This is a genomic window from Vicinamibacterales bacterium (assembly GCA_036496585.1).
In the GTDB taxonomy this organism is placed as follows: Bacteria; Acidobacteriota; Vicinamibacteria; order Vicinamibacterales; family 2-12-FULL-66-21; genus JAICSD01.
Genome location: DASXLB010000004.1, coordinates 1 through 57,037, shown reverse-complemented (window position 1 = coordinate 57,037; position 57,037 = coordinate 1). Strand labels below are relative to the sequence as shown.

Below are 57,037 nucleotides of genomic sequence, written 5' to 3'. Positions count from 1 at the left end.
CACGTTGTAGAGCACGCCCGGCACCTCGTCGGTCGACGAGGGAGGCGGCTGCCAGGTCACGGTCACCGAGGTCTCGTCGGCGGAGGAGATGCCGGGGCTCGGCGCGCCTGGCGGCTGCAGCAGCGGCACTTCGACGCGCGCCGACGGCACCATGCCGCGCCCTTTCTTCGGTACGCCCATCAACATGTAGAAGCGGGTCAGCACCGGCGGGCCGACGGGCCCGGGCGGCGGCGCGGCCGGCGCGGCGGCCGCGGGTTCGTTTTGCTTCTTCCGGCCGTTCTTCGCGCCCCTGCCGGCCGTCTCCTTCGCCGCCGCCTTGTCGGCGGCGACGGGCTCGATCGGCGTCGGCGTCAGCTGCGCTTCGGTGACGGTCTCGGCGAAGGTGACCGTCTCGCCGGGCCGCGGCCGTGGATCCGGCGTCTCGGGTTCGGGCGCATCCGGATCGGCCGGCGGCTGAATCGGAATGCTGGCGATGACGTGCGCCGGCTTGATGAAGTTGCGGGTCGGCGGCGTCGGAGTGCCGGGCGCCACCGTCACCGCGTAGACGTCGACGTGATCGACCGAGAACTCGCCGCGCCCGTTCATGGCCTTGTCCGGCACGATCATCTGCAGATAGACAGTGTCGCCGAGCCGGCGGGAGGTGACGCTGCGGGGCGCCTCGGGCGCGAGGTTGAGCGGCGCGCGCGGCGCCCCTTTCTTGCCGCACCCGGCACCCAGCGCGAGCACGGCGAGCGCGGCGCCGAACAGCCGAAATCCGGGATTGCGCAACGCCCTACAGGATATATCGCGAGAGATCTTCGTTCTTGGCAATCGCGCTGAGCATGCGATCGACGTAGGCGGCGTCGATGCGCAGGCGCTTCTCCTGCAGCTCCGGCGCGTCGAACGAGACCTCGTCGAGCAGTTTCTCCATCACCGTGTGCAGCCGCCGCGCGCCGATGTTCTCGGTGCGCTCGTTGACGAACGTCGCCACGTCGGCGATGCGCTCGATCGCGTCGGGCGTGAACTCGAGCTCGACCCCCTCGGTCGCGAGGAGCGCCGTGTACTGGCGGACCAGCGCGCTCTTCGGCTCGGTCAGGATGCGCACGAAATCCTCGCGGCCGAGCGCCTCGAGCTCGACCCGGATCGGGAACCGCCCCTGCAGTTCGGGAATCAGGTCCGACGGCTTCGAGACGTGGAACGCGCCGGCGGCGATGAACAGGATGTGGTCGGTGCGGACCATCCCGTACTTCGTGTTCACCGTCGTGCCCTCGACGATCGGCAGGATGTCGCGCTGTACTCCCTCGCGGCTGACGTCGGGGCCGTGGCCGCCTTCGCGCCCGGCGACCTTGTCGATTTCGTCGAGGAACACGATGCCGGACTGCTGCACGCGCTCGACGGCGGCGCGCGCTACGGTCTCCATGTCGACGAGCTTCTGCTCCTCCTCCTGGCGCAACGCCTCGAGCGCCTGCGGCACGAGCACCCGACGCTTGCGGGTGCGCCCCTGGAAAAGACCCGGCAGCATCTCCTTGACGTTGATGTCGATCTCCTCGACCGCGCCGCCCTGGATGATCTCGAAGGACGGGAACGACTTCTCGCGGATGTCGATCTCGACCTGTTTGTGATCGAGCCGGCCGTCGCGCAGCTGCTCGCGCAGCTTTTCGCGCGTCCGCTGCGCCTGCTCGCGGATCGACGCGGCCTGCTCGTCGTATTCCGACGCCGTCGGCAGCGGCGGCAGCAGCAGATCCAGGACCCGCTCCTCGGCCGCCTGCCTCGCCTTCTCGCGGACCTCCGCCGTGCGCTCCTCGCGCACGAGGTCGACCGCGATCTCGGTCAGGTCGCGGATCATCGACTCGACGTCCCGCCCCACGTAGCCCACTTCGGTGAACTTCGACGCCTCGATCTTGAGGAAGGGGGACTGCGCGAGCTTCGCCAGCCGGCGCGCGATTTCGGTCTTGCCGACGCCGGTCGGGCCGATCATGAGGATGTTCTTGGGCGCCACCTCCTCGGCCATGTCGGGCGACAGCTTCTGGCGGCGCATCCGGTTGCGCAGCGCGATCGCGACGGCGCGCTTGGCCTGGTGCTGGCCGACGACGTACTTGTCGAGTTCGACGACAATCTGCCGCGGGGTCAGCGATTGCACGGTCGAGACGGTCGCTTCGGGAAGATAAATCGGCATGGCGAATCGCCTATAGCGTTTCGATGGTCAGCGTGTCGTTGGAATAGATGCAGATCGACGCGGCGATCTGCATGGAGTGTTCCGCGATGGCGCGCGCGTCGAGCCCGGTGTGCGCGGCGAGAGCCTTGGCGGCCGCGAGCGCGAACGGACCTCCCGAGCCGATCGCGACAATGCCGTCGTCGGGCTCGATGAGATCGCCGGTGCCGGACAGCAGGTAGGTCGCGGTCGCGTCCATCACGACCAGCATCGCTTCGAGGCGCCGCAGCATGCGATCTGTCCGCCAGTCCTTGGCGAGCTCGACGGCGGATCGCTCCAGATTGCCGCGATACTGTTCCAGCTTGGCTTCGAAGCGGGCGAAGAGCGCGAACGAATCGGCCGCGGAGCCGGCAAAACCCGCGAGGATGCGATCGTTATAAAGCCGGCGGATCTTCCGGGCGCGCTGCTTGACGACCGTGTTCCCCAGGGTGACCTGGCCGTCGCTGGCCATCACCGCCTGCCCGTTGTGCCGCACCGCCAGAACCGTGGTTGCCTGGAACATGTCAAATCCCGAGTGTATCAAGCGAAAAGGAGACAGTGGGGCGTCTGGAACCGGTGACAACCTCAGCCAGACGTCTAATTCCGACGTTGTATTTCCGGGATCCATTTGTGGCAGTTCTGTTGCACAATACGCCTCGGGGAGACGCATTATGAAGCGATCCACGTTCAGGCTCGGCAGCTTCGTCGCAACCCTCCTGTTGACGGCCGGTCCGGCGCTGGCGCAGCGTCCTTCGCCTGCGGCCGGCAGCGGCGATCGCTCCAGCGGCGGCGGTGGGGGTACGACCACGAGCAGCGGAAGCAGCGGCGGGGGCGGCAACATCGCCACCAGCGGCGGCTCGTCGAGCACGAGCGGCTCGAGCGCGGGCTCACCTTCGGCCTCGGCGATGGCGTCCCCGTCGATCAGCATGGGCGACCGCGGCGTCCGGATGGTGGCTCCGGAACGCCGGAACAATTACAGCGAGAGCGGCACGCGCGGCGCGTCGGCGCAGGCGCGGACACCGTCAGGACAGGCCGCGCCGCGCTCGTCGAGCGGCAGCACGCCGAGCCCGAGCCCGGCGCGTTCGGCCCCGGCCGGCGGCGGCGATCGCGCCGTGAACCGCGGTGTTGCGGCGTCGAACGCCGCCAGCGGGCGTCGCGCCAGCGAAGGCGCGCCGAACAACGTCGCCGGCGCGCCGGAAGTTCCGAGCTGGAGCCGGCCGCGCAACGATCACCCCGCCACCGGGACCGCGGTGACGCGCGTCGGTCCGAGACCGCCCGCCAGCGCGGCTGATCGGCTGCCCTATAGCGGCCGCTACGATCCGTACTTCTATGGCGGGTTCGGGTACGGGCTTGGACTCGGCTTCTACGATCAGGGCTTCTACGGATACCCGCTCTACGCACCGTTCGGAATGGGCTACGGCATCCCGTCGGGCTACATCGATCCGTACTATAGCGACCCCTACGACTACGGCGCCGGCTACGGCGCGTATTCGAGCAAGGTCTACGGCGGACACGATCAGGGCAACCTCAAGTTGAAGGTGAAGCCGCGCAACGCCAAGGTCTACGTCGACGGCTTCTATGTCGGCACGGTCGACGAATTCGACGGCGCATTCCAGAAACTGACGCTCAACGGCGGACGACACAAGGTCGAGATGCGCGCCGAGGGTTACGAAACGACGGAATTCGACGTGCTGATCACGCCGGAGCAGACCGTGACCTTCGCCGGCGACATGAAGAAAAGCCAATAGCCTCCGTGCTCAGGCTGGTCGCCGCGATCTCTGGCGTGTATGACGCGGCGATCGGCCTCTTTCTCCTGCTCGCCGCAAATCGGTTCGCGGCGCTGTTCGGCGTAACCCCCCCGCAGCCGCCGATTTTCGCCGATCTCAACGGCCTGTTTCTCCTGGCTGTCGGTATCGGCTATTACTTCCCCTATCGTGATCCGGCCGGCGCCCGCTGGTATCTCTGGGTCATGGGCCCGCTGCTGAAGTTCGGCGGCGCGGCGGCCTTCCTGCTCGACTATGTCGTGCGCGGCCATTCACCGGCGAGTTTTCTGCTGTTTGCGGCGAGCGATGGTGCGCTTGCGGCCGCGACCCTGATCGCGTTGCTGACGAGCGCGCCGTGAGGGCGGCCGCGCTCAGCGGCGGGCGCGCACCAGAAAATACACAGGGACGCCGGCGGCGATGAGCGCGCTGCCCACCAGCGTCGGCAGCGGATTGCGCCAGACCTCGTTGCCGAGCATGACCGCGCTCGCGATCACGAACAGCGCTGGCGCCCAGGGATATCCGATCGCCGAGAAGGCCGGCGCACGTCCCAGCGCATCGCGGCGCCGCAGCACGAAGAGTGCGCTCACCGCGACGGCCGAAAACAGCACCACCGCGAATCCGGTATAGCTCACCAGCTGCGACAGCGTGCCCGACAGCACCAGCACCGCGCTCCAGATGCTCTGCGCGATGATCGCCGCGGCCGGGGTGTGGAAGCGCGGATGCACGCGCCCGGCGGCGCGCACGAACATGCCGTCGCGCGCCATCGCGAAGTAGACGCGCGGGCCCGCGAGAATCATCGCGCTGACGCTCGCCGACAGGCTGACGATCGTGAAGACCGCGAGCAGGTGGCCCGCTGCGACGCCGAACATTCGTTCAGCGGCGGTGTCGAGCAGCCGCCCGCCCGGCACGGCCGACAGCTCCCCCACCGGGATCGCGTAGAGATACAGCGCGTTCAGCAGGACGTAGATGGCCACCACCGCCAGCGTCCCGAGGCCGAGCGCCAGCGGCACGTTGCGCGACGGATCGCGCACCTCCTCGGCGACATAGGCAGCGGCGTTCCAGCCCGAATAGGTGAACATCACCGGCACCAGCGCGAGCAGCCACGGTACGGCAGCCGCGTGGCCGGCCGGCGTCAGATTCTCGGCGTGGCCGTGGCCGAATGCGAACCCGGCCGCCACGATGATCAGGATGCCGGCGACCTTCAATCCGGCCAGCAGGTTCTGGACGAGCCGCCCCGGACCGACGCCGCGCACGTGCACGAGCGTCAGCGCCGCGATCGCCGTCAGCGCGAGGACCGGCCGGGCGTGCGCCGCTCCCGGCACGAAGCGGGTGACGTAGTCGGCAAGCGCGACCGCGCTCGCCGCGATCGCGCCCGAGAAGCCGGCGATGAACGACGTCCAACCGGTGAGGAACGCCGCGACCGGCCCGAAGGCGTCGCGGAGGTAGACGTACTCGCCGCCGGCATGCGGCCGCACGGCGGCGAGCTCGGCATAAGCCATCGCGCCGAACAGGGCAAGCGTGCCACCCGCCACCCATACCGCCAACAGAGCGCCGGGGTTGGGCACCAGCTGCGCGACGATCACCGGAACGAAGAAAATGCCGCCGCCGATGACGTTCGAGACGACGATCGCCGCGGCATCGAACGCACCGAGCCTCCGTTCGAGAAAGGCGCCGGCCGGGAGCGCCACGCTACTCGGTCAGCAGCTGGCGCGGCAGATCGAAGTGGGCGATCTCCACCCACTGCGACGAGCTGTGCTTGGCGAAGATGTGCACGCGCATGTCCTGGAACTGCGAGTGCTTGAGCAGATCGGCGCGGGACTGCGGCGGGTCGCCCGTGTAGCCGGCGCTCGCGCGCACGGTCAGCAGGTCGGTCTGGCTGCCGGTGAAGGAGACGCTCTGCTTGAAGACCTCGTCGAAGTCTTCTTCCGTCGGCTGGCCGGGCGGGACCGCCGTGCCGGCGCGCGGCAGCTTCTTGAACACCACGTTCAGGGAGAGCGGCCGCAGGCTGTCGTCGGTCGACTTGCGGATCCGGAAGGTGATGCTCGGGACGATCTTGTTGCGCCCGTCGACGATGCCGGCGTCGTGGTAGCCGGCCGATTCGTCGGCGACCTGGAGCGCCTGCTTGAGATCGACGGGCTTGCCACACGACGCAGCCAGCAAGGACACGGCTGCGACGGATAGGAGGAGCGCAACGGAACGACGCCGCATGAGCGGCATTCTATCCTTCCTTGATCTCGATCTTCTTCATGATCTCGTCGCGGGTGAGCTGCCGTTTGATGTAGGCCGAGAGATCGCTGCCCTTGACGCGGATCACGATCGACGACGAGTCGTCGAGCTGGCCCGGCGTGCCCTGGTTGGTGGCGCGCGCCGCAATCGTCAGCCACTCGTCGTCGCCGAGCTGCAGCGCGTTGCCGTAGCTGAGCATGGCGTCGATGAGCGCGCCCTTGATCGTCTCGGTATAGAGCTCGTCGGGGCTCCGCGGATCGCTCGGCGGCGGCGGTACGGGGGAGAGCGCCGGTGCGTCGGTCGTGGCGGCGACGGCCAGCCCCTGCGGCGCAGGCTGCATCGGCGGAGCTGACATATACATCATCCCGCGATCCATCGCGCGTTGTACCCGCGACAGCTCCACGTTGATCATGTTGCGGACGGACGGGTCGAGCGACGGATCGGCCAGGCGGCCGCGCAGCGAATCGACGTACTGCCGCTGCTGCTGCTGCTGCGTCACCCACAGCACGCTCTGCATCATCGTCGGCACGTCGACGTCGAAGAACACGCCGTAGCCTGCCAGCTCGAAACCGCGGCTGCGCGCGTTGCCGGTCACGAACAGGCTGTTGGGCTCCGAGATCTTCAGCTCGCTGGCGAGCGAGGCCGCCCCTGCCTTGACGGCGTTGGTCAGCATGCTCTCGATCTGCCGGATATGGTAGATGCGCTGCATGTTCGGTCCTGCGTCGGCGCGCGCCGGCGGAGGCGTTTGCGGGACTGCGTCCTGGGCGCGGGCGCTCGTGGCGGTCAGCGCCAGGACGGTAACGAGAAGTAGCGTTCGATTCACGATGGCACCTATCTGGTCTTCGAGGTCGACGTCAGGATGTAGTTCATCAGCTCGCGATGCGCCGCCGCTTCGTCCGCGACCGTCGCGTCGATGCGGCCGATCCCCTGCTGCACACGGTTCAGGTCGGCGACGCGCTGCGCATCGACGTCACGAATGACCTGGGCGATGCGGAGCGCCAGCTCACCCTTCTGGCGCGTCTCGCTCTGCGCCAGCAGCTCGCGCACGACCCTCATGAGCTCCTCGTCATTCGAGGGCCGCGCCGCCGACAGCGAGACGTTGCGCCAGGCCGCCGTTTCGCGCGACGACGTCTCGAGCGCCGCGATCCGCCGCTCGATCGCGGCGAACGCGCCGTCGTCGGCCGTCAGGTTCACGTCGTGCGCCGCGAACGCCGCCATGCGCGTCGAGTCGAGCGCCGCGGCGCCCGACGAGCCGGTGCGCAGCGTCCAGCCGTCGGAGCCGGCGTGCACTTCGATGCGGGCCAGCCCGGCCGCGGCGGCGAGCACGAGGACGGCGGCGGCCGCCAGGCCGGCGGCCGGTGTGAGCCAGGATCGCCACGAGGCGACGGCAGGCGTCAGGACACGGCCCATCGCCGCGCGGGGTTCGGCAACGAGGCGGAAGGCGAATTCCGGCTCGGGCGGGGTCCATCGCAGCAAATCGGTGCGCACCGCGCGCAGGGCGGCGAGCTCGTCGCGGCAGTCGGCGCAGCCGCGCAGATGCCGTTCGAACGCGCCGCGCCCGGCCGCGTCGAGATCCTCGTAGAGGTAGGAAATCAGATCGGCGTTGTCTATCTTGTTACACATGCGTTCTATCCAACTGGCGGCGCAGGACGCTGAGGCCCTGATACAACCGCGTCTTCACCGTGCTCAGCGGGCAATCCAACATGTCCGCGATTTCCTGAAAGGTGAGCCCGTGGTACTCCTTCAGGATGATCGCCGTGCGCTGCTCTTCGGGCAGGAGCGCCATCACGCGTGCGACGGCGGCGCTGATTTCCTGTCGCGCGACCAGATCCTCGACCGTCTCGGTCGGCGTGGCTGCCGAGGCCATCTCGATGAGATCGACCCCTTCGGGCGCCTGGACGACCGGCTGGCGCCGCTCGCGCCGTAACCAGTCGCGGCACAGATTCAGCGCGATGCGGTAGAGCCACGACGAGAATTTCGCCTGGCCCTTGAACCCTTTCAGGGCCCGGAAGGCGCGCAGGAACGTCTCCTGACACACGTCTCGGGCGTCTTCTTCACGCCCGATCGTCCGGTACGCCAGGGCGTAGATCGGCCGCTCCCACCTCATCACGAGCTGGTTGAAACTCTCCATGTCGCCACCTTGCGACCGGGCGACGAGTTCTTCGTCCGTGGACGACATCCGTGCGCGCGCTCTCTTCTCGCCCAATAAGACTGCCGGCCAGGCGTTTTGGCTTTCTTTCTCCGGGCCGTGACAGGGTAGGCTTGGGCCGCACTCATCATGGCAGATTCCTCCCGGCGCCAGGCAGCGCTCGAGCGGGACGTTCGGATCCATAAGCGATTGCGGGAGTTACTGCTGCAATTCTCCCGCAACGTCTCGGGCAGCCCGGGCCTGCCGACCGCGCTCCAGGCGCTCACCCCCGAGATCCGCGCCATCTACGGCGTCCGCCGGGTCGAGATCTGGCTCCACGACCGCCGGAATCGCCAGCTTCTGCTGACCGCAGCCATCGGCGGCGCCCACACGGCTGACCCCGTGCCGAGCGACGACGCGACCCACTACGCCGCGTGGGGCATGCGGCTCGAGCGCGCGAAGCTTCGTGGCGAGGAGCTCGTGGCGCCGCTGCGCGGCTGGCGGCGCGCACTCGGGACGCTGGTGGTCGAACCGGGCGATGCCGAGAGCATCGAGTCGGTGCGGGAGCTGGCGCGGCAGCTCTCGGTCGCCATCGAGAACGTCCAGCTGCTCGACGAGATCCTGCGGCAGCGGCGGCTCCTCGAGGACACCTTCAACTCGCTGGTGGATCTCGTCGTCGTGCTCGACAAGGACCTGCGCATCGTCGACGCCAACGACGCGTTCGCCTCGCGGGTCGCGCTCAAACGCGCCGAGATCGTCCGGCATCCGCTGCGCGATCTCGTCGGGCCCGAGACGCTCGCGTATGTCGAAGCGGCCGACACCTGGCAGGGGATCGTCCCGGCCGTGCAGCGACGCGTCGACGACACCGAACTGGACGGCATTTTCCTGCTGACGGCGACGCCGCTGAGCAGCCAGGACGGCCGCACGCTGGGGCGCGTGCTGGTGGCGCGCGACATCACCCGCCAGACGCGCCTCGAGGCGGAGCGCGCGGCGCTGCGGGAACGGCTGACGCAGTCGGAGAAGCTCGCCTCGCTCGGCCAGTTCGTGGCGGGCATCGCGCACGAGATCAACAACCCGCTGCAAGGGGTGATGGGGCATCTCGAGCTGATGCTGGCGACGTCGGAGGCGGCCCGTCCGCTGCGCAAGGAGCTGAAGCAGATCTTCCAGGAGGCGGATCGGGCCGCGAAGATCGTGAGAAATCTGCTGGTCTTCACCGGTGCGCACCGCATCGCGCGGCAGAAGACCACGCTCGATCGCGTGCTGACGCGCGCGCTGGCCAGCCGCAAGCCCCAGCTCGCGCGGGCCGGCATCCGCATCGCGCGGCGCCAGGGAGTGCGGCTGCCGCCGGTGCTGTGCGATCCGGCCCACCTGCAGCAGGCCTTCCTCAACGTGCTGATCAACGCCGAGCACGCCGTGCTCGAGGGCGGAGCCGCGCGCCGGATCGACATCACCACCGCCTCGCGGGCCCGCGCCTCGCAGGTCGTGGTCAGGATCCGCGATCACGGCCGCGGTATCGCGGCCGACGTGCTGCCGAAGATCTTCGATCCGTTCTTCACCACCAAGGACGTCGGGCAGGGCACCGGCCTCGGCCTGGCGATCACCTACGGCATCGTCGCCGAACACGGCGGCACGATCACCGCAGCCAACGCCGACGGAGGCGGCGCGGTGTTCGAGATCGAACTGCCGGCGGCATCCGTTGATGGTAAAGTGGGCACCATCGGCCCGCCATGATCGACGAAAGTTTCCTGACCACCGAGGAGGTGCTCGAATATCTCCAGGTCAACCTGCGGACGGTCTACCGTCTTATCAAGGCGGGGAAGATCCCGGCCGTGCGGGTCGGCCGACAGTGGCGCTTCCGCAAGCGCGACATCGACGCGTGGCTCGAGAGCCAGCGGCCGCGCGGCGGCGCGCGCGCCTCAGGATCCCCGCCGGCGCGTCCGGCACCGGCGGCCCACGGCAGCCGTCCCCGCGTGCTGATCGTCGACGACGAAGCGACCATCCGGGATCTGCTCTCGAAGACGCTCGCGCTCGCCGAGTACGACGTCGACATGGCCCCCGACGGCCGCACCGCCCTCGAGCGGCTGCGCATCATTCCCTACGATCTGCTGATTACGGATCTGAAGATGCCGGGCGTCGACGGCCTCACGGTCATCCGCGAAGCGCGGCGGCTGAAAGCCGATCTGCCGGTGATCATCATCACCGGCTTCTCGAACGAAGCAAGCGCCATCGAAGCCGTCAACCTCGGCGTGTCCGGCTATCTCACCAAGCCCTTCCGGGTGCCCCGAGTCCTGGCCGCCGCGTCAAAAGCCCTCGGCGAGTAGCGCACGATGTGGAAGTGTGGAAGCCCTGCCTTCCACATCACTTTTCAACATCTCCACATTTCCACATCCCGACATTTCCACATCCCCACATCCCCCAGTGATCCAGCTCTCCTCTCTCACTAAGTCGTTCGGCGAACGCATTCTGCTCGACCAGGTCACCTGGCAGATCGACGACCGCGAGCGCGTCGGGCTCAGCGGTCCCAATGGCGCGGGCAAGACCACGCTGCTCAAGATGCTGGCCGGCATCGACGAGGCCGACGCCGGGCAGATCGTCAAGCCCGCCGGGCTGACGATCGGGTATCTGCCGCAGGACGGGCTCACCTATTCCGGCCGCACGCTCCGCGAGGAGGCCGGGCTCGCCTTCAAGCCGCTGCTCGACATGAAGGCCGAGATCGCCGCCATCGAGGATCGCCTCGGCGACGACGGCGCCAGCCATGACGAGCACGAGACGATGCTGTCGCGCTACGCCGAGCTGCAGGACCAGTTCCGCCGCGGCGAGGGCTACGCGATCGACCTGAAGGTGACGACCGTGCTGCGCGGCCTCGGCTTCTCCGAAGCCGACATGGAGAAGAGGACCGACACCTTCTCGGGCGGCTGGCAGATGCGGATCGCGCTCGCGCGCCTGCTGCTCGGCCGGCCCGGCCTGCTGCTGCTCGACGAACCGACCAATCACCTTGACCTCGAAGCCCGCAACTGGCTCGAGGACTACCTCTCCAATTACCCGCACGCGGTCATCCTCGTCAGCCACGATCGGTTCTTCCTCGACGCCGTGGTCACGCGCATCACCGAGATCGGCATGCGCACGCTGACCGACTACGTCGGCAACTACTCGGCCTACATCCGCGAGCGCGACGCGCGGATGGATCGCCTGCGCCAGATGAAGAAGGAGCAGGACGACGAGATCGAGCGGATGAACGCGTTCATCAGCCGTTTCCGCTACCAGGCGACCAAAGCGTCGCAGGTGCAGAGCCGGATCAAGATGGTCGAGAAGATCGTGCCGATCGAGATCCCGCCCGAGCGCAAGCGCGTGCGCTTCCACTTTCCCGACTGCCGGAAGAGCGGCCGGATGACGCTCGAGCTCACGCACGCGCGGAAGGCCTACGGCGACACACTCGTCTTCCGCGACGTCAACCTGCATCTCGAGCGCGGCGACCGGATCGCGCTGATCGGCCCCAACGGCGTCGGCAAGTCGACCTTGATGCGGATGTTGTCGGGCGTCGAGGCGCCCGAGGCGGGCGCCCGCGTCGAGGGGCACAACGTGGTCATGCAGTACTTCGCGCAGGACGAAGCGGCGAAGCTCGATCCGACGCTCACCGTCTACCAGACGCTCGCCGGCGACTCCCCGATTCAGATGGTGCCGCACATCCGCACCATCCTGGGCGGCTTCCTCTTCTCCGGCGACGACATCGACAAGCCGGTGCGCGTGCTGTCGGGTGGCGAGCGCACCCGGCTCGCCGTCGCGCGCATGCTGCTGCGGCCCGCCAACACGCTGCTCCTCGACGAGCCGACCAACCACCTCGATCTCGATTCGAAAGACGTGCTGCTCGAGGCGCTCGAGGATTTCGGCGGCACCCTGATCTTCGTGTCGCACGACCGCTACTTCGTCGACAAGCTGGCCACCAAGGTGATCGACATCGGCGGCGGCGACGCCGCCGTCTACCCCGGCACCTACGAGCAGTTCCTGTGGTCGCGGCGTCAGCGATCGATGCCCGAGAGCCGGGCCGCGGTCGCCGATGCGCCGCGGGTCAAGGCACCGGTGAAGGCGGCGCCGTCCTCCCAGCCGAAGAAACCGGATCCCCGACACCGGACATCGGCGACCGGACCCGCATCGAAGCCGTCACCGTCGTTCGAAGAGAAGAAACGCGCCGACGCGGAGGTCAGGAAGACACGCAAGGAAGGCGAAGCCAGGCAGCGCCGCATCGCCGACCTCGAAGGCAGGATTGCGGCGGCGGAGAAAGAAGTGAAGGAGCTGGAGGCGAAAATGTCGGCGCCCGGCTTCTACGAAAACCACGTCGCCTCCAAACCGGTCATCGATCGCCACCAGGCGCTCATGTGGGAGGTCGGCGATCTCATGAATCAGTGGGAGACGCTGCAGTCAGAGACAAAAGTGTAATCCGACGCCAGTTTTGTCGCGCCCGCCCGCCGCACATTCCCGTAAGTCGTAGAAAAGCACCAAGATTCTGAGGGCATACCCTTTGCCCGTCAGGGTTATTACAATGCTGTCATCGGAGATGGCCGCCGCCTCGAAACGCCCCACGCGCGTGCGCAAAAATGCGCAGAAACCGGCGGGACGCCGCGCCGGCGGACCGGGTGTCGTGCCGGACGGGTTCTACCGCGACATGGTCTGGAACTTCCGCAACGGGGTCGTCGCGATCACCCGCGACGGCCGCCTCGCGGTGATGAACGAGATCGCCTACCGGGTGCTCGGTCTGAAGCGCCGGCCCTCCGACATCGGCCGTCACTTCAGCGAGGTCCTGCGCGACGTGCCCGACGTCGTCCGCATCATCGCCGGCGCATTCGAAATTTCGCACCTGCCCAACCGCGCCGAGCTGCGCCTGAAGAACTCCGGCAAGGTGATCGGCTACACGCTGTCGCTGGTCAAGGATGCGCGCGGTCGCAACGTCGGCGCGACGCTGTTCTTCAAGGACCTGACCCGCGTCGAACAGCTCGAGGAACGCGAACGCCTGCGCGACCGGCTGGCCGCGCTCGGTGAAATGGCGGCCGCGATCGCCCACGAAATCAAGAACCCGCTGGCCGGCATCGAGGTGATGTCGGGTCTGCTCAAGCGGCAACTGCCCGATTCGCCCGACGCGCAGACCATCCTGGCCGACATCATCAAGGAAGCCAAGATGGCCAACCGGATGGTGCAGGAGGTGCTGGCGTTCGTGCGCCCGATCCGGCTGCAGGTGGAAGACACCAGCGTCGGCGACGTGATCCGCGACGCGATCGGCATGGCCGAGAAGCACTCCCTCAAACGGGGGATCGAGGTGAAGGTCGACATCCCCGAGGCGCTGCGGCCGATTCAGGGAGACCCGGCGCAGCTGCGCCAGATCTTCACCAACTTCCTCACCAACGCCTTCGAGGCGATGAACGGCACCGGCGTCGTCGAGATCGCCGCGGTCGCGCAGGAGGGAGACGAGGAGGTCGGTCCCGAGCATGGCGGGCCGACCGTCGTCATCACCGTCTCGGACAACGGGCCCGGGATCCCGGCCGAGGTCACGGATCGCATTTTCAGTCCGTTCTTCACCACCAAACCCCAGGGTTCCGGCCTGGGCCTGGCCATCGTGCGCAAGATCGTCGACGCGCACGACGGGCGGATCGACGTCGGCAAGCGCGCTGGCGGGGGCGCGGTGTTCCGGGTCACCCTGCCGTTCAGGAGCCAGCAGCAGCTGTTCGGGTGACCTGGACGATCGAGTGTGGACGTGAACGGGTTTGCGGTAGTCGTCAGAGCGAAATGGAGCGAAGCGTTATGGGGCGCATTCTGGTTGCCGATGATCACGATTCGTTGAGGAGGGGCATCGTCCGCGCGCTGTCGGACGCGCGGCACGAGGTCGACGAGGCGCCGAACGGCAACGTCGCGATCGAGAAGCTGCACGAGGGGCAATTCGACGTCGTGCTGAGCGACCTGAAGATGGGTGGCAGCGACGGCCTCGACGTGCTGCGCACCGCCAAGGCGCTGCACCCGACGAGTGCGGTGATCCTGATGACCGCGTTCGGGTCGGTGCACACCGCCGTCGAGGCGATGAAGATCGGCGCCTTCGACTACGTGCAGAAGCCGTTCGAGATCGAGGAGATGGAGCTCAAGGTCGAGAAGGCCCTCGAGCACCGGCGCCTCAAGCACGAGATCGAGTACCTGCGCCACACGCAGCAGGACATCTACGACTTCGACCGCATCGTCGGCGCCAGCGGCGCGCTGCAGTCGGTGCTGGCGATCGTCAAGAAAGTCGCCAAGAGCAACACGACCGTGCTGATCCGCGGCGAGACCGGGACCGGCAAGGAGCTGATCGCCGGCGCGATCCACCACAACTCGCTGCGCGCCGGACGCAACTTCGTCAAGGTGAACTGCGCGGCGCTCCAGGAGAACCTGCTCGAGTCGGAGCTGTTCGGGCACGAGAAGGGGGCCTTCACCGGCGCCGACAAGCAGCGCGTCGGCCGCTTCGAACAGGCCGACGGCGGCACGCTGTTCCTCGACGAAGTCGGCGACATGAGCGCCAACACCCAGGCCAAGATCCTGCGCGTGCTGCAGGAGCACGAGTTCGAGCGCCTCGGCGGCACCCGCACGCTGCGCACCGACGTCCGCGTCATCGCGGCGACCAACCGCAACCTGCCGCAGATGGTGGCGAACGGACAGTTCCGCGAGGACCTCTACTACCGCCTGAACGTCGTGTCGATCGACATGCCGCCCCTGCGCGAGCGCAAGGACGACATCACGGCGCTGGCGACCTTCTTCCTGCGCCGCTTCGCCGGCGAGCTGAAGAAGCGGATCGACGGTCTGACGCCCGACGCGCTGAAGCTGCTGATGCGCTACAACTGGCCAGGCAACATCCGCGAGCTCGAGAACTCGATCGAGCGCGCCGTGCTGCTCGCCGAGAATCCAAGCGTCAACAGCAGCGATCTGCGGCTCGGCGAGCTGTCGACCGCGCCGTCGGGCGACGGCAACCCGGTCGTCAAGATCCCGCCGACCGGCATCGCGCTCGAAGAGATCGAGCGGCAGGCGCTGATCGAGGCGCTGAAGATGTCGAACTGGGTGCAGAAGGACGCCGCCGAGTTGCTCAACATCAGCCCGCGCGTCATGAACTACAAGATCAAGACGCTGGCGATCGAGTATCCGCGCGGTCGGCGGATGGTCGACGTCGCGTAGCTCGTCGCGGCGACGGTCACGCCACGCGCTCGCAGGCCGGGGGGCACAGCGATCAGGGTCGCTGTGCCCTTTTTTTTCCAGGAGACATCCGCCGCGACGCGCCGGCGCTCATCGACGACTTCGCACGTCGAACCCGCTCGACAGGTTGGCGGGGCGCGGTTTACTCTCGAGTTGAGCGTCCAGATGATCTTTGGCCTCGTCATCACGAAAAAGGCCCCTGCCGTGACGGTCCGCGACGGGGGCCGGATCCGCTGTCCCAAGTGCTCGTGGGAGCCGGCGAAGTCCGATCGCTGGTGCTGCGAGCCCGGCTGCAGCAGCGTGTGGAACACGTTCGACACCCGAGGCGTCTGCCCCGGCTGCGAGAAGCGCTGGCACGACACGATGTGCCTGCGCTGCGGACGGTGGTCACGTCTGGACGATTGGTACGCGAACGAGAACGGATAGGCGTCGCTCGCGTCCGCGCAGTCGCCGCGCGCGCGGCGCGCGATCCTATCGACCGCGCTTGCGCGGCGCCAGCGAAAAGCCGGCGATGTCGAAGCCGCCACCCTGCAGCCGATCGTAGACGGAGCCGCCAGGCACCCACACCTTGCTGATGGTCAGAAAGAGCGTCATGTTCTTCGACGGCGCGAACAGACGCACGTCGCCGAGGCGAACACTCAGGCCCCAGGTGTAACCGGCGCGGATCTCCCGCGAGCCGGCGCCGTCCGGCACACTCAGCAGGATCACTCCGGGTGGACCGAAGAACTGCACGCGGCCCACGTCGACGAGGCTGATGTGCGAACCGATCAGGCCGTACACACGCACGTCCGAGGCGGTCGACGTCCAGAGCCCGTCGATGTGGACACGGGTCAAGAACGCATGCTTCGCGGTCTTCTCGGCAGCGGCGCGTGCGGTGATGGTCTGCGCGCGAATCGCCGCCGCCGTCGGATCCTGCTCGAGGCCGGCAAGCATGCGGCAGGCGGACCCGAGCGGCGCGGCGCTCCCCGCCTCCGCCGGACCCAGCGCGGCACAGCGCGCATCGAGCCACTCGGGAGCAGCGGGCTTCGGTTCACGATTGACGATCCGGCCGAAGGGGTCGTGGGCGGGCTCGTTGTGCCACCGCTTGTCCATGCGCTGCCACTTGCGCATCGCGGCGATCCAGACATCGAGCTCGCGTCGCTCGTCGGCGGTGAGCGGGTCGGGAACAGGAGGCAGGAAGACAGGAGCCGAGGGGAGCCGCGCGCCGTCCTGCGCGCACACCGGGCGTGCAGCCAGCAGCAGGCACACGAAAAGCGCTCGAAGCGACCGACGTCGCATGGGCCCCCCCTGGATTCGGTTGGAAGTCGCCCCGATCCTGCGCGAATCGCCGGACCACGTCAAGCGCAATCAGGCTTTGGGGTGCGCCTTTCGATAGCTCTCGATCAACTGCGCCGCGTTCACGTGGGTGTAGCGCTGCGTCGTACTGAGGCGCGCGTGACCCAGGAGCTCCTGGATCGCGCGCAGATCGGCGCCCGCCTCGAGCAGGTGCGTCGCGAAGGAATGACGGAGCGCATGCGGGCTGATGCCCGTTCGCGTGCTCGACTCGCGCGCATAACGACGGACGATCTTGTCCACGCTGCGCGTCGACAGCCGCCCGCCCTGGTAGTTGAGGAACAGCGGCTCGCGCGCGCGGCGGCGCAACGGCACCGACTCGCGGCTTCGCGACGGCGCAGCGGCGTGGGGCACGAGCGCCGCTCTGTCGCGCAGCCACGTCCGCAGCACGTCCGCGGCCGTCTGGTTGAAGGGAACGATGCGCTCTTTCCGCCCCTTGCCGAGCACGCGGACGACCCGCGCCGTCAGGTTCAGGTCTTCGAGGTCGAGTCCGACCAGCTCGCTCAACCGCAGTCCCGACGCATAGAACAGTTCGAGGATCGCCTTGTCGCGTCGGCCGAGCGGCGCGGTTCCGTCCGGCGCGTCGAGCAGCTTCGCCATTTCCTCGACGGCGAGATGATTGGGGATGCGAACCTCCCGCTTCGGCGCGCCGACGAGCGCCGCCGGATCCGAGTCGATGATCCCCTGGCGCCGGAGATAGCGGCCGAACGCGCGGATCGCCGACAGCTTGCGCGCCGCCGAAGACTTCGCCTGGCCCTTGCGGGTGAGATCCGCGAGGAAGGCGCGCGCGTTCAGGTGATCGAGATTGGTCGGCTCCAGCTCGGAAACGCGCCGCTTCAGGTGCGCCGCGAGGAACGTCAGGAACTGCGTCAGATCGCTGTCGTAGGCGCGGACCGTGTGCGCCGACGCGTTCTCGTTCAGACGAAGGTGATCGAGAAAGGCCTTGAGGTGCTCTCGCATATGTGAGCCGGCTGGATCCCAAGTTTCGCTATCGGCCTACGGCGCGTCCGCCGTGCAGCGCGTCAGCCCGGCCTCCCAGCGCGCCAGATCGTTCAGCGCGCGCTCGGAAATCGCGATATTGCGATCCCGCTTGTGCTTGACCCGCTGTTCGAGCGGCGGCAGCAGGCCGAAGGCGATATTCGAGGGCACGTAGTGTTTCGGATCGGCGTGCGACGCGTAATAGGCCAGCGCGCCGAGCGCGGTGGTCCGCGGCGGCGACACCGGCGCTTCGCCGAGCACGAGCGCGGCGGCGTTCCTGCCGGCGATGAGGCCGGACGCGGCCGACTCGACGTACCCTTCCACCCCCGACATCTGACCCGCGAAGAACAGGTCGTCGCGCATCCGGGTCTGCCAGGTCTCGCGCAGCACCGTCGGCGCGTTGACATAGGTGTTGCGGTGGATCATCCCGAAGCGCACGAACTCGGCCTGCTCGAGACCGGGGATCATCTTGAGCACGCGCGCCTGCTCCCCCCACTTCATTTGCGTCTGGAATCCGACCAGGCTGAAATGATCGCCCGCGACGTTGTCCTGGCGGAGTTGGACGACCGCGTACGGCTCGCGGCCAGTGCGGGGGTCGGGGAGGCCGACCGGCTTCATGGGCCCGAAGCGGAGCGTGTCGACGCCGCGGGCCGCCATTACCTCGATCGGCAGGCATCCCTCGAAGAACTGCGGCTTGTCGAATTCGCGCAGGGCTGCCTTTTCCGCCGACAGGAGCGCGTCGTAGAAGGCGCCGTATTCCTCCCGATTGAGGGGACAGTTCAGGTAATCCCCCTCCCCATCGTCTACCCCGCAGGCGAAGGAAGCATCGAAGGTGGTCTGACCCCGGTTTGACCCCGGTTTGACCCCGGTTTGACCCCGGTCTGACCCCGGCCGTGGGCCGAGGCTGCGTCCCCAGCGGGAGGCGCGATAGACCTTCGACACATCCAGCGATTCGCCGGAGACGATGGGGCTGATCGCGTCGTAGAAATAGAGATGCGCCTCGCCAACCAGCGTGGCGATTTCTGCCGACAACGCGTCGGAGGTCAGCGGACCGGTGGCGAGGATCACCGGGCCATCGGCCGGCGAGGGAATCGACTTGACCTCTCCCCGGCGGATGCGGATCAGCGGGTGTGACGCGATCGCCTCGGTCACGCGCGACGAGAAGAGATCGCGATCCACCGCGAGCGCCGCGCCGGCCGGCACGCGCGCCTCGTCGGCGCACCGCATGACCAGCGAGCCGAGACGGCGCATCTCTTCCTTCAGCAGGCCGACCGCGTTGTCGAGTTTGTCGCCGCGGAACGAATTCGAGCAGACGAGCTCAGCGAGGCCGTCGGTCTTGTGAACCGCCGTGGGCTTGATCGGCCGCATCTCGCAGAGCGTCACCGGGACACCGCGAGCCGCCGCCTGCCACGCGGCTTCGGAGCCCGCAAGGCCGCCGCCGACGATGGTGACAGGAGACATCGGGTGATCGGGTGAACGGGTGAACGGTCCCAGACTAACAGATCACCCGATCACCCGATCGACAGATCACCCGATCTCAAGCCGTCGTCAGCTCTTCGGCCTGACGCACGTAACTGCAGCTGTCGGTGTTGCACACCAGTTGGCGGCCGTGCTTCTTGGTGATCTTCTCGACCAGGAACGGCGCGCCGCAGTCGGGGCACTTCTCCGCCACCGGCCGGTTCCACAGCGTGAAATCGCAGTCGGGATAGTTGGCGCAGCCGAAGAAGACCTTGCCGCGGCGCGACTTGCGCTCGACGATGTCGCCGCCGTCCTTGGGACAGAGTACGCCGGTCGTCTTCTGCTTGACGTACTTGCAGGTCGGATAGCTCGTGCACGCGGTGAACTCGCCGAACCGTCCCTGCTTGACGACCAGGTTCGAACCGCACTTCGGGCACTTTTCGTCGAGGATCTGATCGGGCTTGGCCGCCGCCATACCCTGCTTGGTCGCGATGATTTTTCGCGTGGTCTTGCAGTCCGGATAGCCGGTGCAGGCCAGGAACTGGCCGAAGCGGCCGCGCTTGACGACCATCGGCTTGCCGCAGTTCTCGCAGGCCTCGTCGAGATCCCCTTCGGCGCCCGCCTCCGGTGCGTCGACCTCGCGCGTGTTCTCGCACTCGGGATAGCCGCTGCAGGCGAGAAACAACCCGAACTTGCCGGCCTTGATGACCATCGGCTTGCCGCACTTGTCGCAGGCGACCGGCGGCTCGGGCTCATACCCTTCCTTCATGTTGGGCATGTCCTTCTCGGCGCGCTTCAGATCCTTCTTGAACTTCTTGTAGAACTCCGTCAGCGTCTTCTCGTAGTCCGAGGCGCCGGACTCGATCTTGTCGAGATCCTCCTCGAGCTCGCGCGTGTAGTTCACGTCGAGGATGTCGTCGAACGCCGGCGACAGCAGCTTCTCGACGAGCATCATGCCGAGGAACGTCGGCTTGAACTTGCCCTCTATCTTGTTCACGTACTCGCGCGCCTGGATGACGCTGATGATCGACGCGTAGGTCGAAGGGCGGCCGATGCCGTTCTCTTCGAGCGCCTTGACCAGCGTCGCCTCGGTGTAGCGGGGCGGCGGCTGCGTGAACTTCTGCTCCGGTTTCAGCTCGCGCAGCGCCAGCACGTCTCCTTTGGCGAGCGCCGGCAGCACGCTCGACTCTTCGTCGTCTTCCGCGGTGCGGGCGTCGGGACCGGGCGCCGTCTTCTCGTCTTCGTTCAGCGGGGCCGCGAGCGCGCTCCCGACGGCCGCCGCCGGCTGTTCGTAGACCGCCATCCACCCGGGGAACTTCGGCACGGATCCCTTGACGCGGAAGAGATACTGCGCCGCCGTGATGTCGACCGTCGTGTCGTCGAAAGTCGCCGGCGGCATCTGCGAGGCGACGAAGCGGTTCCAGATCAACTTGTAGAGGTAGTACTGGTCGCCGGTGAGCTGGCCACGCACCGCGTCGGGGTGGTACTGCATCGAGGTCGGGCGGACCGCTTCGTGTGCGTCCTGCGCGTCCGACTTCGTCTTGTAGAAGTTCGGTTTCTCGGGCACGTACTCCGCGCCGAACGAACCGGCGATGAATTCGCGGACCTCGGTCAGCGCCTGCTCGGAGACCCGCGTCGAGTCGGTGCGCATGTAGGTGATGAGGCCGACCGCCCCTTCGCCCGGCAGCTCGATACCTTCGTAGAGCTGCTGCGCGACCATCATCGTCTTCTTGACCGGGAAGCGCGAGGCCTGCTGCAGCTTGCTCGTGATGAACGGCGGCACCGCCGACTTCTTCCGCTCCTTCATCGTGACGCTGTCGACGACCCAGGCCGCCTTGCGGAGATCGACGAGGATGGCGTCGGACTCGGCCTGCTGGCCGACCTTGATGTTGACGCCGTCCTTCTTGAGGAGCCTGGCGTCGAACTCCGGCGGCACCGGACCGGCCAGGCGCGCCGTGATGTTCCAGTACTCTTCGGGCACGAACGAGGTGATCTCGCGTTCGCGGTCGCAGACCAGCTTCAGCGCCACCGACTGCACGCGGCCGGCACTGAGGCCGCGGCGGACCTTCTCCCAGAGGAGCGGGCTGATCTTGTAGCCGACCAGCCGATCGAGGACGCGCCGCGCCTGCTGCGCGTCGACCATCTTCTTGTCGATCTGGGTCGGCTTGTCGAGCGCGCTGAGCACACCCTTCTTGGTGATCTCGTTGAACATCAAGCGGCGGATCTTCTTCTTGTTGCTGCTGCCGAGCTCCTCGGCGAGATGCCAGCCGATCGCTTCCCCTTCGCGGTCCGGGTCGGTGGCGATGAAGATCTGCTCGGCCTTCTTCGCGTCCGCCTTCAGCTCGGTGAGCACCTTCTTACGGGTGGCGATCACTTCGTACGACGGTTCGAAGCCCTCGTCGACGTCGACGCCCAGCTTGCTCTTGGGCAGATCGCGGACGTGGCCCATCGACGCGACGACCTTGTAGTCCTTGCCGAGATATTTGTTGATGGTCTTCGCCTTTGCCGGCGATTCGACCACTACGAGCGCCTTTGCCATAAGCTTCCCAGTTTCACCAGCCGCCCCTGCATTTCCCACTCCGTGAGACGGGGCAGCAATGCCGGACCCGAAATACCCACCGTAGCAGACAAATCCTCGAGACCGTATGTCTCGCCGGGGGTCAATTTAGAAAGTAAGTCGTTGTCTTCAAATGACTTGTTCGAAATTTCAGGGAGGGCTTGACACGGCCGCCAGCCCAGCTCGTCCAAGATATCGTCCGCAGTCTCCACGACCTTTGCGCCGTCCTTGAGGAGGGCGTGCGAGCCGCGATTGCGGCCCCCCAGGATGCTGCCCGGCACGGCCATGACGTCACGGCCCTGGTCGAGCGCGCATCGCGCCGTGATGAGCGAGCCGCTCTTCTCCGATGCTTCGACGACCACGACCCCCAGCGAGATCCCACTGATCAGGCGGTTGCGCTGCGGGAAGTGCTCCGGCAACGGGGGCGCCCCGGGCCCGAGCTCGCTCAGGAGGGCGCCGTCTTGGCAGATGCTGGCGGCGAGCCCACGGTGCTCAGCCGGATAGATGACGTCGGGGCCGCTCCCGAGCACCGCCACGGTCGCGCCGCCGGCCCGCAGCGCACCGCGATGGGCCGCGCCGTCGACGCCGCGGGCGAGCCCCGAGACGACCGCCACGCCGCGCCCGGCCAGCTCGGCGCCCAGCCGTCCGGCCACTTCCAGCGCGTAGGGGCTCGCTGCGCGTGAGCCCACGATCGCAACGGCTGGGCGTGCCAGCGCGGCTTCGGCGCCCCGCAGCCACAACACGATCGGCGGATCGACGATTGTCCGCAGCAGGACCGGATACCGGTCATCGTCGATCGGCAGCGCGGCAATATGCTCGTGCGAGGCCCGTTCGAGGAGCGTCGCGGCTTCCAGTCGCGCCTCCCGCGCGAGCAGCGCGGCGCCGGCGGCGCGGCCGCAGGCGGCGATGACGTCTTCGAGTGAAGGGGTGCCGCCGGCTTCGGCGGCGAGCGATCGGAAGATGGCGGCGGCGCGAAGCCGCGACACGCCGGGGATGGTGGTGACCGCCACCGCGTTCTGAAGGTCCACGAGGCCTCCCGACCACGGCGCGGCACAGGGACAGCAACCCCGGCGCCGCCCGCGGCAGCTTCGGTGCCCGACCCTCTGTCCTTCAGTATACGGCCGGTCGACGCCTGCAGGCGTCAGCGCGCCTTACGGGTTTCGTGTCCGTTTACAAAAAACGGCGTGCCGGCGCGCGTGCGCGCCGCTTTCCGCAAACTCCGCCGCGGTACATCTGTTGCTGCGCCCTCCCTCTGGCAAGGTGCTATAGTGACCCTACATCCCATGCGTCGACTGATCTTCCTCTCAGTCGCTGCCTGCATTGCCCTGGCGGCCAGCGCTACGGCCGCACGCGCCGACAACCGATCGAAGTCGAAGGAACAGGTCGAGTTCGGCATTCAGGTCGCGCAGAACGGGCTCTGGAACGAAGCGCTCTATCGCTGGCAGAAGGCCGTCGAACTCGATCCGAGCTACTCCGCGGCGTGGAACAATCTCGCGATCGCCTACGAGCACGAAGGCAAGTTCGAGCAGGCGAAAAAGGCATACGAGAAGGCCCTGGAGCTGGATCCGAAGAACCTGCTGATCCGGCAGAACTACGATCTCTTCAAAGAAATCAATGACCGCACGAAGCGCCGCAGCGGCAAGTAGCCTCGTCCTCGCCGGCCTGCTCGCGCTCGCGGGCTGCACCGACTTCTACGAGATCCCGATCGAGACGCCCATCCAGCCGAAGATGGACGTCAGCGGTTTCCAGCGCGTCCTCGTCGCCGGCTTCATCGGCGGAGGCACGGAAGACGTCGACGCGAATCTCGAGACGGTACGCCTGCTGCGGAGCCAGTTGCGCACGAAGTCCCAGCTGCGCATCATCGAGGCCGACGCGCTGCCGCTCGCGGACATCGCCACCACCGAATCGAACCGCGACAGCGCCGTGGCGGCCGCCAACTCGTCGGCCGGCGTGGCCCCGGTCGGGCCGATCCCGACCGCCAATATCGCGAACGCGCCCGAGCCCATCCCGGCCGTGAAGACCGATTCCAAGGCCGATCCGAAGAAGGGCGAGCCGAAGATCAACAACGAGAAGGACCTCGCGAAATTCGACAAGATCTTCGCCGACGTCGCCTACTGGAAGAAGCTCGGCGAGGAATATCAAAACCCGCTCATCGTCACCGGCACGGTCCTCTTCACGCCCAACCAGACGAGCGGCTTCGTGATGCAGAACCGCGAGGTGTACGACGCCTATGGCCGCCGCAGCGTGGTCCCGGTGCGCCAGTATATGGAGCGCAAAGGCTTCATCCTGCAGCCGCGCTTCGTGTTCATCGACGGTCGCACCGGCGCCATCCTCTATTCCGAGACGTTCCACGAAGAGATTCTCTATCCGCAGAACCAGAGCGTGCCAGCGCTCTCGACCTACTTCGAGCTGATGGACCGCGTGATTCCGTCGTTCCTCAGCACGCTCAGCGCCCAGAAAATCCACGGCACCAGGGTTCTCCTCAAATAGAATCGGGCGATCTGACGATCGGGTGATCTGCGGAGTTTCACCGGATCACCAGATTTCCAAATCACCCGATCTTCTGGTATTCTAGAGTTTTGCCTCCCCCAGCAAGGAGACGGTAGAGTGTTCGCTATCATTCAGAGCGGCGGCCGCCAGGTGAAGGTCGCCCCGGGCTCCGTCATCGAGGTCGACCGCATCGACGCGGCCGTCGGTGACGAGGTCAGCATCGACCGCGTGCTCTTTCTCGAGAAGGACGGCGGCGAGGTGCTCGCCGGCGCCCCGTTCGTGGCCGACGTGAAGATCGTCGGCGTCATCGACGGCGAATCGCGCGGCCCCAAGATCCGGGTGTTCAAGAAGAAGCGCCGCAAGGGTTCGCGGAACAGCAAGGGACACCGCAGCACCTATACGCGCGTGCGCATCAAGGACATCCTGGTCTAGCCATGGCTCACAAAAAAGGACAGGGCAGCTCCCGCAACGGGCGCGACAGCAACTCGCAGCGTCTCGGCGTCAAGCGCTTCGACGGCAACGTCGTGACCGGTGGATCGATTCTCGTCCGCCAGCGCGGCCTGCGCTTCCGGCCGGGCCTGAACGTCGGACGCGGCAAGGACGACACGCTCTTCGCCAAGGTCGACGGCGTCGTCAAGTTCTCGGACCACGGCGCCCGCGGCCGGGTCATTTCCGTCACACCCCTGGGGTAGGCTCAGGCCTGTAGGGCGGGTCTTCAGACCTGCCGCTCCATGTTTGTCGACGAAGTAGAAATCCACGTCGCGGCCGGCCATGGGGGCCGCGGCGCCATGAGCTTCCGGCGCGAGAAGTTCGTGCCGCGCGGCGGCCCCGACGGCGGGGACGGCGGCCCGGGCGGCGACGTCTCCTTCGCGGCCCACGCCAATCTCAACACGCTCCTCAACTTCCGCTTCCAGAAACTGTTCGAGGCCGGCCGCGGCGCGCACGGGGCAGGCTCGAACCGGACCGGCCGCGCCGGCGAGCCGATCACGCTCAAGGTGCCGGTCGGTACGCAGGTGTTCGAGAAGCTCGAGGACGGCGAGTATGCGCTCGTCGCCGATCTCACCGCCGAGGGTGAAACGCTCCTGATTGCGAAAGGGGGGCTCGGCGGCCTCGGCAACGCGCATTTCGCCACGTCGACCAATCGCGCGCCGCGCAAGGCGCAACCGGGTCTTCCGGGCGAGGAAAAGGCGCTGCGGCTGCAGTTGAAGCTGCTCGCCGACGTCGGACTGGTCGGCTATCCGAACGCCGGCAAGTCGACGATCATTTCGCGGATCTCGGCGGCCAGGCCCAAGATCGCCGACTATCCGTTCACCACGCTCGTGCCCAATCTCGGGGTCGTCGGCCTGTCGGGCGATCGATCGTTCGTGGTCGCCGACGTGCCAGGGCTGATCGAGGGCGCGCATACCGGCCACGGGCTGGGTCACCGCTTCCTCAGTCATCTCGAACGGACGCGCGTGCTGGTGCACGTGGTGGATGTGTCGTCGGCGACGGGGCGCGACCCGGTGCAGGACTTCGAGGTGATCTCGCGGGAGCTGGCGATGTTCCCCGGGCGCGACGCCGCCGGCGAGCGGCTCCAGGACAAGCCGGCGATCGCGGCCGCCAACAAGATCGACGCGCTCGACGATCCCTCGCGGCTCGATCGCCTGCGCGAGCATTTGCAGCGCGCCGGGATTCCGCTTTACCCTGTCTCCGCGGCGACCGGCGAAGGGCTGCCGCTGCTGCTGGAAGCGGTCTGGAAAACACTGGCGAGCGACGAGCGGCGCAAGACGTCCGAAGCAGAATGACCGATCTCGCTCCTCGCGCGTCGAGCCTCGGACGGATCGGCATCCTGGGCGGCACGCTGGATCCCATTCACTGTGGCCATCTCGCCGCCGCCGGCGCGACGCTGGACGCCTTCGAGCTGCCGCGCCTGCTGGTGATGCCGTCGCACGTGCCGCCCCACCGGTCGGTGCAGCCGGTCGCCTCGCCGTTTCATCGCTTTGCGATGGCGGCGCTGGCCGTGTCGGGCCTGGCGCGCATCGAGGCGAGCGACGACGAGCTCGGCGTCGACGGGCCGTCGTATTCGGCCGATACCCTGCAGCGGCTGCAGGCGCGCGGCTACGCGGCATCGCAGATCTTTTTCGTCACCGGCGCCGACGCGTTCGCGGAGATCGCCACCTGGAAGCGGTATCCCGAGGTTCTCGACCTGGCGCACTTCGTCGTCGTGTCGAGGCCGGGCTACGACGTCGGCGCGCTCGCGGCGCGGCTGCCGGCGCTCGCCGATCGCATGCGGCCGGCCGGGACGGCGCCGGACGCCGGCCGGATGACCTCGGTGTTCCTACTGCCGGCCGCGACGCCGGACGTCTCATCGACCCGCGTCCGCGCGCGGGTGCGGAGCCGGGAGCCGCTGACCGGGCTGGTGCCGCCGCTCGTCGAAACCCACATTCGTCAACACCGTCTCTACGCCGCTCCGGCAGAACATCTGCATGGCCAAAGCTGAAAACAAACCGCGTCCGGCACCGAAACCACCGCAGCGCTCGACCCGCGCCGGGCTGCCGGCCGAGATCGTCAAAACCGTGCAGGCCGCGTTCGACAAGAAGGCGTTCGACGTGGTCGTCCTCGATCTGCGCAAGACGCCGGCGTTCACCGATTTCTTCATCCTCTGCTCGGGGCAGAACGCGCGGCAGGTGCAGGCGATCGCCGACGCGATCGAGGAATCGGTCCGCGCCGTCCGGCTGCGGCCGTCGCACGTCGAGGGCTACCGGAAAGCGGAGTGGATTCTGATGGACTTCTTCACGTTCATCGTCCACGTCTTCGCGCCGCAGACGCGCGATTTCTACTCGCTCGAGCGCCTCTGGGGCGACGCCGAACGCCACGCGCTGACGGACGGCGACGTCCGCTGACCGCCGATGGTGCTCTGGCGCGTGCCGCGGGCGCTCTCGAACATTTCGCGCGAGCTCGCCGATGCGGCCGTGGCGATCGCGCTCGCCCCGCTGTGCGCCGCCTGCCGCGAGCCGCTCGACCATCCGACGCGAGGGGTGGTGTGCGACGGCTGCTGGCGGGCGATCGAACCGCTGGCGCCGCCACCGCGTGAACCGCTGCCTCCGGGCATCGCGGTTGCGTCCGCGCTCGGCCTCTACGACGGGCGACTGCGCGACATCGTCCAGGCGCTCAAGTACGACGCGCGATCGACGATTGCCGCGCATCTGGCGCGGCGCATGAGCGCCGCCGCGGGCGGGCTGCTGGCCGGCGCCGACCTCGCCGTTCCGGTGCCGCTGCATCGGTCGCGCGAGCGGACTCGCGGGTTCAACCAGGCGCGCGAACTGGCGAGACACCTGCCGCTGCCGCTGGCCGACGTGTTGATCCGGACGCGTCACACCGACGCGCAGGCCGACCTGCCGGCGGCGAGGCGCGCGGCGAACGTGCGCGGGGCGTTCGCGCTCAGGCGGCGCGCCGCCGTCGACGGCCGGGTCGTGGTGCTCATCGACGACGTGTGCACGACCGGCGCGACGCTGAATGCGTGCGCCGCGGTGCTGCTCGACGCCGGCGCCGCCGAGGTGCGCGCGCTGACCGCGGCGCGGGCCGTCCTCAAATCAGACGGACGACCGCGTTGAGCACGTCCGCCGCTACTTCGTCCCTGGGCCGTTCACCGTCGAGGCGCAGCCACCCGGCCGCGCTCGCCTGCCGCGCGTAGCTGTCGCGCACGCGGGCGAGCAGCGCCAGGTCGCGCTCGTACTTGTCGCGGTTCGCGGTCTTCCTGCCGGCAGCGGTCTCGGGAGCGATGTCGAGCAGGATCGTGAGATCCGGCGGCGGCAGGTATTTCTGGACGTCCCGCAGCCAGGCGCCGTCGAGCCCTTGCGCCTCGCCATACGCGATGCTGGAGGCGAGATAGCGATCGCATATGACGATGGCGTGGCCGGCGAGCAGATCCTCGATCTGGGGTTTCTTCTCGTAGCGGTTGGCGACGTAGAGCAACTGCATCGTGTCGGCGCGGTAGTCGCGCGCCCCCTGCAGCGCGGCGCCGATCTCGATGCCGATCGGCGTCTCGTAGGACGGAAAATCGAGGAGCACGGCACGGCGGCCGCGCGCTTCCGCCGCCGTTTTCAGCGACTCCGCCTGCGTCTGCTTGCCGCTCTGATCGAGCCCTTCCAGGGCGATCAGCACGCCGCGGGCCTGTGACTGCGTCAACTCCACGATGCCTGAGCTCCCGACGACCGCACCACGCCCGCGCCCGTCACAGTTCCAGCGCGAGCACGTCCTCGAGCCTCTGGCGCCGGCGGATCAGCCGCGCCGCGCCGTCTTCGACGAGCACTTCCGCCGGCAGCAGGCGCCGGTTGTAATTCGAGGCCATCACCGCACCGTAGGCGCCGGCGTCGAGCACCGCATAGAGCTCGCCGACCTGCGGCCGCGGCAGCGTCCGGTTCTTGCCGAGCGTGTCGCTGCTCTCGCACAGCGGACCGACGACGTCGCACACGACGTCAGGCGCGCCGTTGTGGAGGACCGGCTCTATGCGGTGAAATGCCCCGTACATCATCGGGCGGATCAATTCGGTCATCCCGGCGTCCATGACCACGAAGAACCGCTCGCCGTCTCCCGTCCCCCGCCCCGCGGGCTTGACGTCGATCACCCGCGTCAGCAGGGCCCCCGCCGGGGCGACGATGTGGCGGCCGGGCTCGAGCACGATCGCCAGACCCGACTCACGCAAGACCGGCAGTACCGCCGCCGCGTAGTCGTGCGCGTCGGGTACCGGCGAGCCGTCGTAGGAGACGCCCAGGCCGCCGCCGATGTCGAGATGCTCGATCGGGGTGCCCTCGGCCGCGAGCTGGCGCGCCAGGCCGACGAGCGCGGCGGCGGCGCGCCCCAGCGGCTCGAGATCGGTGATCTGCGAGCCGACGTGCGCGTGCAGCCCGACGATCTGCACCTGCGCCCGGCCGCGCGTGCGGGCGCAGAGCGCGGGGACCTCGTCGATCGGAATCCCGAACTTGTTGGTCTTGAGCCCGGTGGAAATGTGCGGGTGGGTCCTGGCGTCGACGTCCGGGTTGACGCGGATCGCGATGCGCGTCCGCACCGCGCGATCGCGCGAGATCGCCTCGATCCGCTCGATCTCCCCTTCCGACTCGACGTTGATCGATCGCACGCCGATATCGATCGCGTCGGCCAGCTCGGCGCCCGTCTTGCCGACCCCGGTGAAGACGATCTGCGACGGCGTGAACCCGGCGCGGCGGGCGACGGCGATCTCGCCGCCGGAATTGGCGTCGGCGCTGCTGCCCAGCTCGCGCAGCAGCCGCGCGATCGCCAGGGTCGAGTTCGCCTTGAGCGCGTAGTGGATCGCGTGCGGATATCCGGCGAACGCGCCGTCGATCGCACGGTAGCGCGCCGCGATCGTCGCGGCGCTGTAGACGTAGAGCGGCGTCCCGTGCGCCGCGGCGATCGGTTCGAGCGCCACGCCGTCGCACGCCAGCGCGCGCCCTTCTCGTTGGAATCCGCTCACAGGCCTCAGGCTGAAAACGTGTAAGATACCAGATTACGATCCGATGTCTGCCGATTCCGCGGCTGCACAGCCGACGACGCCGGACCGCCTCATCGAGCAGTGTCTGGCCGGCGATCAGCTCGCCTGGGAGCAGATCGTGCGCCAGAACTGGCGCAAGGTGTTCAACGTCGCCTACAAATTCGTCGGCAGGCACGACGAAGCCGAGGATCTGACCCAGGACATCTTCCTGAAGATCTTCAAGGCGCTCGCCACGTTCGATCGGCGCGCCAACTTTCAGACCTGGATCATCAGCATCAGCCGCAACCTGTGCATCGATCACTACCGCAGCGTGCGCAAGGAGCGCCAGACGATCGCGCGCGACGTCGACTCGAGCGAGCTGCAGCCGGCGACGCGCGAGCGCGGCCCGTACGCGCAGGCCGAGCACCAGGACCTGCGCGCGCAGCTGCGCCAGGCGCTCGAAACGCTGCCGATCGCGCTGCGCACCGCCGTCGTGCTGCGCGACCTGCAGGAGCTGTCATACCAGGAAATCGCCGATCGCCTCGGACTGCCCGAGGGGACGGTCAAGTCGCGCATCAATCGCGGCCGCATCGAGCTCGCCCACCAGCTGAAGCGAATGCAGGACAAGCAGCCGCTGCGCCAGCGGAAACGCAGGAGCCACTGAATGAACATCACGACCGAAACCGCCAACGGCATCGCGGTCGTCCGGGTGGGCGAATCCCGCCTCATGTATCCGCTGCTCTCGGAATTCTCGTCCGCCGTCCAGAAGCTGATCGCCTCGGGCGAACGGAAGGTCGTCGTCGACCTGTCGTCGGTCGGCTATGTCGACAGCGCCACCATCGGCTGCCTGATGGATCTCTACCGCCAGGCCAACGCCGCCGGCGGAGCGCTCAAGCTCGCCGGCGTGCAGAAGCGCGTCGAGACCATGCTGACGATGACCGGGGCGCATAACTTCATCGAAGTCCACCCGGACGAGCCAAGCGCCGTCAAGAGCTTCGGGGCCTGACCATGCACACCATCAAGCTGACCACGGGCGCCCCCCTCGAGCTCGACGGCGATCTGATGAGCGTGATGGAAACGCTCTACAAGGAAATCTCCGCGAAGCACGAGCTGAAGTCGAGCTTCGAGGACATGGCGCGCGAGATCGCCAACGTCATCGGCCAGATGGACGACGCCGAGCGGCGCCAGTATCTGTCCGAGAGCCTGTTTCTCAACATCGTTTCCTACGAGAACGAACGGCTCGGCGCCTACGTCAGGAAACTGACCAAGAAGTAACGGCGCACCTTTCGATTCCCGGGCCTGGCTCCATTTGTCTCTCAATTACCTCGCCACCCGCTTCACCTGCTCCTGGCCGTGGAGCACCATGGTGCTGCTCTGCGACGGGCGCCTGGTCTGCGGCTGCGCCGATCCGTACGGCAAGCGCGTGCTCGGCGACCTGCGGGTGATGCCGAGCGTGTCGTCGGTGTGGACCGGTGAGGTCGCGCACAACCTGCGCCGCGATCTCGTCCAGGGCGGATCGAAGTTCTGCGGCGACTGCCCGCTGAAGCTGCCGCTGAAGAAGGACGAACCGCCGCCGCAGCGGCCGCTCGACGTCGGCCCGCTGCCCTCACGCCTCTACATCGAGTGCACGGCCGCGTGCAACATCTCCTGCAACCAGGCGTGCTGCGCGCCCGAGACCGGGATTACCCGCACCCGGCAGGCCGGCATGCTCGACTACGATCTCTTCACCCGTACCGTCGACGAGGCGGCGCCGTCGCTGGCACGCATCGATTTCTTCAACTACGGCGAGGCGTTCCTGCACAAGCGCGCGCTCGACATGGTCGAGTACATCAAGTCGCGCCATCCGCACGTCTACCTGTATACGAGCACCAACGGCCTGGCGCTGACCGAGGAGGGCGCCCGCCGCCTGGCGCGCTCGGGCATCGACGAGGTGACGTTCTCGATCGACGGTTCCAGCCAGGACGCCTACGTCCAGTACCGCCAGCGTGGCGACTTCGCAAAAGCGATCCGGAACCTGACCGCGCTCGTCGACGAGAAGCGCAGGAACGGCCTCGACGTGCCGTTCGTCAACTGGCGCTATATCCTCTTCACCCACAACGACAGCGACGAGCAGATGGAACGGGCGCGCCAGATGGCCGCCGGGATCGGCGTCGATCGTCTCAGCTGGGAAATCACCGACCATCCGGAGAACATGTTCTCGCGGCGGTTCGCGTCCGGCACGCCGGATTTCGAGCGGATCAAGTTCGAGATCTGGGACAAGACGGGCCTGGGCAACGCGATTCCCGGCGCCACGCCGCGCGCCCGCATCGAGGTGGGCGGCACGTCGTGGCTCGATCGCATCGGCAACGCGCCCGTCACCGGGATCGCGGGTCAGCCGATCGGCCTGCGCACGCGCGTCACCAACCTGTCGACGCGTCCGTTCCCGGCGCGGGCCAGCTACGGCCGTCGTCTGGTGCGTCTGGGCGCGCAGCTCTGCGCCGCCGACGGCACGCTGCTCAACCGCGACTACGAGCGCGCCTGGCTGCCCGACCACCTGCAGCCGGGGGCGACGCTCGAGATCCCCGTCACCCTCACCGCACCCGACACACCCGGACGCTACAAGCTGAAGTTCGATCTGGTGTCGGAAGGCATCGACTGGTTCGAGCAGAACGGATCCGAGACGACCGTCAAGGATCTGATCGTCCGCTGAGCCCGTCGCGATCGCCCCGCCCGTGCGCGGTCCGGCCGCTCGCAATCCATACAGTATGCTACGCGCCACGATGCAGGACCGCCTCGCGCGCGCGGCGCCGTTTGTCGTCACCGCGCTCGCGACCGCCGTGAGCGTCGTCGGCGTGACGCTCGGCTCGCATGTCGCGTCCGGCGCCGACGCCTACGGCTACGTCAGCCAGGCGCGGCTGATGCGTCATGGCACGCTGCAGCAGACCGAGCGCCTCGTCCGCACGGCGGACTGGCCCGACGCGGCCGAGTCGCTGGCGCCGCTCGGCTATCGTCCGGCGGTCGGCGGTTTCACCAACGTGCCCACCTACGCGCCGGGCCTGCCGCTGCTGATGGCGGCCGCGGCGCTGGTGGCGGGACCGTGCATGGTCTACGGCGTCGTTCCGCTCGCGGCGGCGCTGCTGGTGCTGCTGACCTACCGGCTCGCGCGGTGCGTCGCGGATCCGGCAGTCGCGGTCGCGGCGGCGATTCTGTTGGCGACCAGTCCGGTTTTCCTGTTCATGACCCTGTGGCCGATGAGCGACGTGCCCGCGGCCGCCTGCTGGATCGCCGCGATGCTCTGCGCGGCCTCGACGGAGCGCTGGCGACCGCTCGCGACGGCGGCGCTCACCGCGCTGGCGATTCTGATCCGGCCGAACCTGGTGCATCTCGCCGCGGTGCCGGCTGGCATCTCTCTCTACATGTCGTCGCGCGTCAGCCGGGCCGCGACAGGGCGGGCGGCCGTGCTCCTGGCGGCGGGCCTCGCGTCCGCCATTGCCGTCGTCCTGGCGCTCAACCGGACGCTCTATGGCTCGCCGGTCGCATCGGGATACGGCGCGGTCTCCGGCCTCTACGCGATGAGCCGCATCGGGCGGAACGCCGCGCTGCACGCGTCGTGGCTGCAGCAAAGCCAGGGTCTGTATCTGACCGCCGCCGTGGCCGGACTGATCGTGCACCTGCGGCGGGGATTCAGCGACCTTCTGGTGTGGGGCGGTCTCTTCGCCGTCCTGCTCTGGGCCGCGTATCTGCCGTACCACACGTACACCGAGTGGTGGTACCTGCGGTTCCTGCTGCCCGCGCTGCCGGTCGTGTTCGTGCTGGCGGCCGACGGCGTGGCAGCCGTCGCGGGTCTCGCGGGTCAGACCGTCCGCGCGGTTGCGCTCGCGATCTTCGTCGCCGCGGCCTCGACGCACGCGATTCACTTCGCACTCGCGAATGGCGTCTTCGCGATCGGAGAGCAGGAGCAGCGCTTCGTGGAGGTCGCCGCGTTCGTCGCGACCGCGCTGCCCGCCGACGCCGTGCTGATCAGCGGCGAGCACAGCGGCAGCATCCGCTACTACTCGGGACGCGAGACGATCCGCTACGACCGCATGCGCGGCACGGCGCTCGACGCGGCGGTTCGCTCACTGTCGTGGCAGCACCTGCACGTCTACGCGGTGCTCGATCGGCTCGAGGAGCCGGGCTTCCGCGCGCGGTTCGGCGGCCAGGCGGCGCTCGCGCGGCTGGCCGATCTCCCCATGGCCACGCTCGATTCGCCCGTGCCGGTCGACGTCTTCGATTTCGCGCCCGTCGCGGCCGACGCGGTGGCGACCCGGCGGATCGCGCATCTCCCCCGGTCGAAATGCTTCGAGCCGGACGACTGAGCGGCTGCCCGTCAGGTTCCGCGTGGCGAGGCAGGCCCGCGGCGGGCCGACGCGAGACGGCCGCTGCCAATCACAGCCGGTTCACATCAGCCAGTAGAGGGTATGAAGAGAGGGACCCGCCCCGTGGGCGGGCGGGAATCGAGTGGTGAGGGCGCGCCGGCAGGGCGGCTAGTTCGCCAGGCGCGTCTTCGCGGCCATCGCGGGGAGCGGCGCGCCGGCGGCGATGGCGTCCCCCTCGACGATCTTCCACGCGTCGGCCTGCTCGAGGATCTTCGCGGCGAACGCCGTGTGCAGCGCGTGGCCGGCGCGGTGGGCCACCAGGTGGCCGATGACCGGATAGCCGACGAGCGAAAGATCGCCGATGGCGTCGAGAATCTTGTGGCGGACGAATTCGTCCTCGAACCGCAGCGCGTTGTTCAGGACGCCGGTTTCGCCGAGCACGATTGCGTTGTCGAGCGACCCGCCGAGGGCGAGGCCGCGCTGCCGGAGCATCTCCACTTCCTTCAGGAACCCGAACGTCCGCGCCGGCGCGATCTCTTCGACGAACGTCTCGTCGGTGATCTTCATCGTCCGTGACTGGTGGCGGATGAGCGGATGGTCGAAGCTGATGCTGTAGGTCACCTTGAAGTGATCCGACGGGTAGAGCGCGATCCGCTTGTCCCCCTGGCTGAGCGAGATCGGCCGGAGGACTTTCAGGTATTTCTTGCGAGCTGACAGTTTCTTGACGCCCGCTTCGTTGAGGATCAGATAGACGAACGGCGCCGCGCTGCCGTCCATGATCGGGACTTCCGGACTGTTCAGCTCGACGATGACGTTGTCGATGCCGAGGGCGGTGAGGGCGGCCAGCAGGTGCTCGACGGTCTCGACCGACACCGCCTCACGCGTCAGGCCGGTCGCCAGCTGAATCCCGCCAAGATGGGTGACGGTCGCCGGCACCTCGAGCCCCCCCAGATCGGCCCGCTGAAAACGGATGCCGAAGTCGGCAGGGGCCGGCTTGAGTGACAGAGTGACCTTGTTCCCGGAATGAAGACCGATTCCGGAACACGAAACTGGACGCCGTAGGGTTCGCTGCGACTGCACGGGACCTCTTATTGGGGCCTGGGAAGCCGCTCGGAACTGAGCAAAGCGGCTGCCACAGAGGACTCGGCGCAGTCGTAACGATTAAACCGTGATTTTGCAATAAGTTGTGGCATCGAACTCATGCCGGCCAGCCTGGGGCGAATACAAAATCGTGGCTGGGCAGCCACATGCGGCCGGCCTGAAAGCGTGGCAATTTTACCACAGTCGATTTTACGCCGCCTTGAAGATCTCGGCAAGAAAACGTCCTGTGAAGGATTCTCGGATCTTGGCGACTTCTTCAGGAGTACCCTGCGCGACAATGCGGCCGCCGGCGGCGCCCCCTTCCGGACCAAGGTCGATCACGTAGTCGGCCGACTTGATGACGTCGAGATTGTGCTCGATGATCACCACGGTGTTGCCCTGCTCGACGAGCTTGTTCAGCACGTCGAGCAGCTTGTGCGTGTCGGCGAAATGCAGGCCGGTCGTCGGCTCGTCGAGAATGTAGAGCGTACGGCCGGTGCCGCGGCGTGACAGCTCCTTGGCGAGCTTCACGCGCTGCGCCTCGCCGCCGCTGAGTGTGGTCGCGGACTGGCCGAGGCCGAGATATCCGAGCCCGACGTCCTGCAGCGTGCGCAGCTTGTTGGCGATCGGCGGGAAGTTCTCGAGGAGCGGCAGCGCCTGATCGACGGTCAGGTCGAGCACGTCGGCAATCGACTTGCCGCGGTACTTGATCTCGAGCGTCTCGCGGTTGTAGCGCCGGCCCTTGCACTGCTCGCACGTCACGTAGACGTTGGGCAGGAAATGCATCTCGATCGCGATGACGCCGTCCCCCTGGCAGCTCTCGCAGCGGCCACCCTTGACGTTGAACGAGAAACGCCCTGGACGGAAGCCGCGCGCCTTCGCGTCGGGCAGCATGGCGAACAGCTCGCGGATGAAGGTGAACAGGCCGGTGTAGGTTGCCGGGTTGGATCGCGGCGTGCGCCCGATCGGCGACTGATCGATCTGGATGACCTTGTCGATCTGCTCCATCCCTTCGATCGCGGTGTGCGCGCCGGGCTCGTCGGCGGCGCGGTACAGCTCGCGCGCCAGCGATCGATAGAGAATCTCGTTGACCAGCGTCGACTTGCCGGAGCCGCTGACCCCGGTAATGGTGATGAGCGTCGCGAGCGGGATCTCGACGTCGATGTCCTTCAGGTTGTTCTCGCGCGCCCCCCTGATGACGATCGAGCCGTGGGTGGCGCGCCGCCGCGTCTTCGGCGTCTCGATCGACATTTCGCCCCTCAGGTAGGCGCCGGTCAGCGACCCGGCGCCGTCTTCGAGCAGCTTCTGGGGGGTGCCCTGGAAGATCAGGCGGCCGCCGTGCTCGCCGGCGCCCGGCCCGAGGTCGATCACGTAATCGGCGCTGCGGATGGTCTCTTCATCGTGCTCGACGACCACCACCGTGTTGCCGAGATCGCGGAGGCGCGCGAGCGTCGCGAGCAGCGCGCGGTTGTCGCGCTGATGGAGGCCGATCGACGGCTCGTCGAGCACGTAGAGCACGCCCGTCAGGTTCGACCCGATCTGGGTCGCCAGACGGATACGCTGTCCTTCGCCGCCCGAGAGCGTCGCCGCGCTGCGGCCGAGCGTCAGGTAGCCGACCCCGACGTCGTTGAGGAAGCGCAGGCGATCGCGGATCTCGCGCATGATGCGGCTGGCGATCAGGTTCTCGCGATCGGTCAGCTCCAGCCCGTCGAGCACCTGCTGCGCCTCGGACAGCGGCAGATCGACGTACTCGGTGATCGTCCGTCCCTTGACCCGGACCGCCCGGCTCTGCGGTTTCAGCCGCGCGCCCTGGCACGACGGACACGACCGCAGCGCCCGATACGACTCGAGACTCTCCTGCTCCATCCATCCGCCTTCCTCGTAACGGCGGCGGAAATTCGGCACCAGCCCTTCGAAACCGGCGCCAAACGGATCGCTCTCCCTCTTCCCCTTCGGTTCCTTCGGTTCCTTCGGTTCCTTCGGCTCCTTCCGCTCCTTCGCGTCCTTCGCGTCCTTCGGTTCCTTCCCTTTCGCGTCCTTCGTGGCCCCAAAAAACAGGATGTCGCGCGCCTTCTTCGGCAGGCGGCGGAACGGCACGTTCAGATCGATCCCGAACACCTTGGAGAGCGAGGCGAGCGCTTCCTTGACCAGCTTCTTGTCGCCGCGCGCCCAGGGTGCGATCGCGCCGTCGGCGAGCGAGAGCGACTCGTCGGGCACCAGTCGTCCGGGATCGAAATCATAGACCGCTCCGAGCCCCTGGCACGCCGGGCAGGCGCCGTGCGGCGAGTTGAACGAGAAGGCGCGCGGCGTCATCTCCGGCATGCTGACGCCGCAGTAGGTGCAGGCCAGCCGCCTCGAAAACAGCCGGTCGCCGCCGTCGAGCGTGTTGACGACGACGATGTCGTCGGCGAGGTTCAGGGCGACTTCCACCGACTCGGTCAGCCGCCGTTCGATGCCGTCCTTGATGATCAAGCGATCGACGACGACCTCGATGGTGTGGTTGCGGCGCCGATCGAGTTTGATCTCCTCGTCGAGCGAGCGCGACTGGCCGTCGACGCGTACCTTGGTGAAGCCGCGCGCGCGCAGCGCCGCCAGCTCCTTCTTGAACTCTCCCTTGCGCCCGCGCACGATCGGCGCCAGCACGTTGATGCGCTCCTCGTTGGGCGAGAGCATCACCATGTCGATGATCCGCTCCAGCGACTGCGAGGCGATCTCGCGCCCGCAGAGGTGGCAGTGCGGGACGCCGATGTTGGCGAACAGCAGGCGCAGGTAGTCGTAGATCTCGGTGACCGTCCCGACCGTCGAGCGCGGGTTGGATCCCGTCGTCTTCTGCTCGATGGCGATGGCGGGCGACAGCCCTTCGATCAGGTCGACGTCGGGCTTCTCCATCTGCTCGAGGAACTGGCGCGCGTAGCTCGACAGCGACTCGACATAGCGTCGCTGCCCCTCGGCGTAGATGGTGTCGAAGGCCAGCGAGGATTTCCCCGAGCCCGACAGGCCGGTGATGACGACCAGCTGGTCGCGCGGCAGAGCGACGTCGATGTTCTTGAGGTTGTGGACGCGCGCGCCGCGGACCTTGACCCAGTCGTGTGCCATTTACTATTCAGAATTCCCGGAGAAATCCAAACAGACATTGTACTACCGGTGTCGGCGCGAGCGCCGGGAAATGGGGCGGCGCGCCGCGTTCGGGAGAGATGGACGGCGTTATCGTCCGCTGCGGGTCGCGCGCAGCGTCGCGGCCAGCAGCGCGAGGCTCGCCGCCATCCACACCGCCGCCCACCACCACGCCGGCGCGCCCGTCAGCCGCTGCATCGTCGCCGCGTCGGAGGCGCCGCGCACCAGGAACAGCGTCCGGATGTCGAACACCGCGTTCAGCGACACCTGGATCGCGAGGACGCTCATCGCGAAGCCGGCGACGCCGCGCGTCGCGCGCTTCCCCGCCAGCCCGAACAGCGCGAGCGCCCAGCCGGCGACGACGACCGCGCCGAACAGGTTGCGGATCCACAGCACGATCGTGATCAGCATCAGCGCGCCGATCGTCCAGAGGATGCTCTTCGTGCGTCGATCGTCGCGCGACGCCACGAGCAGCAGACAGCCGACGATGCTGGCGGTCAGATAGCCGGCGGAGGCGACGAGTGCCTGCGCGAGCGTCGACGCCGGCATCAGGCTGCGCGTCAGGCCGCTCGTATCGGGCTGAATGGTGATCGACGCGACACGGCCGCCGAGCAGCACTGCCGCCGCCGCGTGTCCCGACTCGTGCACCCAGGTCGTGAACAGCGTGAAGGGATAGAGGAGGAGCGGCCCCCACGGCGTCAGGCTGACGACGAGGCAGAGCGCCGCCGCGCACCAGAGCCGCGTCGTCAACGAGACCGTTCGCTGCGGATCCGGCTGTGGCGGAAGCCGTAGGCGAAATACAGCACGAGCCCGATCACCAGCCAGTAGCCGAACCGCTCCCAGGCCTGCCGCGGCAGGCCGTACATGATGAAGATGCAGCCGGCCGACGAGAGGAGGCTGACCGCCCAGACGAACGGCACCCGGAAGGGCCGCGGCCGATCGGGGTCGGTGTGGCGCAGCACGAGCACGCCGATGCTGACCAGCATGAAGGCGAAGAGCGTGCCGATGTTGGTCAGGTCGTAGGTCTCGCCGGCGTCGCCGATCATCGACCAGCTGGCCACGAAAATCCCGGTGAACAGCGTCGTCGCGTACGGAATCTTCGTGACCGGATGGAGCTTCGCAAAACTCTGCGGCAGCAGGCCGTCGCGCGCCATCGCGAAGAAGATGCGCGGCTGCCCGTATTGGAAGACCAACAGCACCGCCGACATCGACACGGCGGCCCCGAGCGCGACGATCCAGCCGACCGCCGAGAAGCCCGCGAGCTCCAGCGCCCTGGCCAGCGGATCGGCCACCGCGAGCTCCTTGTAGGGCACCATGCCGGTGAGCACCGCGCCGACCGCCACGTAGATCACCGTGCAGATCGCCAGACCGCCGAGAATGCCGATCGGCAGGTTGCGCTGCGGGTTCTTCGTTTCTTCGGCGGCGGTCGAAATCGCGTCGAAGCCGATATAGGCGAAGAAGACGATCGCCGCCCCCTGGTGGATACCGGTGAAGCCGTTGGGCGCAAACGGGTGGTAGTTGGCGGCGTGCAGGTGCGTCACCCCGACCGCCATGAAGAGTCCGAGCGCCAGCAGCTTGATCACGACCATCACGTTGTTGACGGTGACGCTCTCCTTCACCCCCTGCAGCAGCAGCGCCGTGATCAGCATCACGATCGAGCACGCCGGCAGGTTGATCAGGATGGGAATGCCGGCGACGTGCGGCGCCGACTGCAGCAGGCCGTGAATCTGCGGGTCGGCGCTGAGCAGCGCCGCGCGGTAGCCGGTCGTCAGCCACGCCGGCAGGCTGAGGCCGAAGCCGCGCAGCAGCGTGTTGAAGTAGTCGCCCCAGGAAATCGCCACCGCGACGTTGCCGACCGCGTACTCGAGAATCAGGTCCCAGCCGATGATCCAGGCGACCAGCTCGCCCAGCGTGGCGTAGGAATAGGCGTAGGCGCTGCCCGCCTGCGGGATCATCGAGGCGAGTTCGGCGTAGCAGAGTGCCGCGAGCGCGCAGGCCGCGCCGAGGAGGACGAACGAGAAGACCAGCGCCGGGCCGGCGCCGAAGCGGATGATCACGCCGTCGGGGCCGACCTGCCCCGCCGCCGCCGTGCCGATCGCGCCGAAGATGCCGGCGCCGATCACCGCGCCGATCGCCAGCATGATCAGGTCGCCGGCGCCCATCACGCGCTTGAGCGACTGATCGCCCCCCGCCAGCAGCTCGCCGATCGGCTTGGTCTGGAACAGTTGCGTCATCGGGCGAGGATTATAGGCGAGACGCCCCGGCGGGCCTTACGGCAACGGCCCGTGCTGGCCGACCGTCAGCTTGTAGACGACCTCGCTCGCCGCCAGCGCGATGCCGCCATGCGGATCGAACGCGATGCCGATGAGCGGCCCGCCCGCGAGCACCAGCTCCGGCGCCTCCGGCGCGTTCGGACGGATGCGATACAGGCCGCTCGATCCGGCCAGCGCGTCGACGACGAACAGGTTGCCGGCGCCGTCGAAGGCAAGTCCCTGCGGACGTCCGAAGCCGCCGCACAGCACCGAGACCGTGCCCTCCATCGACACGCGGTAGACGACGTCGGTGGTGGCGAGCGTCGGGGCGGTGACGTAGAGATCGCCGTCGGGCCCGAACGCCAGGTGGAAGGCCGCGACGCTCGGCGGCAGCGTCGCCACCAGCGCCGCCTGCCCGGCCTCGTCGATGCGGAGAATCGAGCCGGACCGATCGCCGACGTAGAGCCGGCCGTCCGAGCCGAACGCCAGGCCGGTGGCGACGCCGAGATCGCTGGCGAAGAGCGAGGGCTTCCCGTCGGACGACACGCGGTAGACGCAGCCGTCGAAGCGGCTCGAGACGAAGAGCACGCCGTCGCGATCGAAGGCGAGCGAGGTCGGGTTGGCGAGGTCCGAGACGAACGGTTCGCGGCTGCCGTCCGGACGGACCACGAAGATGGCGACGGGCGCCTCCTGCCCGCGCGATCCGCTGAAGGTGACGTAGAGATTGCCGTGACGATCGTAGACGGGGCTGTCGACGTGATGGACACCGGTGACGAGCGGCGCGCCGATGTCGACGAACGCGGTCTCCCCCGGCAGTTCGTCGATGCGGATCGCCGTCGGGCCGCCTTCCAGCCCCTGCGGCACCATGACGGTGAGCGATGTCGGGGACGCGGCAGCGAGCCGCGCCTGGTGGGTCCCGACACGCACGTGCGGCAGGAGCGGCTCGACCGGGAATCCTTCCCCCTCGAGCGTGAGGTGGCCGCCTTCGAGCGCCCACAACGGGCGCACCGCCGTCAGACGTCCCATGGTGTCGTCATTGGAGCATGTGGCCCGCCCGCCGGGCGTCGCCGGACGGGCGTCCGGCGATCACGCGTCGCCGGCGTCGTCGCGCTCGAGCTCGACGTTCCAGTAGAAATAGTCGCGCCACGACTCGGGCGCGTTGCGGAGCCCGATCGTGATGCGGATCGCCGGCGCCTTGTCGGGTCGCCTGGGGACGCGGATGAGGTGCATGCCGGCCTGATCGGGAGTGCGTCCGCCCTTGCGGCGGTTGCAGGGGATGCAGCAGGTGACGATGTTCTCCCAGTCTTTACGGCCGCCCTGGGCGACCGGCACCACATGATCGAAGGTCAAGTCCGCGGTCGGAAACGCCTCGGCGCAGTACTGGCACCGGTGATCGTCGCGGGCGTAGATGTTGGCCCGGGAAAACGGCACATAATCGACGTGCCGCTTGATCTTGATGTAGCGGAGCAGGCGGATGACCGACGGCAGCTTGAACGAGAAGCGGACCGAGCGGACTTCGCGATCGTACGAGGAAATGACCTCGACCTTCCCCTGGCACCAGAGCGTCATCGCCTTCTGCCAGTGGACGACCTTGAGCGGCTCGTAAGTGGCGTTCAGCAGGAGCGTTTGCTCCATAAACCCTGTGACATTCTAGCCGATAATGCGGATAGCCGGGATGAGCTGCCTGCGTCATTACGCGATCGTGATCCCGATTGCAGTCCTGTCGGGCGCGTGCGCGTCGAGCGGCGCGACACCCCGGCCGTTTCCGACGCCGGGCGGGACGACCGCCGGCGTTCGTGCGCCGGCGCCGGCGCCGGCGGCGGCCGCCTCGCCTTTACCGGCGCGCGGGAGTGCCTACGAGATCACCGGCACCGCGCTGAGCCTGCGCGGCACGCCGTATCGCGATGGGGGCACCGATCCCTCCGGCTTCGACTGCAGCGGCTTCGTGCAGTACGTGTTCGCGCAGCACGGCGTGAAGGTGCCCCGCAACGTGCGCGAGCAGTTCCGCGCGGGAGAGGAGGTCGGGCGCGGCGAGCTGCAGCCCGGCGATCTGGTGTTCTTCACGACCGTCACCCCCGGCGCCTCGCACGTCGGCATCGCGCTCGGCGGCGACGAGTTCGTGCATGCCCCGAGCAGCACCGGTGAAGTCCGCGTCGAGCGGCTGAACGGCACCTACTGGGCGCCGCGCTACGTCGGAGCGCGACGCGTGATCTAGATCCGATCTACTTTGCTGACCATCGCGCGGCTGATGGCGGAGGCTCAGAAGAACAAGCAGGAAGGCTGACTTCTGGTGAGTTTCGTTTGCACGCCCTGACCGAGAAGCAAAGTTGCCGTCGTGTGGCGACGTCTCGACCGCATCACGATTTGCTGCCGATCACCCTGCTGCCGATCACGTAGCCCCATCGCACCGAGCCGAACGTGATCAGCGTCAGCAGATACGAGAACACGCCTTGCACGCAGCGCGCATCCGTCAGCCCTGCGTCGCGCAAAGTGGCGGCGTATTTCGACGTGTGCCGCACGTCGACAATGAGCACGCGCCCGCCAGGCGCCAACACGCGCGCGATTTCGCGCACGGCGGTCTGCCGCTCGCCCGCGTTGTAAATGTTGTGCAGCGCGTTGCTCGAGAGCACCACGTCGAAGCTGGCATCAGGGAAGGGAAGTTTTCGCGCATCGCCGGTGTGCACTTCGACTTTATCGGCGACACCTTCGATCATCGCGTTGCGTAACGTGCCCGCTGCGTTGTTGCCGCTGAGATCTTCCTGCTGCCATTTGTCGATGCCGACGGCACGGCCGGTCGAGAGCCGTTTGGCCGCGCCGATGAGAAACAATCCCAGCCCGCACCCCACATCCAGCACGCGCTCGTGTCCGTTCCAGTTGATCTTGTCGAGATATGTGTCCCGCTCGCGTATCTTCCCGATCTTGCTGTCGTAAATCATCCACAACGCCATCGCGCCGCAGCTCAGGCCGCCCACCATCAACGGCCGGGCGATCACCGCGATGGCATCCTGGCGGGACCACACGCCCAGCAGCCGCGCGATCAGCGAGATGATCCCCAGCGCCCCGACGATGAGCATGTTGCGCACCGCCACCGGGGCATCCACGCCGTAATTGAGAGTCCGATTCTCTTTCATGCTTTGCCGCTCTATCGAGAAGCTCACGTGCCCCCCGCTTGGCTGTTTTCTGAATGAGGCCAAGAAAACCGGGCCAGTATACCGGCCTCCGACGAACTGCCGCCGAGCACCCCACGCGGCTGCCGCTCGTCTCCGCGTGTAGCGCGTGTGCTACACTACCGTCGAAAATGCCTCGGCGGATCACCCAGCGAGAACTCCGCAACGAAAGCGGGCGCATAATGCGCGACCTGGACAAGGGACGGGCGTTCATCGTCACACGCAATGGTGTCCCGGTCGGGGAGTTGAGTCCGCTCCGTCAGCGCGTCTTCGTGCCGTCCGACGCCGTACTGGCCGCCTTCGTCGGAGCGCCACGCATAGCCCGTGTACGCTTTCGGAAGGAAGTCGACGCGGTGATTGATCAGGATACGACGCCCCGTGGTTGAGGCACGCCCGCCACGCGGCTTGATTGACACGTCGGTCGTCATCGACTTGCCAGGGATCGATCTGGACCAGTTGCCTGTGGAAGTCGCGATCTCGGCGATCACACTGGCGGAACTCGCGGCGGGCACCCACGCAACCTCCGATTCCGCGGAACGTGCAAAGCGCCAGGACCGGCTTCAACGAGCGGAGGCCACGTTCGAGCCGCTGCCAGTCGACGCGAGCGTGGCCCGCGCGTACGGCCGCGTCTACGCTGCCGTCGTGGCGGCCGGACGCAAGGCACGTGGCCGCCGGGTGGTGGACCTCTTGATTGCTGCGACGGCAGTCGCGGCTGATCTCCCCTTGTACACGCGGAATCCGGATGACTTCGCCGGGCTCTCGGATTTGCTCCGGGTCGTCTCGATCTAGTCCGGAGCAGCGTCAGAGCACATCCGCGGCCGGGCACCTCCATTCGAGCTGCGTGAACCGCTCCGACGCGCAGCCCGAACGGCCTCGAAAGGACTCCCCTGCACACGCTCGCACTCGCGAGGCGCGTTCGCGATCCTTGGGCTGAAACCCGATCCTACGCGGAGAGAAGACGCATGGCCGCCCCGCTCGTGAACTGCCGCAGCTTGAGATCGCGCTCGGTGTAGAGCGACGGCTGCATCAGCCGCTTGACCGGTTCCACCTTCACGCCGGCCGCCGTGTCGACCGGCAGCGCCGTGCACGGCGACATATAACGCTGCGGGAAGGACGGAAAGTTGCTGAAGGTGGTGGCCGTCACGCCGCCGTAGCGCGCCTGCAGTTCGCTGAAATCCCATCGCAGGAAATCGGTGAACGACGGATCGGGATCGCTCGACAGATACGCGCGCGTCATCGCCGCCACGTCCTCGTAGAACTGCGGCGCGTGGGTCCGCGTGGCGCGGGTGGCGTCGGCGTGCGCGAACTGCCGGATCCCCGTCGACGCCGGATCGATGTGGTAGAGCTCGTGCACGATCGTGTCGAGCTTGGCGACCCAGCTGGCGCCTCGCAGCTGAGGCTCGTAGAGCTCGGCCTTCCACGAACGGGCGAGCGTCTGCGCACAGAAACGCGGCAGCACGAACGAGATGAGGTACTTGATGCGCCGCCCCGCGACCGTCACCTCGGGCGTCTTGGTGACGAACCATTCCGATCGGCGCGTCAGCTCGCCGGTGTCGCGGTCCTTCCAGAAGTAGTAGCCCGGCTCCGTTTCCGGCAGCGTGAGGCAGTGGCAGGTCGCGAACGCCCCGTCGGCGCCGGTCCGTCCGAACCGGCCGAACACCAGGACTTCCCGCAAGTCGATGAACGACAGCGCGGGAGTACGCGACACGACGTCCTGCATCAAGCGCCGTATGCGCTGTGTGTAGTTAATCATCGTGAGACACGCCTGACGGGGACCACCCCGCCGGGACCTGCCGTGCGTTGCTAGGAAACGGGAACGCTGAGAATATACGAAGGGGGACGGATTGGTGTCAAGGTGAACAGCAGAAGCGGTTTACAGTCCAGCTCCGATTCTAATCCTTTCGGGTGAGCCTGGCAGCACCGTCGGGGCGCCGGCATCCGGCAGACTCGGGAGTGCCGGCACGACCGGCCCCTCGGGAAGCGCCGGAACGGCCGGGCTGGCGACAACGGGGGGCGGCGTCACCGCGCCCATGCGCCGCATGATCATCTGCTGGCGCCGCCGCAGCCTGGCGGAGGGATGCCCGGGGTCCATCAGATGCGGATTGGCGATGGCGCCGGCCAGCAGCGCCGCCTCCGGTGCGGTCAGCTCCGCGGCAGAAGTGTGGAAGTAGCGGCGTGCCGCGGCTTCCGCCCCCCACACGCCGTCTCCCCATTCGATCACGTTGAGATAGATCTCGAGAATGCGCTGCTTCGACAGCTCGACTTCCAGGCGGCGCGTGATGAGCAGCTCCTTCAGCTTGCGGAGCGGGTTCTTGTCAGGCGTCAGGTACAGGTTCTTGGCGAGCTGTTGCGTGATCGTGCTGGCGCCGCGCGCGAATTCGCCGTGCTCCCAGTCGGTCTCGACCGCGTCGCGGAGCTGATCGTAGTCGACGCCGTCGTGCTGCCAGTAGGCGCTGTCTTCGGTGGCGATCACCGCACGTTTGAGCTGCGGAGAGATGCGCGCATACGTCACCCACCGCTGGTCCTTGGCAACAGGCTTTCCCTGGGCGTGCGCCGCCGACTCGCGCACGCGCATGAAAGCGGTGTCGGTCGGGTTTTGCGCGCGCAGCGGACGCACGTCGGGCAGCGTCAGGTACAGGTAGGCCGCGTAGGCGAAGCCCACGGCGAGCGCCGCCGCGACCGCGCGACCCGCGACGGCTAACGCCGGACGAGTCCGGCGAGCGCGCTGACGAGCCGTGAAACGTTCTCCCTGGTCGAACCGGATCCCATGAGACCGACGCGCCAGATCCGGCCCGCCAGGGGGCCGAGCCCGGCGCCGATCTCGATGCCGTGGTCCGTCAGCAGCGCCGCGCGGACCGCCGCCTCGTCAACGCCCGCCGGTACCCGGACGGCATTCAACGACCACAGCCGCTCGCCCTCCGGCGGCAGCAACTCGAGGCCGATCCCGGCGAGCGCCGCGACGAACGCCTCGTGGGTGTCGCGATGGCGCTGCCACCGCGGCTCGAGCCCTTCTTCCTCGACGGTGACGAGCGCCTCCTGGAGCGCGTAGACCAGCGGCGCGCTGATCGTGTGATGGTACTTGCGGCCGATCCAGTAGTCGCGCAGCAGGCCGAGATCGAAGTAGAACGATCGACCGCGGCGGTCGGCGCCGGCGGCGTCGAGCGCCGACAGCAGCGGCGCCGCGAAGGTCACCGGCGCCATTCCGGATGGCGCGCCGAGGCCCTTTTGTGTGCAGCTGTAAATCGCGTCGGCGCCCCAGCCCGCGGCGTCGACCGGCATCGCGCCGAGCGAGGTCACGCAGTCGACGATCGTGCGGGCCCCGCGCGCCGCAGCCAGCCGGCACATCTCGCCGACCGGGTTCAGCACGCCGGTCGACGTCTCGGCATGCACCATCGTCACCACATCGGCCCCGGCGGCGAGTCCTTTCTCGAGCTGGGCGGGATCGACAGCCCGCCCCCATTCCCCTTCGACGCGGGTCACGTCCGCGCCATAGCGCTGCAGCATCTGCGCGAGGCGATCGCCGAAATAGCCGTTGACGACGGCGACGCCGCGCGTGCCCGGGCGCGTCAGCGCGGCGATCGCGGTCTCCATCCCGGCGGTGCCGGTGCCCGACACGGCGAACGAGAACGCGCCGTCGGCGGCGTGGAACACGCGGCCCAGCCGGGCGCGCACGTCGTCGAGGATCGCCATCATCGCGGGGTCGAGATGGCTGAGCACGGGCGCGGTCATCGCGCGCATGACGCGCGGCGCGACGGGGCTCGGCCCGGGGCCGAGCAGCAGGCGATCAGACATGGTGGAGTGTGGTGGCGGCATGGAAGAGCGTCCGGATCCTTTCTCTCGCCTCATCGGCGAGCGGCATCAGCGGCGGCCGCGGCTCGCCGCCGCGCAGGCCGGCGATGTCGAGCGCGGCCTTCAGGCCGGGGATGCCGTGGGTGGTCGTGACGGCCCGCGCGAGCGGTGTGATCTGGTGCTGGATCGCCAGCGCCTTGTCGTATTCGTGGCTGCGCACCCGCGCCAGCAGCTCGAGGCAGAGCGCCGGCATGATCGCCGCAATCGCGACGATCGCCCCAGTCGCCCCGGCGCAGAGCGCCGCGTAGACGCCCGGCGCCGCGCCGCAGAGGACGGTGAAATCGGCGGGCACGGCCGCGGACAGGTCGGCGAACTGCGCGCCGTCGGTGCTGGTCTCCTTCATCCCGGCGATGTTGGGATGCGCGGCCAGAGCAGCGACCGTGTCGGGCGAGAGGTTGACGCCCGTCGACGCGGGAAAGTTGTAGAGCAGCACCGGCACCCTGCTCGCGTCGGCTACCGCGCGGTAGTGCGCGATGAGTCCGGCGGCGGAGACATGGGCACGATAGGTGTACGGCGTCTTGACGAGCACGGCATCGGCGCCCGCCGCCGCCAGCCGCTTCGCGGCCGTGATCGTGGCGCGGGTCGATTCGTGGCCGGCGCCGGCGACGAGGACGCGATCGGCGGGGATCTCCCGGCGCGCCGCCTCGACGACGCGCACGCCTTCGTCCTCGTCGAGCAGCGCCGCCTCGCCGTTGGTCCCGAGCGCGACGATCCCGCCGAGGCCCGACGCCATCCAGTGCCGGACGTTGCCGCCGATCGCCGCGGCGTCCACCTCGCCGCCGCGAAACGGCGTCGGCATCGGCACGAACAGGGAGCGCAGATTCACGTTGCTGAACGTACCACGAGACGCCGCCGGGACGCACACGGCAAAAGGGGCGCGGTCTCGTCGACCGCGCCCCTTTCGACCCGTTCGCAGGGTGTCGAAACGTCCGCCGTCAGGCGGATCTCAGTGGACGCGCGGCCCCCAGACCGTGCGCTGCGCCCTCCAGTCGTCGTCGAGGATGGTCCACAGCGCCTGATCGAGGTACTCGCCGTTGCGGAGGAACGACTTGCGCAGGATGCCTTCCTGCATCGCGCCGATCTTCCGCAGCGCGCCGTTGCCGCGGCCGTTCAGGATCGCGGCACGCGCCTCGAGGCGGTGTGTCTTGATGGTCTCGAACGCGAAGTCGATGACCATCCGGGCACCGTCGACGAACATGCCGGAGCCCCAGAACGCCGATCCGATCGCGAAGCCCCACTCGGCGGTGCCGAAGCCGGGCTCGAGCTGACGCACCTGGAAGATCCCGATCGCGGTATCCATCCCGTGCGGTACGACCGCGAAGCAGGCGTAGTTGCCGGCCGCGCGCTCGCGGTGGGTCCAGGCGATGAAGCGCTCGAACCCGTCGATTGTCGTCGGCGGCGGCGAGATGAAGCGCGCCACCTCCTCGCTCGAGAGCATCGCCAGGAGCGAGGGCGCGTCCGAAAGCCGCAGCTCGCGGAGCGTCACCAGCGACCCGGTCAGCACCGGAAGCGCGTGCCTCCAGTCCGACGTCGTCACATCCGAGCGGCTGGCGGCAATCACGGCCTGGAGGTTCGTCATCGACTGTGCCTCGTGGAAGGGCATCTTCTCCATTAGAGGCCTCCTCCGAGCAACGAGCTGGTGGTTGAGGTGATCGTCGCCGTCGTGGCCACCAGCGGGTCGGTCAAGGTCGTCGTGCTGACCGGCACGTCCCCACCCTGCGTCCCGAAGGCGCCGTCGATATCCAGCACGCCGTCGAACACGGTCGGCGTATTCGGATCGTCGAACGGCGGCGCGTCCTCGCCCGAGCAGCCCCAGGTCACGTTGTCGGCCTCGCTCGCGGTGCCCCACACGATGTTGTCGACTTCGCCGGTGGAGGTGCCCCACACGATGTTGTCGGCTTCCATCGCCGTGCCCCAGACGATGTTGTCGATCTCGCGCATGCTGGTGCCCCAGACGATGTTCGAGCAGTCGGAGGCGCCGCAGGTCGTGCCCCACACCACGTTGGCCGCGGTGCCGCTCGACGTGCCCCACACGATGTTGTCGGCCTCGCCGCTCGCCGTGCCCCAGACGATGTTGTCGCCTTCACGGGAGAAGGTGCCCCAGACGATGTTGTCGGCATCCATCTGGGCGGTTCCCCAGACGATGTTGTCGCACTCGCGCGTGCTGCAGGCGGTGCCCCACACGATGTTGTCGGCTTCCGACGTCGTGCTCGAACCCCACACCGTGCTGGCCGCCCAGGCGCTGCCCTCGGGCTTGATCACCCCACGGCGCAGCTTGCGGTTGCCCCAGACGATGGTCTTCGACCAGTCCGAGTTGTACGGGTAGCGGGTGCCGCTCCTCGGCGCCGTCAGGTAACGGGCCAGGTCGACCGCCCCCTTGGTGTTGAGGAAGCCGGCGCCCTGCGTCAGCGTGTCGTAGTGGTAGTCCTGCGACGTGTACTCGATGATCGCCTTGACCAGGTTCGGCGTCAGCTTCGGGTTCGCCTGCAGCATCAGCGCGACCGAGCCGGTGACGATCGGCGCCGCCATGCTGGTGCCGGTCAGGCTCAGGTAGGGCTTGTTCGCCGTCGACAGCAGCCCGCCCAGCAGATAGGCGGCCTTGCTGAGGAAGAGCGTGCTGCCCGGAGCCGAGAGCGACGCGATGCCCACGCCGGTCGCGAGCACGTCGGGCTTGGCCAGGAAATCGCGGGCCGTCGGGCCGCGCGAGCTGAAGTCGGCGTACTGGTCGTCGGTACGGGTCAGCGTGCCCATGTGGCTGTAGGCGCCGACCGTCAGCACCCAGGGCGCGTTGCCCGGCGACGTGATGGCGCCGTACTGCGCCTTGCCGCTCACCGGGTTCTTCCCGAGGTTGCCGGCCGCCGTCACCACGACGATGCCCGCGTCGACGAGGCGCTTGGCCGCCAGCGTCAGCGGATCCGTCATGTACGACTCGGTCACCATCGCGCCGACCGAGAGGTTCACGACGCGGATGTTGTAGGTGGTGCGGTTCGCCAGCACCCAGTCGAGCGCCGCGATCGCCCCGCTGATCGTGCCGTTCGCGTTCGCGTCGAGCACCTTCAGACTGACGATGTTGGCCGCGGGCGCGATGCCGGCGCGTGCGCCGAGCGTGTCGTAGCCGTTGCCGGCGATGATGCCGGTCACGTGCGTGCCGTGGCCGTTGTCGTCGTAGGGGGTGGTGCGCCCGTTCACGAAATCGACGAACTTGACCACGCGCTGGCCGCCGACCACCTTGACCAGGGAATTGTGCCCCTGGTAGGTCAGGTCGTCGTGCCAGGTGGCGACGCCCGAATCGATCACCGCGACGCCGATGCCGGCGCCGTCGTAACCGAGCTGCGTCTGCACGGCGCGCGCGCCTTCGACGATCGCGGCGTAGTTGAGCACGCCGCCGGTCGGGCGATCGTGGTGGATCGAGGCCACGCACGGGTTGTCGGCAAGCTTGCGGAGCTGCGCGTTCGGCAGCTCGACCAGCTGTGCGCTGACCACGCCGAAGCGCGGCCCGTTCTTGCCGCCAAGCTTGGTGACGAGGTCATCGACCGAGCAGCCCGGGGCCAGCACGACGATCGCCCGGCTGCGATTGGACCCGCCCTGCGAGGCCCGATCATTCAGCTTGCGATCGAGCTTGGGATGGTCCCCGGACTTGCGTCGGCCGTAATCGGGGGTGTCCTGGCCGGTGAGCACCGACTTGGGATCCGGGGAGCGCCGCGCGCGTCCCTGGTTCCCGGCGTCGGCTGTTCCCGCCAGGGCGAAAATGCAGAACGCGGTAATCGCGCCTGCGACGAACTTGCGTGAATCAATCACGATTCCAATCCTCTCCAGTTGCTCGCGAGGCGCTTAGCCCCACACCGCTTTGTCGCCCCGACCCGTCTGGGGCCCCGCCGGCTTCACCCACTTCATGGTTGTCCTCGCTCGGATCGAAAGCTACGAGTTCGGACTTCGATTTAGCAAGGGGGGGGCCACAACGGACGGGCTTCGTTTTGCACTCGTAAATACATGCAAATAAGAGTGTTATATCGATCGACCTGAATCGTATGTACCGATGCCTCCGAGCGCGGTTGCGCCGTTTCGGAACACCGAAGTTGAGGATCGGCAGCGAATCTGGAGCTAACGTGCGGCGGGACTTCAGCTTACGGAATCTTGTGCAGGATCGGAACACACGTGTCGGGATGGAACAGCGGCAAGACCCGAGTCAACTTACTGATTCGTAATGGGATAACAGATCAGAAACCAGGGCCCGACGACACCTCGTCCCCGGCCATGGCGTGGATCACGAAGACCGTCAACAGCAGGGCCGCGCCGGGGGCGAGCAGCCACGGCGCGTCGACCGCGACGCCGACGTGCGCGGCGTCCCGCAGCATCGCGCCCCAGCTCGGCGCCGGCGGCGCAAATCCAAATCCGGCAAAGGATAGCGTCGCCTCCGCCATCACGAACGCCGGCACCAGGATGGCCAGCTGCACCCCCAGGAAGCTGCGCGTCGCCGGCAGCAGATGCCGCCAGATCACCCGCGCCGGCGTCGCGCCAAGCGCGCGTGCCGCTTCTGCGTACTCGGCCCTGCCCTCCACGACGAGAATTCCGCGTACACCGCGCGCGATCGCCGGCCAGCCGATCAGCGCCAGCACGCCGCTCAGCACCGTGAAGACCTCGCGCGTGCCCAGCACCAGCGGCAGCACGCCCCGCAGCGCCAGCACGACGTAGATCGCCGGCAGCACCAGCGTGAAATCCGCGGCCCGCATCAGCGCCGCGTCGACCCATCCCCCGGCGTAGGCGGCGGCGGACCCGAGCGCCGCGCCGAGCAGCAGCGCCAGGGCGCCGGCGAGCGCGGCCACGCCGAGCGACAGACGCGCACCGGCCAGCAGCCGCGAGAGCACGTCGCGCCCGAAGCCGTCGGCGCCGAGGAGGAACCACGGGTCCGCCGCCGCGAAGCCGATCCGGCGCGATCGATCCTCGGCATACCGCCGTTCGAGCGGATCGACGACGCGGACCGGGTACGCAAACGGCCGGTGCCAGCGGCCGTCGTCGTCGACGAGGTGCGGCCGCATCGGCGGGGCGTACGGGTAGCCGTCGAAGCCGCGCGCCGGGTCGTAGGGCGCCAGCGCCGGCCCGGCGAGCACCACGAGCGCGGTACCGGCCAGCAGCGCCGCGCGCCACCTAGACATGCCCGGCTCGCGACAGCGTCAGCCGCGGGTCGACCAGCACGTGCGCGACCTCGGCGGCGAACACGCCGGCCGCGACGAACGCCGCCCCCGCGGCGGCGCAGCCCGCCACCAGGTTCGTGTCGCGGGCCATCAGCGCGCCGAGCATCAGATCGCCGAGCCCCGGCCACGACGTCACCAGCTCCACCGCGAACGATCCGCTGAACAGCGAACCGACGATCACCCCGTAGACGGCGAGCACCGGCCCGAGCGATTGCCGCCACGCGTGGCGCCAGACGATCCGGCCGTCGGGAATGCCGCGGGCGCGCGCCGCCATCGACGCGGGACGCGCCAGCACGTCGGCGAGCGAGCGCGACTGCAGCCGCTCGAGCGCGGCCGCCACCGGCAGCGCCAGCGCGAGCGTCGGGACCACGAAATGACGCGGACCGTCCATCCCCGAGACGGGCAGCCATCCGGTGGCCGCCGCCAGCGTCAGCAGCAGCAGCGAGGTGACGAGCGACGGCGTCGAGAGCAGCACGAGCGACGCGCCGCGGAGCAGCCGCGCCCCGCCGCCGCGGCGGCTGCCGGTCACGACGCCGCAGGGGATGCCGATCGCGGTGGCGACCGCCAGGGCCACGATCGCCAGCGCCGCGGTGTTGCGCGCGCGCTCGAGCACGAGCGGTCCGACCGGGCGCTCGGTCTGCAGCGACACGCCCAGATCGAGCGCCGCGGCGCGCCGCAGCCAGCGTCCGTACTGCTGCGCCAGCGGCAGGTCGAGCCCCAGCCGCTGCCGCTCGGCGGCGATGGTCGCCTGGTTGCGCCCGAGCACGCCGGCGTAGTCGCCCGGCGCGAGCTGCGCCAGCAGCACCGCACCCGAGCTGACGGCGAACACGAGCAGCGCCGCGCCGGCCGCGCGCCACACGAGAAAGCGGATGAACGGCATCGGGTGGCGATCCGCCCTAGGGACGCACGAACAGGACGTCGGGATTCCAGAGAATCTTCGGATCGAGAATCGCCGGCTCGGCGCCGCCGACCCGGCGGCTCATCGCCACCGTGACCTTCGGCGCCACGAACGCGATCGCCGGCAGGCTCTCGCCGAAGATCCGCTGCACCTCGGCGAACAGCCGCTGCCGCTCGGCGAGCGGCGCCGGCGACGCCACGCGCTGCATCAGCGCGTCGATCTGCGATTCCCAGGGCGTCGCCGGCGTCTTCTGCTCGGCGTTCCACAGGTGGTTGCTGCCGGAGCTCAGCCAGAAATCGAGGTTCATCGCCGGATCGAGCGCGCTCGTCTGGAACCCGAAGTAGATGCTGTCGTAGTCGCCGCGGCCGTAGCGGTCGAAGATCGACGGCGGATCGAGCTCCACGACGTCGGCGGTGATCCCGACCTTCTTCAGCTGCCCCTGGATCATCGTCGCCACCTGCCCGCGCACGTGGCCGGCCTGCGACAGGATCGAGAAGCGCACGGGCCGCCCCGCCGCGTCCTCGAGCATGCCGTCGCCGTCCCGGTCGGTCAGGCCGAGGCCGGCGAGCAGCGTCCGCGCGCGCCCCGGATCGGCGGGATAGGCCGGCGCGGCCGGCGAGTACCAGGTGCGGTTCCCGGGCGTGATCGGGCCGTAGACCGGCTCCGCCGCGCCGAGATAGAGCGTGTTCGCGATCGCCTGCCGATCCACCGCGTACGACACCGCCTGGCGGAACTCGGTCCGCGCCAGGTAGGGGCGCGTCTTCTGGTTGGCGGCGATCGCGCCGGGCGTCAGGTTGAACCAGAGCATGTTCGGATCGGCGCTCACGCCCGGCTCGACGAGCTGCACGCTCCCCTGGTCGCGCAGCCGCCGCAGCGCGGCGATGTCCTCGGCGCGAACATCCGCCTGCGTCATCAGGTCGATCGATCCCGCCTGCAGCCGCAGCATCTCGGCGTCCTGCGTCTTGACGATGTCGAGGATGACGCGATCGAGATACGGCAGCTGCACGCCGGCGGCGTCGCGGCGCCAGTAGTGCGGATTGCGCACGAAGGTGAGCCGCTGTCCGGGCGAGTAGGCCTCCAGCGTGAACGGCCCGAGACCGGCGATCGCCGCCGGCGGGGTCGCGACGCCCCACGCCTTGGCGAAGGTGCCGGCCTCGACCGCCGCCTGCAGCAGGTGCTTCGGATAGATCGGCACGTTGTCGAGCATCGCCACGCCAGGCGCAAACGGCGCCGCCATCGTCACCACCACGGTCCGCCGGTCCCGGGCCGTGACGCTGAGCGGCGCGCGATTCACCTGGACGCCGCTGGCGAGGGCGCTCGCCGAGCGCGGGTCGTAGAGCGCGTGGAACGTGAAGACGACGTCTTCCGAGGTGAACGGCTGGCCGTCGGAGAAGGTGACGCCGTCGCGGAGCGTCAAGGTCATGGTCCGACCGTCATCCGACACGATCCAGGATTCGGCGAGCCAGGGTTCGGGCTGATCGGTGAGGCGGTTGATCCGGACGAGGGGGGCCTGTGTCAGTCGGGTCACGGCGTCGACGGCGGCGTGCTGGGCGTCGGGCCCGAGCCGGTTGAACGTCGGCGGCTCGGAGCGGAGCGAGGCGGTCAGGACGCCGCCGCGTGAGGGGGCGGAGGCGCCGGCCGGTGGCACGCTGCCCTTCCCGCCGCAGGCCGCGAGCAGCCCAACGGCAGAAACCGCAATGACGTGACGAAGTTGTCGGCCCACTCTTGACCCTATCGGCTAATCGCTTGGCCGCTTCAATATCGGCCGTTTTACAGGCATTCTGCAGGGTAGCGCTTACCCGAGCCGGAAAAACAGGCGCGCAAGCCAATGCATTGGCCCACCGGGCCCGCGGCGGGCGGCGAGCGCGCGCGGCAGGCCCTCGATGCAGTTACCTCGATATGGATCGTCTTGTCTTCTGCTGACTCTCAGTGTCATGACACTAGATGAACGGTAGTTAGTACTGAAGTATCGGTGCAGCTCTGGCACGGCGTGTGCCTTTGTGCGCAGCATTCACGGGGTCACACCATGCCGAATGCTACCTCTGCCCGTCGCCTGTCAATTCGTGCTGTAGTCGTGACTGTGCTCGTCTGCGCCGGCGCGCCTGCCGCGCATGCGCAGCCGGGACGCCGCGCGCGGCTCTCGAGTGACATCGCGGATCGGATCGCCCGCCGCGTCGAAGCGCCCGCCGAAATCATCGTGTCGGCCGACGACGCCACTGTCGACCAGCTGGTGGCGCGCTACGGCGCGCGTCTGAAGAAGCGGCTGCCGGGAGGCGCCGTGCTCGAGGCGACCGGCGGCCAGATCGACGCGATCGCGCAGGACCCCGACGTGCCGCACGTGGCGGGGAACGCCATCGTCTATCGGATGGGCGCGGAGACGAGCGAGGCGACCGGTGCCGATCAGGTCTGGGAAGGGGCGGCGGGTCTGGCGGCGAGCGACGGCCGCGGGGTGACGGTGGCGGTGATCGATTCGGGCGTGGCGCCCCACAGCGCGCTGCAGAACCGGGTCATCGTGTCGAAGGACTTCACGGATCCGAAGGGCAGCGGGCGCGACGAGTACGGCCACGGCACGCACGTCGCCGGCATCGTCGCCGAGAGCGGCCGCGACGGCTACGGCGGCATGGCGCCGGGCGCGTGGATCGCCAACCTGCGCGTGCTCGGGGCGGACGGCTCCGGCAAGACCGACGTCGTCATCGAGGCGATCGAGTGGGCGATCCAGAACCGCGGGCGCTACAACATCCGCGTCATCAATCTTTCGCTCGGGCATCCGGTGTTCGAGTCGTACCGGGACGATCCGCTCTGCCAGGAGGCCGAGCGTGCGGTCGCGGCCGGCATCGTGGTGGTGGCGGCGGCGGGGAATTTCGGGAAGACAGACGATGGCCGCCCGGTGGTGGGGGGCATCATCGCGCCGGGCAACGCGCCGTCGGTGCTGACGGTGGGGGCGCTCAACACGGTCGGGACGCCGCAGCGGTCCGACGACGTGATGGCGACCTACAGCTCGCGCGGGCCGACGCTCTTTGACGGCGTGCTGAAGCCGGAGCTGGTGGCGCCGGGCAACAAGATCGTGGCGGCGGCGGCGGCGGGCAGCTACCTGGCGACGACGTATCCGGAGCACGTGGTGCCGGGCCGCGGCGGCTCGGCGTATATCGAGCTGAGCGGGACGAGCATGTCGGCGGCGGTGGCCTCGGGTGCGGCGGCGCTGCTGCTGTCGGCGCGGCCGTGGCTGACGCCGCTGCAGGTGAAAGCGGCGCTGCAGTTGACGGCGTCGCGCGTGGCCGGCGCGGGGCTGATCGAAGCAGGCGCCGGCAGCCTGAACGTCGTCGCGGCGGTCGAGTTGGTGGAGGGGACCTTCACCGGCTCCACGACGGTCGCAACTGAA

At 68.2% G+C, this 57,037-nt stretch carries 54 protein-coding genes (1 of these 54 cut by a window edge); 23 read left to right on the top strand and 31 right to left on the bottom strand.

Features of this window, described 5'->3' with window-relative positions:
- The 3 genes in view from VGI12_00830 to hslV are tightly spaced (at most 10 nt apart) and all read right to left on the bottom strand, a layout consistent with a single transcriptional unit that may run on beyond the window.
- Nucleotides 1-768: the 5' portion of a hypothetical protein gene (locus VGI12_00830; GenBank protein ID HEY2431185.1), read on the bottom strand. 507 nt of this gene lie to the left of the window's left edge; 768 of the gene's 1,275 nt are visible here — the first part of the coding sequence; its start codon is at nucleotides 766-768; its stop codon lies beyond the left edge, outside the window.
- Between the two features lie 4 nt (nucleotides 769-772).
- The gene (hslU, locus tag VGI12_00825) at nucleotides 773-2,155 is read right to left on the bottom strand and encodes an ATP-dependent protease ATPase subunit HslU (protein HEY2431184.1); all 1,383 of its coding nucleotides are present in this window, start codon (nucleotides 2,153-2,155) and stop codon (nucleotides 773-775) included.
- Nucleotides 2,156-2,165: 10 nt separating this feature from the next.
- The gene (gene hslV / locus VGI12_00820) at nucleotides 2,166-2,693 is read right to left on the bottom strand and encodes an ATP-dependent protease subunit HslV (protein HEY2431183.1); all 528 of its coding nucleotides are present in this window, start codon (nucleotides 2,691-2,693) and stop codon (nucleotides 2,166-2,168) included.
- Between the two features lie 382 nt (nucleotides 2,694-3,075).
- Between hslV and VGI12_00815 the strand changes: the two genes are divergently transcribed.
- On the top strand, nucleotides 3,076-3,918 hold the full coding sequence (locus tag VGI12_00815; GenBank protein HEY2431182.1) for a PEGA domain-containing protein: 843 nt from the start codon (nucleotides 3,076-3,078) through the stop codon (nucleotides 3,916-3,918).
- A gap of 5 nt (nucleotides 3,919-3,923) precedes the next feature.
- The gene (locus VGI12_00810; protein ID HEY2431181.1) at nucleotides 3,924-4,292 is read left to right on the top strand and encodes a hypothetical protein; all 369 of its coding nucleotides are present in this window, start codon (nucleotides 3,924-3,926) and stop codon (nucleotides 4,290-4,292) included.
- A 12-nt stretch (nucleotides 4,293-4,304) separates the two neighbouring features.
- Here VGI12_00810 and VGI12_00805 read toward each other — a convergent pair whose 3' ends face one another.
- From VGI12_00805 to VGI12_00785, 5 genes are read right to left on the bottom strand one after another with little or no spacing between them, the layout of a single operon-like run.
- Nucleotides 4,305-5,621, bottom strand: a complete 1,317-nt coding sequence (locus VGI12_00805) for an amino acid permease (GenBank protein HEY2431180.1) — start codon at nucleotides 5,619-5,621, stop codon at nucleotides 4,305-4,307.
- Between the two features lies 1 nt (nucleotide 5,622).
- Nucleotides 5,623-6,099: a hypothetical protein gene (locus tag VGI12_00800; protein HEY2431179.1), complete on the bottom strand. Its 477-nt coding sequence runs from the start codon at nucleotides 6,097-6,099 to the stop codon at nucleotides 5,623-5,625.
- A 52-nt stretch (nucleotides 6,100-6,151) separates the two neighbouring features.
- Nucleotides 6,152-6,982 (bottom strand): hypothetical protein, encoded by an 831-nt coding sequence (locus tag VGI12_00795; GenBank protein ID HEY2431178.1) that lies wholly within the window; start codon nucleotides 6,980-6,982, stop codon nucleotides 6,152-6,154.
- Nucleotides 6,983-6,990: 8 nt separating this feature from the next.
- The gene (locus tag VGI12_00790; protein ID HEY2431177.1) at nucleotides 6,991-7,782 is read right to left on the bottom strand and encodes a zf-HC2 domain-containing protein; all 792 of its coding nucleotides are present in this window, start codon (nucleotides 7,780-7,782) and stop codon (nucleotides 6,991-6,993) included.
- The gene (locus VGI12_00785) at nucleotides 7,775-8,491 is read right to left on the bottom strand and encodes a sigma-70 family RNA polymerase sigma factor (GenBank protein ID HEY2431176.1); all 717 of its coding nucleotides are present in this window, start codon (nucleotides 8,489-8,491) and stop codon (nucleotides 7,775-7,777) included. Before VGI12_00785 ends, VGI12_00790 begins: the two co-directional genes overlap by 8 nt.
- Before the next feature lie 6 nt (nucleotides 8,492-8,497).
- Between VGI12_00785 and VGI12_00780 the strand changes: the two genes are divergently transcribed.
- From VGI12_00780 to VGI12_00760, 5 genes are all read left to right on the top strand, one after another.
- Nucleotides 8,498-10,018 carry an ATP-binding protein gene (locus VGI12_00780; GenBank protein ID HEY2431175.1) on the top strand — a complete coding sequence of 507 codons (1,521 nt, stop codon included), beginning with the start codon at nucleotides 8,498-8,500 and terminating at the stop codon, nucleotides 10,016-10,018.
- Nucleotides 10,015-10,608 carry a response regulator gene (locus VGI12_00775; protein HEY2431174.1) on the top strand — a complete coding sequence of 198 codons (594 nt, stop codon included), beginning with the start codon at nucleotides 10,015-10,017 and terminating at the stop codon, nucleotides 10,606-10,608. Before VGI12_00780 ends, VGI12_00775 begins: the two co-directional genes overlap by 4 nt.
- A gap of 97 nt (nucleotides 10,609-10,705) precedes the next feature.
- Nucleotides 10,706-12,721 carry an ABC-F family ATP-binding cassette domain-containing protein gene (locus VGI12_00770; GenBank protein HEY2431173.1) on the top strand — a complete coding sequence of 672 codons (2,016 nt, stop codon included), beginning with the start codon at nucleotides 10,706-10,708 and terminating at the stop codon, nucleotides 12,719-12,721.
- A gap of 148 nt (nucleotides 12,722-12,869) precedes the next feature.
- On the top strand, nucleotides 12,870-14,009 hold the full coding sequence (locus VGI12_00765) for an ATP-binding protein (GenBank protein ID HEY2431172.1): 1,140 nt from the start codon (nucleotides 12,870-12,872) through the stop codon (nucleotides 14,007-14,009).
- A 53-nt stretch (nucleotides 14,010-14,062) separates the two neighbouring features.
- Nucleotides 14,063-15,469 (top strand): sigma-54 dependent transcriptional regulator, encoded by a 1,407-nt coding sequence (locus tag VGI12_00760; protein HEY2431171.1) that lies wholly within the window; start codon nucleotides 14,063-14,065, stop codon nucleotides 15,467-15,469.
- Between the two features lie 489 nt (nucleotides 15,470-15,958).
- Here the strand turns inward: VGI12_00760 and VGI12_00755 are convergent, their stop codons facing one another.
- The 5 genes from VGI12_00755 to dprA all read right to left on the bottom strand — a co-directional run bounded on the left by VGI12_00755 (nucleotide 15,959) and on the right by dprA (nucleotide 22,840).
- A complete protein-coding gene (locus VGI12_00755; protein ID HEY2431170.1) occupies nucleotides 15,959-16,765 on the bottom strand; it encodes a hypothetical protein in 807 nt (268 codons plus the stop codon).
- Between the two features lie 69 nt (nucleotides 16,766-16,834).
- Nucleotides 16,835-17,779, bottom strand: coding sequence for a tyrosine recombinase XerC (locus VGI12_00750; protein HEY2431169.1), 945 nt, complete (start codon nucleotides 17,777-17,779; stop codon nucleotides 16,835-16,837).
- 36 nt (nucleotides 17,780-17,815) lie between these two features.
- A complete protein-coding gene (gene trmFO / locus VGI12_00745) occupies nucleotides 17,816-19,258 on the bottom strand; it encodes a methylenetetrahydrofolate--tRNA-(uracil(54)-C(5))-methyltransferase (FADH(2)-oxidizing) TrmFO (protein ID HEY2431168.1) in 1,443 nt (480 codons plus the stop codon).
- Between the two features lie 76 nt (nucleotides 19,259-19,334).
- Nucleotides 19,335-21,794, bottom strand: a complete 2,460-nt coding sequence (topA, locus tag VGI12_00740; protein ID HEY2431167.1) for a type I DNA topoisomerase — start codon at nucleotides 21,792-21,794, stop codon at nucleotides 19,335-19,337.
- Nucleotides 21,776-22,840, bottom strand: coding sequence for a DNA-processing protein DprA (dprA, locus tag VGI12_00735; GenBank protein ID HEY2431166.1), 1,065 nt, complete (start codon nucleotides 22,838-22,840; stop codon nucleotides 21,776-21,778). Before dprA ends, topA begins: the two co-directional genes overlap by 19 nt.
- Nucleotides 22,841-23,095: 255 nt before the next feature.
- On the opposite strand from dprA, the gene VGI12_00730 reads away from it, so the two are divergent.
- The 8 genes from VGI12_00730 to VGI12_00695 all read left to right on the top strand — a co-directional run bounded on the left by VGI12_00730 (nucleotide 23,096) and on the right by VGI12_00695 (nucleotide 27,895).
- A complete protein-coding gene (locus VGI12_00730) occupies nucleotides 23,096-23,458 on the top strand; it encodes a tetratricopeptide repeat protein (GenBank protein HEY2431165.1) in 363 nt (120 codons plus the stop codon).
- Nucleotides 23,427-24,302: a hypothetical protein gene (locus VGI12_00725; GenBank protein ID HEY2431164.1), complete on the top strand. Its 876-nt coding sequence runs from the start codon at nucleotides 23,427-23,429 to the stop codon at nucleotides 24,300-24,302. The genes VGI12_00730 and VGI12_00725 overlap by 32 nt, the downstream gene beginning before the upstream one ends.
- 117 nt (nucleotides 24,303-24,419) lie before the next feature.
- A complete protein-coding gene (rplU, locus tag VGI12_00720) occupies nucleotides 24,420-24,734 on the top strand; it encodes a 50S ribosomal protein L21 (protein HEY2431163.1) in 315 nt (104 codons plus the stop codon).
- A 2-nt stretch (nucleotides 24,735-24,736) separates the two neighbouring features.
- Entirely contained in the window at nucleotides 24,737-24,994 is a 258-nt protein-coding gene (gene rpmA / locus VGI12_00715; protein HEY2431162.1) for a 50S ribosomal protein L27, read from the top strand.
- A 39-nt stretch (nucleotides 24,995-25,033) separates the two neighbouring features.
- On the top strand, nucleotides 25,034-26,086 hold the full coding sequence (obgE, locus tag VGI12_00710; protein ID HEY2431161.1) for a GTPase ObgE: 1,053 nt from the start codon (nucleotides 25,034-25,036) through the stop codon (nucleotides 26,084-26,086).
- A complete protein-coding gene (gene nadD, locus VGI12_00705; protein ID HEY2431160.1) occupies nucleotides 26,083-26,781 on the top strand; it encodes a nicotinate-nucleotide adenylyltransferase in 699 nt (232 codons plus the stop codon). Before obgE ends, nadD begins: the two co-directional genes overlap by 4 nt.
- Nucleotides 26,768-27,184, top strand: coding sequence for a ribosome silencing factor (gene rsfS / locus VGI12_00700; protein ID HEY2431159.1), 417 nt, complete (start codon nucleotides 26,768-26,770; stop codon nucleotides 27,182-27,184). Before nadD ends, rsfS begins: the two co-directional genes overlap by 14 nt.
- 6 nt (nucleotides 27,185-27,190) lie before the next feature.
- The gene (locus VGI12_00695; protein HEY2431158.1) at nucleotides 27,191-27,895 is read left to right on the top strand and encodes a phosphoribosyltransferase family protein; all 705 of its coding nucleotides are present in this window, start codon (nucleotides 27,191-27,193) and stop codon (nucleotides 27,893-27,895) included.
- Here the strand turns inward: VGI12_00695 and tmk are convergent.
- Entirely contained in the window at nucleotides 27,870-28,469 is a 600-nt protein-coding gene (gene tmk, locus VGI12_00690) for a dTMP kinase (GenBank protein ID HEY2431157.1), read from the bottom strand. The genes VGI12_00695 and tmk overlap by 26 nt on opposite strands.
- Before the next feature lie 46 nt (nucleotides 28,470-28,515).
- Complete coding sequence (lysA, locus tag VGI12_00685) at nucleotides 28,516-29,772, bottom strand: diaminopimelate decarboxylase (protein ID HEY2431156.1); 1,257 nt, start codon at nucleotides 29,770-29,772, stop codon at nucleotides 28,516-28,518.
- A 43-nt stretch (nucleotides 29,773-29,815) separates the two neighbouring features.
- Here lysA and VGI12_00680 point away from each other — a divergent pair, with 43 nt between their 5' ends.
- The 5 genes from VGI12_00680 to VGI12_00660 all read left to right on the top strand — a co-directional run bounded on the left by VGI12_00680 (nucleotide 29,816) and on the right by VGI12_00660 (nucleotide 34,106).
- Complete coding sequence (locus tag VGI12_00680) at nucleotides 29,816-30,433, top strand: sigma-70 family RNA polymerase sigma factor (protein HEY2431155.1); 618 nt, start codon at nucleotides 29,816-29,818, stop codon at nucleotides 30,431-30,433.
- Nucleotides 30,434-30,775 (top strand): STAS domain-containing protein, encoded by a 342-nt coding sequence (locus VGI12_00675; protein ID HEY2431154.1) that lies wholly within the window; start codon nucleotides 30,434-30,436, stop codon nucleotides 30,773-30,775.
- Nucleotides 30,776-30,777: 2 nt separating this feature from the next.
- Nucleotides 30,778-31,044, top strand: a complete 267-nt coding sequence (locus VGI12_00670) for a hypothetical protein (protein HEY2431153.1) — start codon at nucleotides 30,778-30,780, stop codon at nucleotides 31,042-31,044.
- Between the two features lie 34 nt (nucleotides 31,045-31,078).
- Nucleotides 31,079-32,458, top strand: coding sequence for a radical SAM protein (locus VGI12_00665; protein HEY2431152.1), 1,380 nt, complete (start codon nucleotides 31,079-31,081; stop codon nucleotides 32,456-32,458).
- Between the two features lie 70 nt (nucleotides 32,459-32,528).
- Nucleotides 32,529-34,106: a hypothetical protein gene (locus tag VGI12_00660; protein HEY2431151.1), complete on the top strand. Its 1,578-nt coding sequence runs from the start codon at nucleotides 32,529-32,531 to the stop codon at nucleotides 34,104-34,106.
- Nucleotides 34,107-34,274: 168 nt separating this feature from the next.
- Here VGI12_00660 and lpxC read toward each other — a convergent pair whose 3' ends face one another.
- From lpxC to VGI12_00630, 6 genes are all read right to left on the bottom strand, one after another.
- A complete protein-coding gene (gene lpxC, locus VGI12_00655; protein HEY2431150.1) occupies nucleotides 34,275-35,186 on the bottom strand; it encodes a UDP-3-O-acyl-N-acetylglucosamine deacetylase in 912 nt (303 codons plus the stop codon).
- A 210-nt stretch (nucleotides 35,187-35,396) separates the two neighbouring features.
- Nucleotides 35,397-38,282, bottom strand: coding sequence for an excinuclease ABC subunit UvrA (uvrA, locus tag VGI12_00650; GenBank protein ID HEY2431149.1), 2,886 nt, complete (start codon nucleotides 38,280-38,282; stop codon nucleotides 35,397-35,399).
- 108 nt (nucleotides 38,283-38,390) lie between these two features.
- Nucleotides 38,391-39,050, bottom strand: a complete 660-nt coding sequence (locus VGI12_00645) for a M50 family metallopeptidase (protein ID HEY2431148.1) — start codon at nucleotides 39,048-39,050, stop codon at nucleotides 38,391-38,393.
- Entirely contained in the window at nucleotides 39,047-40,534 is a 1,488-nt protein-coding gene (locus tag VGI12_00640) for an amino acid permease (GenBank protein ID HEY2431147.1), read from the bottom strand. The genes VGI12_00645 and VGI12_00640 overlap by 4 nt, the downstream gene beginning before the upstream one ends.
- Nucleotides 40,535-40,570: 36 nt before the next feature.
- Nucleotides 40,571-41,578 (bottom strand): hypothetical protein, encoded by a 1,008-nt coding sequence (locus tag VGI12_00635; protein ID HEY2431146.1) that lies wholly within the window; start codon nucleotides 41,576-41,578, stop codon nucleotides 40,571-40,573.
- A gap of 60 nt (nucleotides 41,579-41,638) precedes the next feature.
- The gene (locus VGI12_00630) at nucleotides 41,639-42,187 is read right to left on the bottom strand and encodes an HNH endonuclease (GenBank protein ID HEY2431145.1); all 549 of its coding nucleotides are present in this window, start codon (nucleotides 42,185-42,187) and stop codon (nucleotides 41,639-41,641) included.
- Nucleotides 42,188-42,227: 40 nt separating this feature from the next.
- On the opposite strand from VGI12_00630, the gene VGI12_00625 reads away from it, so the two are divergent.
- Nucleotides 42,228-42,767 carry a C40 family peptidase gene (locus tag VGI12_00625; GenBank protein HEY2431144.1) on the top strand — a complete coding sequence of 180 codons (540 nt, stop codon included), beginning with the start codon at nucleotides 42,228-42,230 and terminating at the stop codon, nucleotides 42,765-42,767.
- 142 nt (nucleotides 42,768-42,909) lie between these two features.
- On the opposite strand, the gene VGI12_00620 is transcribed toward VGI12_00625, so the two are convergent.
- The gene (locus VGI12_00620) at nucleotides 42,910-43,710 is read right to left on the bottom strand and encodes a class I SAM-dependent methyltransferase (GenBank protein HEY2431143.1); all 801 of its coding nucleotides are present in this window, start codon (nucleotides 43,708-43,710) and stop codon (nucleotides 42,910-42,912) included.
- 387 nt (nucleotides 43,711-44,097) lie between these two features.
- Here VGI12_00620 and VGI12_00615 point away from each other — a divergent pair, with 387 nt between their 5' ends.
- Entirely contained in the window at nucleotides 44,098-44,508 is a 411-nt protein-coding gene (locus tag VGI12_00615; protein HEY2431142.1) for a type II toxin-antitoxin system VapC family toxin, read from the top strand.
- Between the two features lie 154 nt (nucleotides 44,509-44,662).
- On the opposite strand, the gene VGI12_00610 is transcribed toward VGI12_00615, so the two are convergent.
- The 9 genes from VGI12_00610 to VGI12_00570 form a co-directional block, all read right to left on the bottom strand.
- A complete protein-coding gene (locus tag VGI12_00610; GenBank protein HEY2431141.1) occupies nucleotides 44,663-45,472 on the bottom strand; it encodes a hypothetical protein in 810 nt (269 codons plus the stop codon).
- 120 nt (nucleotides 45,473-45,592) lie between these two features.
- Nucleotides 45,593-46,381, bottom strand: a complete 789-nt coding sequence (gene mtgA / locus VGI12_00605; protein HEY2431140.1) for a monofunctional biosynthetic peptidoglycan transglycosylase — start codon at nucleotides 46,379-46,381, stop codon at nucleotides 45,593-45,595.
- A gap of 35 nt (nucleotides 46,382-46,416) precedes the next feature.
- A complete protein-coding gene (locus VGI12_00600; protein HEY2431139.1) occupies nucleotides 46,417-47,511 on the bottom strand; it encodes an alanine--glyoxylate aminotransferase family protein in 1,095 nt (364 codons plus the stop codon).
- Nucleotides 47,504-48,394: a dihydrodipicolinate synthase family protein gene (locus tag VGI12_00595; protein ID HEY2431138.1), complete on the bottom strand. Its 891-nt coding sequence runs from the start codon at nucleotides 48,392-48,394 to the stop codon at nucleotides 47,504-47,506. The genes VGI12_00600 and VGI12_00595 overlap by 8 nt, the downstream gene beginning before the upstream one ends.
- Before the next feature lie 120 nt (nucleotides 48,395-48,514).
- The gene (locus VGI12_00590) at nucleotides 48,515-49,180 is read right to left on the bottom strand and encodes a GNAT family protein (GenBank protein ID HEY2431137.1); all 666 of its coding nucleotides are present in this window, start codon (nucleotides 49,178-49,180) and stop codon (nucleotides 48,515-48,517) included.
- On the bottom strand, nucleotides 49,180-51,366 hold the full coding sequence (locus VGI12_00585) for a S8 family peptidase (GenBank protein HEY2431136.1): 2,187 nt from the start codon (nucleotides 51,364-51,366) through the stop codon (nucleotides 49,180-49,182). Before VGI12_00585 ends, VGI12_00590 begins: the two co-directional genes overlap by 1 nt.
- 419 nt (nucleotides 51,367-51,785) lie before the next feature.
- On the bottom strand, nucleotides 51,786-52,721 hold the full coding sequence (locus tag VGI12_00580) for an ABC transporter permease subunit (GenBank protein HEY2431135.1): 936 nt from the start codon (nucleotides 52,719-52,721) through the stop codon (nucleotides 51,786-51,788).
- Nucleotides 52,714-53,640, bottom strand: coding sequence for an ABC transporter permease (locus VGI12_00575; protein HEY2431134.1), 927 nt, complete (start codon nucleotides 53,638-53,640; stop codon nucleotides 52,714-52,716). The genes VGI12_00580 and VGI12_00575 overlap by 8 nt, the downstream gene beginning before the upstream one ends.
- A 16-nt stretch (nucleotides 53,641-53,656) precedes the next feature.
- Entirely contained in the window at nucleotides 53,657-55,381 is a 1,725-nt protein-coding gene (locus VGI12_00570) for an ABC transporter substrate-binding protein (protein HEY2431133.1), read from the bottom strand.
- Nucleotides 55,382-55,732: 351 nt separating this feature from the next.
- Here VGI12_00570 and VGI12_00565 point away from each other — a divergent pair.
- Nucleotides 55,733-57,037, top strand: a 1,305-nt coding sequence (locus VGI12_00565; protein HEY2431132.1) for a S8 family serine peptidase, incomplete at its 3' end; no start/stop codon positions are given.

What these genes read in the sequence shown, in the direction of transcription:
- nadD (HEY2431160.1), top strand. Translation starts at nt 26,083, where the DNA reads ATGACCGATCTCGCTCCTCGCGCGTCGAGCCTCGGACGGATCGGCATC.
- hslV (HEY2431183.1), bottom strand. Translation starts at nt 2,693, where the DNA reads ATGTTCCAGGCAACCACGGTTCTGGCGGTGCGGCACAACGGGCAGGCG.
- VGI12_00590 (HEY2431137.1), bottom strand. Translation starts at nt 49,180, where the DNA reads ATGGAGAAGATGCCCTTCCACGAGGCACAGTCGATGACGAACCTCCAG.
- VGI12_00610 (HEY2431141.1), bottom strand. Translation starts at nt 45,472, where the DNA reads ATGATTAACTACACACAGCGCATACGGCGCTTGATGCAGGACGTCGTG.
- uvrA (HEY2431149.1), bottom strand. Translation starts at nt 38,282, where the DNA reads ATGGCACACGACTGGGTCAAGGTCCGCGGCGCGCGCGTCCACAACCTC.
- VGI12_00730 (HEY2431165.1), top strand. Translation starts at nt 23,096, where the DNA reads ATGCGTCGACTGATCTTCCTCTCAGTCGCTGCCTGCATTGCCCTGGCG.
- VGI12_00675 (HEY2431154.1), top strand. Translation starts at nt 30,434, where the DNA reads ATGAACATCACGACCGAAACCGCCAACGGCATCGCGGTCGTCCGGGTG.
- VGI12_00630 (HEY2431145.1), bottom strand. Translation starts at nt 42,187, where the DNA reads ATGGAGCAAACGCTCCTGCTGAACGCCACTTACGAGCCGCTCAAGGTC.
- VGI12_00680 (HEY2431155.1), top strand. Translation starts at nt 29,816, where the DNA reads ATGTCTGCCGATTCCGCGGCTGCACAGCCGACGACGCCGGACCGCCTC.
- hslU (HEY2431184.1), bottom strand. Translation starts at nt 2,155, where the DNA reads ATGCCGATTTATCTTCCCGAAGCGACCGTCTCGACCGTGCAATCGCTG.
- VGI12_00725 (HEY2431164.1), top strand. Translation starts at nt 23,427, where the DNA reads ATGACCGCACGAAGCGCCGCAGCGGCAAGTAGCCTCGTCCTCGCCGGC.
- obgE (HEY2431161.1), top strand. Translation starts at nt 25,034, where the DNA reads ATGTTTGTCGACGAAGTAGAAATCCACGTCGCGGCCGGCCATGGGGGC.
- VGI12_00580 (HEY2431135.1), bottom strand. Translation starts at nt 52,721, where the DNA reads ATGTCTAGGTGGCGCGCGGCGCTGCTGGCCGGTACCGCGCTCGTGGTG.
- VGI12_00785 (HEY2431176.1), bottom strand. Translation starts at nt 8,491, where the DNA reads ATGGATCCGAACGTCCCGCTCGAGCGCTGCCTGGCGCCGGGAGGAATC.
- VGI12_00755 (HEY2431170.1), bottom strand. Translation starts at nt 16,765, where the DNA reads ATGCGACGTCGGTCGCTTCGAGCGCTTTTCGTGTGCCTGCTGCTGGCT.
- VGI12_00660 (HEY2431151.1), top strand. Translation starts at nt 32,529, where the DNA reads ATGCAGGACCGCCTCGCGCGCGCGGCGCCGTTTGTCGTCACCGCGCTC.
- VGI12_00600 (HEY2431139.1), bottom strand. Translation starts at nt 47,511, where the DNA reads ATGTCTGATCGCCTGCTGCTCGGCCCCGGGCCGAGCCCCGTCGCGCCG.
- VGI12_00760 (HEY2431171.1), top strand. Translation starts at nt 14,063, where the DNA reads ATGGAGCGAAGCGTTATGGGGCGCATTCTGGTTGCCGATGATCACGAT.
- VGI12_00775 (HEY2431174.1), top strand. Translation starts at nt 10,015, where the DNA reads ATGATCGACGAAAGTTTCCTGACCACCGAGGAGGTGCTCGAATATCTC.
- trmFO (HEY2431168.1), bottom strand. Translation starts at nt 19,258, where the DNA reads ATGTCTCCTGTCACCATCGTCGGCGGCGGCCTTGCGGGCTCCGAAGCC.
- VGI12_00640 (HEY2431147.1), bottom strand. Translation starts at nt 40,534, where the DNA reads ATGACGCAACTGTTCCAGACCAAGCCGATCGGCGAGCTGCTGGCGGGG.
- topA (HEY2431167.1), bottom strand. Translation starts at nt 21,794, where the DNA reads ATGGCAAAGGCGCTCGTAGTGGTCGAATCGCCGGCAAAGGCGAAGACC.
- VGI12_00625 (HEY2431144.1), top strand. Translation starts at nt 42,228, where the DNA reads ATGAGCTGCCTGCGTCATTACGCGATCGTGATCCCGATTGCAGTCCTG.
- VGI12_00635 (HEY2431146.1), bottom strand. Translation starts at nt 41,578, where the DNA reads ATGGGACGTCTGACGGCGGTGCGCCCGTTGTGGGCGCTCGAAGGCGGC.
- VGI12_00815 (HEY2431182.1), top strand. Translation starts at nt 3,076, where the DNA reads ATGGCGTCCCCGTCGATCAGCATGGGCGACCGCGGCGTCCGGATGGTG.
- VGI12_00790 (HEY2431177.1), bottom strand. Translation starts at nt 7,782, where the DNA reads ATGTGTAACAAGATAGACAACGCCGATCTGATTTCCTACCTCTACGAG.
- VGI12_00670 (HEY2431153.1), top strand. Translation starts at nt 30,778, where the DNA reads ATGCACACCATCAAGCTGACCACGGGCGCCCCCCTCGAGCTCGACGGC.
- rsfS (HEY2431159.1), top strand. Translation starts at nt 26,768, where the DNA reads ATGGCCAAAGCTGAAAACAAACCGCGTCCGGCACCGAAACCACCGCAG.
- VGI12_00750 (HEY2431169.1), bottom strand. Translation starts at nt 17,779, where the DNA reads ATGCGAGAGCACCTCAAGGCCTTTCTCGATCACCTTCGTCTGAACGAG.
- VGI12_00695 (HEY2431158.1), top strand. Translation starts at nt 27,191, where the DNA reads ATGGTGCTCTGGCGCGTGCCGCGGGCGCTCTCGAACATTTCGCGCGAG.
- VGI12_00575 (HEY2431134.1), bottom strand. Translation starts at nt 53,640, where the DNA reads ATGCCGTTCATCCGCTTTCTCGTGTGGCGCGCGGCCGGCGCGGCGCTG.
- rpmA (HEY2431162.1), top strand. Translation starts at nt 24,737, where the DNA reads ATGGCTCACAAAAAAGGACAGGGCAGCTCCCGCAACGGGCGCGACAGC.